This window comes from Desulfoluna sp. CYM3A (genome assembly GCF_056829965.1).
The window spans coordinates 676,474-731,084 of the sequence record NZ_CP186556.1 but is presented as its reverse complement, the minus strand read 5'-3'; the positions used below and the strand labels follow the sequence as shown (position 1 = coordinate 731,084).

The window sequence follows — 54,611 nt, the reverse complement described above, 5'->3', positions numbered from 1 at the left end:
GCCACGGCACCTGCACCGGGCCCCATGGAAAAGCGCCCAATTGCCGAACTTTGGCAATCATAGGCACTTTGGCATATCAACACTATCAGATACCAGCAAAGCCCATGGTTATCAAGGGCTCTTTTGGCGGCTTGACTTTTGATGGGTTTCCGGGATACATCCCTTAGATCGTTCGGGTGCAGCAAATTCCGTACCTAAACAAAAAATTCATTTAAGAAACGTCACACCCGAAGCGTCTCGCAAATTCGGGTGTTATCTGGTACAGGTAATCGGCAACATCTTGACATGCGATCAGGCGCCTTGCGACGTATTCGAGGCGGCCACACCCCAACCCCGAGACTTTTTTAAGGAGTTTTGTATGCCAGACCCCATCCGTTCGTTACGCACCGGACCCGATGCTCCCCCTTTCCTGATTGCCGGCCCCTGCGTCATCGAAAACCGGGACATCTGCATGCGCATCGCCGACTTCCTCAGGCGACTGACCGTTAAAGAAGGGGTCCCCTTCATTTTTAAAGCGTCCTACGACAAAGCCAACCGCACCAGCATTGATTCGTTCCGAGGCCCCGGCCCCCAGGAAGGGCTGCGCATTCTGGAAGAGATAAAGCGCGAATTCGACATCCCCGTCATTTCGGACATCCACGCACCGATGCAGGCGGCCGAAGCTGCCGAGGTCCTGGACATCATCCAGATCCCGGCCCTGCTCTGCAGGCAAACCGATCTCATCGTGGCGGCCGCGGAGACTGGCAAGCCGGTCAACATCAAAAAAGGCCAGTTCCTCGCCCCCTGGGACATGGGCAACATCGTCGACAAAGCCCGCTCTGCCGGCAACGACCGCATCTTTCTCACCGAGCGGGGCACCGCCTTTGGTTACAACAACCTTGTGGTGGACATGCGAAGCCTGGGAATCATGAAAGAGACCGGATGCCCCGTCATCTTCGACGCCACCCACTCGGTGCAGCTCCCAGGAGGCCAGGGCAGCAAGTCCGGCGGTGACCGCAGACAAGCCCCGCCCCTTGCCCAGGCAGCCATTGCAGCAGGGGCCGACGGCCTCTTCATGGAGACCCACTTCGATCCGGACAACGCCCTGTGCGACGGCCCCAACTCCGTCAACTTCGAGATGATGGAGACCCTGCTCCCCCGCATCGTGGCCATCAAGTCCATTATAAATGGCGGAGGCAAGGCATGACCCCCATAGAGAAACTCGCTTCCGTCGACCTGCTCATCATGGACGTGGACGGGGTCCTCACCCAGGGCGAAGTCACCTACTGCGACGACGGCAGCCAGATCAAACACTTCAACGTCAAAGACGGTCTTGGCCTGAGGCTCCTCATGGACGCAGGCATCCAAACCGCCATTGTTACCGGCCGATCCGCAGGGGCCCTCCAGGCCCGCGTGGACAACCTGGGCATTCCCCTTCTCTTTGACGGGGTCTCAGACAAGGCAAAAGCCCTTGATGAGGTGGTGGCACGCTCGGGGGTTCCTGCCGAAAGCATGGCCTTCATCGGCGATGATCTCCCGGACCTGCCCATCATGAAACGGGTCGGGGCTTCCATTGCCGTGGCCGATGCCGCAGCCGAAGTCAGAGAGCGCGCCCACCTGACCACCACCCATGCCGGGGGCAGAGGTGCGGTCCGGGAAACCTGCGAAGCGATCCTCAAGGCCAAAGGGCTTTGGGATAAAGCCATCGAAAGATTCCTTGCATGAAGGGCAAAAGCGCCATATCCACCCGAAAGGTGGTCCGAAGGGTGCTCATCGCCATCATGGCCGCCACCGCCCTGTCCACCGGGGTCATTCTGGCCACCCACAGGGGCAGCCAGACGCCTGCCACAGAGCCCCGGGAGGAGAGCAATGCGACCCTCACCCTGGACAAGATGCGCCACACCTCGTCCCGCCAGGGCGTGGATGAATGGAGCGTCGAGGCGGAAACGGTCAACCTGTACAACACGGAAAACCGCGCTGTGTTCCTGATGCTCACCGCCCGGTACTTTGAAAAAACCGGGGCGGTCACCACCCTGACCGCCGACAAGGGAGTCCTTGACACCCAGACACGAAATATGGAGGTGTCCGGCAATGTGGTGGTCAAACGGAGAGGAATCACCATCACCAGTGACGCCCTCACCTACACCAAGGAGTCCCAGGTCATCATCTCCACAACCCCGGTGGTCATCACCGACGACATCTCCCGGCTCACCGGAGATGCCATGTTCCTCGACCTTGCCGGGGGACGGATGACCCTGGACGGAAACGTCAACGGCACGCTCCGAGAAGCAAGCAAAGGAAAATACGATGAAACACGTCCCCAGTAAATATCTCTGGTGCCTCCTCCTGGCCCTTGTGCTGCTGCCTGTGGCCGGGGTTGCCCAGGAAGGCGAAGTCGGCATCAGCGCCGACCACCTCACCTCGGACAGCCAGGGCCGCTACGCCCTTTTCTCCGGCAACGTTCGCATCACCCGGGACGGCGCCGTACTCAAGGCCGACTCGGTCCAGCTTCACTACGAAGACGGCAAACAAAAGGGAGACACCACCAAGGGACTCTCCCTCATCGAGGCTGAGGGCAACGTCACCATGGATTTTGAAGAGAAACACGCCACCGCCGACAAAGCCATGTACGACCTGCGCAAGGAGGAGGTGACCCTCACCGGAGGCCCGCCCCGTGTGGTAAGCGGCAAAAGCACACTGACTGGCAAAACCATTGTCATCAACCGCCTTACAGGCGCCATCAAGGTGGACAGCGGAAACAGCACCCGGGTAAAGGTCCGGCTCGTGCCCGGGGAAAAGGGGTTCTCCTTTACCCCGGACAAAAAGGACAAATAGAGCCTCAAGCCTTGGGAATAGCTGCTTCCGGTAACCTCTGACAACATGCCAAGTGCTTTTTCAAAGCCCCTGTGGTATGGTAAGGGACGTCCCGGACAAGTTGAACCGGCTACCGGTATAAGGGCCGCCCTTGAGATCGGCGACAGATGCATTATATTTTTAAGGTACGGGCCCGGTAAGTGAAGACGCATTACGAAGAGGGAAGATCGGGATTTTATGACTGAGCTTGTGATGAACAGCCTGATAAAAACGTACGGAGGGAGAGCCGTTGTGGACGGTGTCTCCATCCGCGTGGAGAGCAACCACGTCACCGGCCTCCTCGGCCCCAACGGCGCAGGGAAAACCACCACGTTTTACATGGCTGCAGGTATTGTACGTCCCGACTCAGGCTCCGTCTTCATCGACAGCCAGGAGATCACCAACTACCCGGTGTACAAGCGGGCCAGGTGCGGGATCGGCTACCTCCCTCAGGAATCGTCCATCTTCAAGTCCCTGTCGGTCAGGGACAACGTCATGGCGATCCTGGAGCTTCTGGGCATCTCCAAACAGGAACAGGAAGAGCGCCTGGAGACCCTCCTGGGGGAACTGCGCATCAGTCACCTTGCCGACCGCAAAGCAGCCGTCCTCTCCGGTGGAGAGCGCAGGCGCCTTGAAATCACCCGGGTCCTGGCCATCAAACCGGACTTTATCCTTCTGGATGAGCCCTTTGCAGGGGTCGACCCCATTGCGGTCATCGACATCCAGAACATCATCGCCATGCTCAAGGAGCGCGGCATCGGGATCCTGATCTCCGACCACAACGTCCGGGAGACTTTGGGAGTCTGCGATAACGCCTACATCATGAGCGTCGGCAAGGTCATCGAATCCGGCTCCCCCGAGGAGATTGCATCAAGCGATATCGCCCGCCGTATTTATCTGGGCGAAGGCTTTACCCTATAGAAAACCGCAGGCCCTCAGACCGTTCAAGGGCCCGCGTTCCCAATTTCGATGGATCGAACCGTCCCGACAGACGGCTTCAGTCGGCGTATCAATGGCGATGCGACCGGCAACCCAAACTTGTGTGAACCGTAATGGAAACCGTGAAGTTGTAGTTATGGCAATGGAACTCAGGCAACAGCTGCGCCTCTCCCAACAACTGGTGATGACCCCCCAGCTTCAGCAGGCCATCAAGCTCCTGCAACTCTCCCGTCTCGAGCTGGTCGACGCCATCTCCCAGGAGCTGGAAGAAAACCCGGCCCTCGAAGAGATTCAGGAGACGGCACAACGGGAAGCGGGAACCCACGAGGACGAGAAGCCGGCACCGGAAGAGAACGCAACGTCCGAAGTGAAAATCGACGAGAAGATCGGAAGCGACATCGACTGGGACAACTACCTGGGAGAGTACAACTCCACAGGCAAGGCCCAGTACGAATCCGAGCAGAAGGAGGCGCCCAAATACGAGGCCTTCGTATCCCAGAAGAAATCCCTGGATGACCACCTTCTCTGGCAGCTCCTGATGACCTGCCCGGACTCCGACACCGAGGAGATCGGCTGCCTCATCATCGGCAACCTGAGCAGCGACGGCTATCTCACCGCCTCCGTCGAAGAGATCGCGGAGGAGTGCGGCCACTCGGTGGAGCTCGTGGAAGATGTCCTTGAAGAATGCGGACCTTTTCGATCCTCCAGGGCATCTGTGCCCGGAACTTAGGGGAGTGCCTCCTGATCCAGGCCCGCCATTTCGGCGTGGAGACCCGGATCATGAAAGAGGTCGTCACCAACCACATCAAGGAGCTGGAGAACAAAAACTACAAGGCCATCAGCAAGGCGCTGGTGCAGGACTTGCCCAGCATCATCTCCACGGTGAACATCATCAAGGAGTTCGAGTCCAAGCCGGGCCGCCCCTTCAGCACCGAAGAACCCCACTACATCACTCCGGACATCTACGTCTACAAGGAGGAGGGGGAGTTCATCATCGCCTTGAACGACGACGGCATGCCGAGGCTACGCGTCAACCCCTATTACCGCCAGGCGCTCTCCAAGGGCCAGGACATCCCCAGCGACACCCGGGACTACCTCCAGGACAAGATGCGCTCTGCGGCCTGGCTCATCAAGAGCATCCACCAGCGCCAGAAAACCATCTACAGCGTCATGGAAAGCATCTTAAAATTCCAGGCCGAGTTCTTTGAAAAAGGGATCTCTCACTTAAAGCCCATGGTGCTGCGGGACGTGGCACAGGACATCGGCATGCACGAGTCCACCATCAGCCGGGTCACCACCAACAAGTACGCCTATACCCCCCAGGGTATCTTCGAGCTGAAATACTTTTTCAACAGCTCCATCAACCGCGTCCACGGAGCCGCCATCGCGTCGGCCAGTGTCCAGGACAAGATCAAACAGATCATTGACGGAGAGGACACCAAAAAACCCTACAGCGACGAGAAAATCGCTCAAATCTTGAAAAAGGAGGCCAATGTAGACATCGCTAGACGAACGGTAGCCAAATACCGTGAGGCAATGAAAATATTGCCGTCAAGCAAACGAAAACAATTTTAGGAGGTCATTTATGCAAGTATCTGTAACATTCAAGAACATTGACCCTTCCGACGCACTCAAGGCGTACGCCACCAAAAAGCTGGAACGTATCGACAAACTGCTTGATGCCCCTTCCGAAGCCAACGTCGTTTTTTCCGTTGAAAAGATACGGCATATTACCGAAATAAACGTCACAAGCGGCCGCACCACGGTCCACGCCACGGAAACAAGCGAGCGCATGTATGCAGCCATCGACCTTGCCGTGGATAAAATCAAGCAGCAACTCTCCAAAAACAAGAAAAAGATACAGGCCCGCAAAAGCGGCAACCCCGGGATCCGTCCCACCCTGGCCGAAGAGATAAACGAGGCCCCTGTTGACGTGGATGAGTTTGATGACTTTTCCGATTTCGATATGGATGAGGACCGCCGGCTGGCCTGACCCGCCGTCCGTCCGCAACGTCACGAGGATGAACTCGTAAAATATAGCCCCGCCTGAAAACGCCCCGCACCTCCGTTTCAAGGGGGTGCGGGGCCCTTGAGGAGCAGCCGAAAATGCGTTTCGATTTCGCCGGGTTGATCACACACGGGTTCATCTTGCAACAGGGCGACTCGCCCGTATACACGACAGCCTCCGGGGGCCACCGTCCAATGAAATCCATTTGACAACCCCGGTGATGTCAGCTACAAAACACTCCGTTTAAAAGGTGCCTGCCCGGTGCAGGCGCCTTTTTTCATGGGCAAAAACCGATGCTCGGACGACGAGACGCGACCCGCGCATCAGGTCTTGAAAGATGGGCCATCCACTGATATGAAAGTAGAGGTCCCAAACCTGTCGGCAACCGCCCCACGCACGATCCTGCAAAGGACGGCCTGACACACGGCCTGGCAGACACACCGCCGGACAGGCCAACAGAGACTCTCTGGGTGAATCATTATGAAAATCCTTGATGTACTGCAGCTGGAAACGATCATCCCCGAACTCACGTCACGGGACAAAAAAGGAATCCTGGAAGAACTCGCGGCCCCCATTGCGGACCTCACTGGCCTCCACCACCCGGACCTGGTAAGGGTTCTCCTTGAACGGGAGCAACTCGGAAGCACCGGCATCGGAGACGGCATCGGCATTCCCCACGGAAAGATCGCCGGCCTGGACCGCATGGTGGTGGGATTCGGCATGAGCCGCCAGGGTGTGGACTTCGACTCCCTGGACGGGCGACCGGCCCATATCTTTTTTGTCCTCGTCACTCCCGAGCAGTCCACCGGTCAACACTTAAAGCTCCTGGCCAGGCTCTCCAAAATGCTCAAGAGCGATCTCTTTCGCAAAAAACTGATGACCGCCACATCACGGGACGAGATCCACGCCATTATCCGAAACGAAGACAACGAAAACGGATGACGGCCCGGGCTTTTCCCGGGCACCATCGGATGTCAGCCCTTGAGAGGCAAACTCCTTGACGATTTCAACGAACACCAGCACCCCGAACCGGTCCGTTCCCTAAAGGACACGCAACCTTCACGCGGCCTTGCCGGCGACGGCTCCGGGCAGCAAAGGGAGTTCTCCCCATGAACATCTTCAACATTTTCATCATCACAGGACAGGCAGGATCCGGTAAAAGCACGGCCCTGGCCGCGTTTGAGGATGCCGGATACTATTGCGTGGACAACCTCCCCGTCACCCTCCTGCCCAAGTTCATGGAAATCCCCATTGCCAAGGAGACCCACTACAGAGGCATTGCCTTTGGCATGGACCTTCGTGAGCGCACCTTTCTCAAGTCATACCGCGGTGTCTTCGATGAGCTGAAGCAGGCAGGCCACAACCTGAAGGTCATCTTCCTGGAGGCCGACGTGGCTACCCTGACGCGGCGCTTCTCCCAGACGCGCCGCACCCACCCACTGGCCGTGGGGGACAAAGGGGTGATGGATGCCATCACCCAGGAACGGGAAGAGCTCACAAGCCTGCGCAACGAAGACGCCACCCGGATTATCAACACCTCCAGCCTGACGGTCCACGAGCTGAAAAAGGTTATTTCGGAGCTGGCCGCAGACTCCCACCACAAAACCCCGCTGAAAATCTCGGTGGTCTCCTTCGGGTTCAAGTACGGTGTCCCCCAGGATGCCGACCTCATGGTGGATGTGCGGTTCCTCGAAAACCCCTACTTCGTCCCGGAGCTCAAGCCCCACAGCGGCCTATCCCCGGATGTGCGGGACTTTGTCCTCAACGGTGAGGGAACCCGGACCTTCCTGCTCAAATACACCGATCTTCTGGACTTTCTCATCCCCATGTACCAAAAGGAAGGGAAACACTACCTCACCCTGGGCGTGGGATGCACCGGGGGTCGGCACCGTAGCGTGGCCGTGTCCTCGGAAATCCACAACCACTTGAAGCGTCGTTATTCCGATATCCGCCTCCTGCACCGGGACATCGGCCGGGAGGAATAAACGCCGGCAGGTGTGTGCCCTGCCGCCAAAAAATGATACACTCGTTAGCGTTACAGACCGAACACGCCTCGCACCAAAGCCCATGCTGCGGCACCACACCGCGGGGGCATGCTCCATGCCGCCCGGACCGTGGCGAGGCCACCATACAAGATGCCCCACATGAGGTTTATATATGATTGGCATACTGGTCGTCACCCACGGCAATCTCGGTGAAATCCTCATCGAAACCGCCGAATTCATACAAAAAGAGCCCCTTGAGCAGGTCAAACCCGTCTCCATCAACATCACCAAGAGTGTCGATGACCTGCACAATAAGGTGGCCAAGGCCATCAAGGAGGTCAACTCCGGAGACGGGGTTCTCATCCTCACCGATATGTTCGGCGGTACCCCCTCCAACCTCTCCCTCTCCTTTCTGGAGGAGGACCAGGTGGAGGTGATCTCCGGGGTGGCCGCCCGGTATCGATCTCTGCGGTGGGCCGCCAGAAAAAAGGAGCCCTCACCTCCACGGCCAAGCTCCTGGAAAACACGGGCAAACGCAGTATCTCCCTTGCCAGCAGCATCTTAAACGGCGCCAAGCGCTGATGCATTCCCTTTGACAGGGTAATAAACGATCGCCATCGGGGCGACCGAGATATAAGCAACCGGGGGCCGGGTCATTACAAAGATTCCGGCCCCTTACAACGTTTAAAGACCCGCCCGAACATTGCCTTTGGATGGGCTGCACCCGTTGCAGCCCCGGACATCGGACGCCTCTTTGCAAACGTCACCAACCATTTATCACCATCACATCTCCAACTGGTGCTGACACCCAACGTTGGACGGAGGAAGACCCATGAGCATCAAAATCGGTATCAACGGATTCGGACGTATCGGTCGTATGGTTTTCAGAGCAGCCCTCAACAACCCCGCAATCGACGTGGTTGCCATCAACGACCTCACCGACATCAAAACCATCGCCCACCTTCTGGCCTACGACTCCGTGCACGGGCGCTTTGACGGCGAGGTAAAGGCTGCGGACAACGGCATCGTCGTCAACGGCAAAACCATCCGCGTCACCGCCGAAAAAGACCCCGCCAACCTGCCCTGGAAAGAGCTTGATGTGGCCATCGCCATGGAGTGCACCGGCATCTTCCGCGACCGCGAAGGCGCCTCCAAGCACCTGGCAGCCGGCGCCAAAAAAGTGATCATCTCCGCCCCGGCCAGCGACCCCGACGCCACCATCGTCATGGGCGTCAACGATGCCACCTACGATGCGGCCGCCCACCACATCGTCTCCAACGCCTCCTGCACCACCAACTGCCTGGCCCCCGTGGCCAAGGTGCTCCACGAGACCTTCGGCATCAAAGAGGGCCTCATGACCACCATCCACGCCTACACCGGTGACCAGCGCATCCTGGACGCCCCCCACAAGGATCTGAGGCGCGCCCGTGCCGCCGGTTGTTCCATGGTCCCCACCACCACCGGCGCTGCCAAGGCCGTGGCCCTGGTCCTGCCCGAGCTCAAAGGCAAGCTCAACGGCATGTCCATCCGCGTCCCCACCCCCAACGTCTCCCTGGTGGACCTGGTGGTCAACCTTGAAAAGCCCGCCACCAAAGAAGAAGTCAACGCTGCCCTTCAGAAAGCGGCTGACGGCGAGCTCAAAGGGGTCCTCGATTACTGCGATGCTCCCCTGGTCTCCATCGACTTCAACGGCTGCCCCGCCTCCTCCAGCGTGGATGCCCCCTCCACCGACGTCATCGACGGCATGGTGAAGGTCCTCTCCTGGTACGACAACGAGGCCGGCTACTCCCACCGCATGGTGGACCTGGCAGCCATGATCGCATCCAAACTGTAATCTTCTGCCTCGGACCGGCCCGTTTTCCGGGCCGGTCCCCCACATAAGGAGCCCCTATGGCAACCCGTACCCCTCTCATCGCCGGCAACTGGAAGCTTCACAAGGATTGCGCCGAATCCGTTGCCTTTGCAACCGAGCTCAAAGACGCCCTGGGCGCCGACATCGACGTGGACGTGATGGTGGCCCCCACCTTCACCGCCCTCTACCCTGTTTGCCAGGCCCTTGGGAAAAGCCCCATTGCCGTGGCCGCCCAGGACATGTTCTGGGAAACCACAGGCGCCTGGACCGGAGAGATCTCCGCCGAGATGATCCGCTCCTGTGGCTGCACCCACGTCATCATCGGCCACTCCGAGCGCCGTCAGTTCTTCGGCGAGACCGACGAGACCGTCAATAACAAGCTCAAAGCCGCCCTCAAGGCTGGTCTGGTCCCCGTGGTCTGCATCGGCGAAACCGATGAGGAGCGCAAGCAGGGAAAAACCTTTGAGGTCCTTGACACCCCAGGGGTCATGGATTTAAGGGATTGTCCGCCGAGGAGCTGGCCCCTGTTGTCCTCGCCTACGAGCCCGTCTGGGCCATCGGCACCGGCAACACGGCAACCCCTGATATGGTTCAGGAAGTCCACGCCTTCCTGAGGAAAAGCGTTGCCGACAGCATCCAGAAAGAGCTTGCCAATGCCATGAGAATCCTATATGGTGGCAGCGTCAAATCGGGCAACATTGCTGAACTAATGGCCCTTGAAGATGTGGATGGTGCCCTCGTTGGAGGTGCCAGCCTTGACACCGAATCCTTCAGCGGGATTGTTCGATACAAACGATGATAAACGGATGGCTACACAATGCTTTTTGTTAAAATAGTTCATATTCTGGTCTGCGTCGGCCTGATTCTCATTGTCCTTCTCCAGACCGGAAAAGGCGCCGACATGGGCGCATCTTTCGGTGGTGGAAGCAGCCAGACCCTGTTTGGCCCTTCCGGCGGCGCCACGTTCCTGAGCAAGGCCACAACGGCCATCGCGATCATCTTCATGATCACCTCGCTCTTCCTGGCGTACGACTCAGGCACGAAAAAGACCGGCTCGGTGATCACCGCACCTCCGGCTGCCGAGCAGAGCGCGCCCGCAGCACCTGCGGATACAAAAAGCGAATAGTCGCACGATTTGCCGAAGTGGTGGAATTGGTAGACGCGCACGGTTGAGGGCCGTGTGGGGCAACCCGTGGGAGTTCAAGTCTCCCCTCGAATCACAGCACAAAAACCCCGTCTTGTGAACACAAGGCGGGGTTTTTTGTTGCCCAAAACAGATCCATCTTTTCAGAAGGGATAGAAAAGCACGCAGAAAGCCCGTAAATGCCCCTTTGCGTCCGTGCAATCCTTTGTTTATTTCAAGACACCAACCCCAATGAGTACCTATCAAACTCGCACCCCACCGCGCCCCCTTGGAAACTCCCCATCAAAATCCCGGGACCACCTCAGGGGAACATCACCTTGAAAACACACCCCAAACCACCCTCCTTCGCCACCCACGGTTTCCGACCCTCAAAAAAAGCCAAGAGCCCCGCAAAAAGGGCTTGATCAACCCGAAAACCGATGTTATAACGCTCTCACATTTTGCCGAAGTGGTGGAATTGGTAGACGCGCACGGTTGAGGGCCGTGTACAGAATTCGCTGTCTCCAAGTCTCCCCTTCGGCACCATTTGACTTCAACCCCCTTGCTGGAAACGGCAAGGGGGTTTTTGCGTTTCGCACCATGGAAAACAGCCCACCCAGATAAGACAACCAAGCCGTGTTTTTTAAAAGAAGTGAGTCCCTGCCCCTTCCGGCTCACCTTTTTATCATCCCGATGACGCGCTCGCGCACCCGCGTTCCCCGTTCAACCTCTGCCCAATAAAGCAAAAAACCCGCCGTACAGACTTATGAGCCCTGTCGGCACCTTAGCATGACCCGCTTTAAAAAAACGCCTTACCCCGTTGAAAAAGACTTGATCAACCCGAAAGCCGGTGTTATAACGCTCTCACATTTTGCCGAAGTGGTGGAATTGGTAGACGCGCACGGTTGAGGGCCGTGTGGGGCAACCCGTGGGAGTTCAAGTCTCCCCTTCGGCACCATTTAAAAGCAAGAGCCGTCGGATTTATATCCGGCGGCTTTTTTGTTTTGGTTCAAAAGTCTCGCCACACGAACAGACCCCATCCTCCCCTTCCATAGAGCACAGGATACGGTTTTAAGAAACCATCATACTCCCGCTCCCCTGTGATTGTTGGTCCATCTGGACATGGCGTGAATAGCACTCAAAAGCGCGAGCCATGGATGATAAACGGCGTGGGACACCTGGTGGTAGGGTGCGCTTGCGCACCGCCGACGAATCTTAACGGCCAATCTCGGCCTTATCAAAGCCTTTGCCATAAATCGACCATTCCCATTATCCACATCATCTGAAGATGTTACCCCGCCCCTCAAAAAAAGAGCGCCGAAACCCGGGAAAAAGGCTTGATCACCCCGAAAGGCGGTGCTATAACGCTCTCACATTTTGCCGAAGTGGTGGAATTGGTAGACGCGCACGGTTGAGGGCCGTGTGGGGCAACCCGTGGGAGTTCAAGTCTCCCCTTCGGCACCATTTAAAAGCAAGAGCCGTCGGATTTATATCCGGCGGCTTTTTTGTTTTGTTCAAACCTTGTGGCTGTGGTAACAAATCATCCGAGACCCATAACCTTCAACCGGGGCACCTTTTGATTTGCCCCTGTGCGTGATTGCCATGACCACACCCCCTCGAATCAACTGCAGGGCCTGTATCCACTTCTTTATCACCTGGGACAACCGCCACCCCTACGGATGCCGCAAAATGGGCTTTAAAGGCCCTATGCTCCCGTCTGTCACCGTGCGGAAGAGCTGGGGTGGCGTCTTCCACTTCCAGGCCAAGGCCTCCAATAAACAAAAATCCTCCAAAACCGACATCATTGCCTGATCGCGCCATCGTTCAATGATGCCTTGACAGCATTCCGCGCCATACCTTAAAGTTAACTTTAACTACCACACCAACAAACGACCCGCTATCAAAGGAATGCTCCCCATGTTCACGATCCATGTGGTGGACGGCTTCATTGAGACCCTTTATCTTGCCGTGTACGAAGAAAAGGTCCTGCTCATCGACTCCGGCTGCCGAAGCGACGTACCCCGCATCGAACAGGTCATGAAGCGTCGCCTGTACTACCTATGAGCTAACTAACTTCTGCCGTGGCCTCCCACACCCATCCCGACCACGCCGGGGGCGCACACACCCTCCGCAGCCGCCACAGCGTTCCCGTTGCCGCACCTGAGGAGATCAACCGCTGGTACGCGGGATTTTCCGGGGCTCTCCAGCACACAAATTATCTTCCTGGGTGACGCCTGTGGGCACGGGCCATGAAATACCCCTTTGAGTGGATCTGGTACAAAAAACGCCTCACCTTCGACCACCCCCTCAAAGACGGGGACCGCCTTCCCGGCTTTGAAGACTGGCAGGTCATCGCCACCCCGGGCCACACCGCCCACGACGTGGTCCTCTACCACGCCCACAGCAAAACCCTCTACGCCGCCGACGTCATCCTGAAGGTGGGCAGCAGCTTTCGCCCGCCCTTCCCCGTCTCCATGAGACCCGAAATGCACCAGAGCATCGAAAAACTCCGGGACCTGGAGGTGGTAATCAACCTCTTGCATGGCCTCGTACTGCGGCCACCGAAACCGACGATTTTTCGACAATTCTCGATATCATGCAAAAAGAGATCGACAAAGGCGTGCCCCCGGGCCTCAAACGCCTAAAAGCTCGCTTCTCCCTAAGTGATGAAACAGTACAACAAAAAAAAGGAATAACCGTGCCTCCGGCGGCAAGGTGAGCCACGTTGAAAGCGGAATGCCGCAGCGCTTTCCCCCTCGTTCCTCGGGTTAAAGCACTGCGGCATTCTTGGTTAACGTGTACACGTCTTGTCCAGAGCCACCCTCAGAATTATCGGTGTGGAAAACCAAGCAATGGGTGGCGAACGGCACAGGCTCTGGCGGTATCGGACATGGAGGCGGAGCCTCCGAGAAAGCTATCAGGCGGAGCCTGGGACGAGGCCCCTGATACGGTCTCGATATCCAGAATGGGCAAAGCCGTCAGGGAATGTGAGGAGCCTGAAGAATTTGCCTGCGCCCGTATCTATGTGTCCCCATTTAACCAACGGCATCGGACTACGCCACGACACGCTATGGCGATAGTACATTCCCGAACCTGGAGGCATCTTTTGGGGTTACAGACAAAAAGGCCGAACACCCATACGGGCATTCGGCCTTTTTGTTGTTTAGCTTTTAAAAAAGAAAAAATTATCAGAGGGTCAGGGAGCTCTCCTCGCCGAACAGCAGGTCGCAGAGGAGGCGAACCCCGAATCCTGTGCCGCCGGGGCGGACGTAGGGGGAGTCCTTCTGGGTGAAGGCGGGCCCGGCGATGTCGATGTGGGCCCAGCGGGTCTTGCCCACGAACTCCGAAAGGAAGAGAGCCGCGGTGGAGGACCCGCCCCAGCGATGGCCTGCAATGTTGGCGATATCGGCCACATCGCTCTTAAGATGGGCTTTGTAATCCTCGGGCATGGGAAGGGGCCAACAACGCTCATGAACGCGCTCTGAAGAGCGCATCAGGGCCTTGGAGAGCCTCTCATCAGCGGTAAACACACCGGCGATGTCCTGGCCAAGGGCCACCATACAGGCACCGGTGAGGGTTGCCAGGTCGATCATGAGATCGGGCTTGTAGGTCTTGGAGGCCCAGGCCATGGCATCGGCCAGAATCAGCCGTCCTTCGGCGTCGGTGTTGCCCACCTCAATGGTCTTGCCAGAGAAGCTTTTCAGAACATCACCCACGCGCAGCGCCCTGCCTGAGGGCATATTCTCCACCAGGGGCATGACGCCCGATCACGCGCACATCGGCCGGCCCTTGCCGCGTTTGTAGAGGGTTCCGGCAACGGCTGCCGCCCCTGCCATGTCGCTCTTCATGCCCTTGAGACCGTCGGCGGGCTTAAGGTTGAGGCCACCGGAGTCGTAGGTGACGCCCTTGCCCACGAGGACAACCGTTTTGGTGGCGCCTTCGGGGTGGTAATCGGCCACCACCATACGCGCCGGGCTGTCACTGCCCATGGCAACCCCGAGCATGGCCCCGAACTTCATCTGGGCCAGCTCCTTGTGGTCCTTGATCTCCACAGAGACCCCGACCTCTTCCATGGCCTTTTCCACCATGGCCCCAAACTTTTCAGGTACCTTGTCCATGGGGGGCGTGGAGACCCAATCCCGGGCCAGAAGAGCCCCGGATACCACGGTCACGGCCTTTTCAGCCACGGGGCGCAGGCGGTTCACCTCGTTGCGGGCGATGAGCACCTCAATGGCCGACAAAGCCTTGACCTTGCGCTCCTTTTTCCCCCGGTAGCGATGGAAAAAGTGGTTGGCCAGAAGCGCCCCCTCGATGACAGCGGTGACCTGGCGCTCCCGATCGATCTTGAGGGTTTCGATGTCCGGCATCACGATGGCCACCTTGGGCTGGCCCAGGTCCAGAGCGCGCCTGACGCCGTTGGCCGCCATGCGGCGCAGGTCGTCTTCCGTCACCTGCTTGGCCTTGCCGAGCCCGAGGAAAATGAGGCGCTCGGCCTTGATGCCCCCGGTGGAGTAACGCACCAGGGCGTCATCCTCCTTGCCTTCGAACTCAGGCAGGGTAAGGGCATCGTCCACCAGGGCCGCCAGCCGGGCCTCGGCGGTAATGGATTTTTTTTCGCACACCGGGACCACAATGTTGGTAAATCGCCGCCGGGACAAATCGGCACTTTTCAATATGATCATAGAGTTCTCCAATCAAAGGTGCGTTTATACAGAAAGAGCGGGAGGAGCATCACTCCGGTCATTTGAATGCGGATTACACCATGTTTGTGTGGACGGAGCGGACCATGCAGAGGTGGCCGGAGCCGCCGTCAAGGACCATGGAGTGGGTCACGATGCCCGAGGCGTCGTTTTCCACACCGGCCAGGAAGGTGCCGCCGGAGATTCCGGTTGCCACAAAGCAGGCCTTCTCGCTGTCCACAAGGTCGGTGGTGGTGAGGAGCTTATCGATGTCGGTGCCGTACTTGATAACGTTGTCCCGTTCTTCCTCGGTTTTGGGATCCAGGCGGCCAAAGATCGCCCCGCCCAGGGCCACCACCGCGCAGGCGGAAATCACGCCTTCGGGGGTGCCGCCGGTGCCCATCATCATGTCCACGCCGGAGTCCGGGGTCACGGCCATGAGGGAGCCGGCCACGTCACCGTCGGTGTGAAGCTGAACCCTGGCCCCTTTGGCACGGATGCGCTGGATCAGCTCCACGTGGCGGGGCTTGTCCAGGACGAAAATCACCAGGTCCCGGACTTCCTTGCCCAGGGCCTTGGCCGTGTTGTCCAGATTGTCCTCCACAGGGGCGTCGATGTCCACCACCTGGGCGGCTTCCTTGGGAACCACGAGCTTTTTCATGTAAAAACTGGGGCCGGGATCGTACATGGAGCCGCGGGGTGCCGCGCCAAGGACGGCGATGGCGTTGGGACGCCCCAGGGCCATGAGGTTGGTGCCCTCCACGGGGTCCACGGCGATATCCACGGCAAGGCCGCGGCCGTTGCCTACCTCTTCACCGGTGTAGAGCATGGGGGCTTCGTCTTTTTCCCCCTCGCCAATGACCACGCGGCCTGCGAGGTTGATGTTTGAAAACGCCTGGCGCATGGCGGCCACCGCCGCGCCGTCTCCGGCCTTCTTGCGTCCGGTGCCAACCCATTTGGCCGCTTCAATGGCTGCGGCCTCCGTTACCTTCATCAAATCAAATGCGATATTCATGCGTTAAATCTCTTGGCTTCACTTCCGGTGCGACACTCCCCGCGCACCCCGGGATAATCCGGACTCCGGACCGTATTGTGGTCATCGCAGAACGCAGTCGCCGGACGCAGGCCCTGCCCGCATCCGTCCGCATCCTACATGGTTGAATCAAAAAGGATAATCTATACCACACCCACCCGTGATCAAGCCACCATATTCATCATGTGGGCAAGGGTCATGGCCCCGAAAAGGGACACCGCTGCCGACCAGACCATCAGACGGCAGGCGCTTTCCACGGTGGCGGGCACGTAGGGGTTCTCTTTGTACTCTTCGCAGATGTAGGCCTTGTCCACCACCTTGCCGAAATAGACGGAAGGTCCGCCCATGGTCACCTCCAGGGCTTCGGCAAAGGAGGCTTCCGGGTACCCGGCGTTGGGGCTCAAATGGTTGCGACCGTCCCTGAAGGCAGCGCGCAGAATCTCTTTCCAGCGCCGGGCAATGCCGTAGTTGGCCGCGGCCACGCAAAAGACGGAGAGCCGGGCCGGGATAAAGTTGACCACATCGTCCAGCCGGGCCGAGGCCTTGCCGAAGGCGATGTATTTCTCATTTCGGTACCCCACCATGGAATCCAGGGTGTTGACCATCTTGTAGGTCATGGCCAGGGGTGCCCCGCCCAGGGCCGCAAAAAAGAGGGGGGAGATCACCCCGTCCACCAGGTTCTCGGCCACGGTCTCCACCGCCGCTTTCAGCACGCCCCGCTCATCGAGCTGCGAGGTATCCCGTCCCACGATCATTCCCACTTTGGCGCGGGCCGCTTCGAGCCCGCCCATGCGCAGAGCGTCAGACACGGCCAGGGCCGCTTTTTTCAGCGATCGCGTGGAGATGGCAAACCAGATCATCAGGATCTCCACCACCCGGGCAAGGTCCGCGTGGACATAGGACGCAACGGCCATCACCGCCGTGGCAACGGCCCACACAACAGCCACCATGCAGACGGTAAACAACCCGCCGGAGACCACCGTGGGGACCTTCAGGCGCCTGAAAAAGGCCTCGGATTTGCTGATGAGGTTCCCCATCCAGCAGATGGGGTGTGGGATAAACGCGGGATCCCCCACAAGGAGATCCAAAAGAAAGGCTGCAGGCAGGATGTACCACTCGGAGATGGGAAACATGAATCGTCCTTTTTGATGTTGCTGTCCTTAAATGAAACAGGAAGAACGGCCATTGGCCGCCCCCCCTCACTGAATTAGTGAAAGCCCTCTGTAATGTCAAGAAAGGAGAGAAGATACCTCCTCGATTTCGGTCTTGAAGTCGACGAAAAAAAAGGCGATGATATATCTTTTTTATTTTGTAACAACACTGACCCCCGCAATTTGGGAGCATACACGTATGGAACACTTAAAAGCCTTTGGTGACCTGGTCCTCGATGTCTGGCAAAACGGTCTTTTCGGCATCGATATCGGCCGTATTCTGGTGGCAACACTCATCTTTCTGGCCTTCCTCCTTTTCCGAAAAACCATCTCCAAGGCCATCTTGAGACGATTAAAACGGCTGACGGCCAAGACCAGCTCCGAGCTGGACGACAAGATCCTCACGGCCCTGGAGCCCCCCCTGAACCTGCTGCCCGTGGTCCTTGGCCTCTTTTTCGCCAGGCAATACCTGGGCTTTGAAGGCGCTGCCGCCATTCTCCTGGACAAGCTCATCCGCTCCCTGGTGGCCTTCACCATATTCTGGAGCGTCTTCAACATCATCCTGCCCATCTCGCACCTGTTCAAAAAGCTGGAGTCCATCTTCGACCGGTCCCTTCTGGACTGGTTCTTCAACGCCACACGGGCTGCCCTGGCCCTCATCGGGGGTGCCACCATCCTGGAGATCTGGGGTATCCGGGTCGGCCCCATCATCGCCGGTCTCGGACTCTTCGGTGTGGCCGTGGCCCTGGGGGCCCAGGACCTCTTCAAGAACCTCATCTCAGGGATTCTCATCCTTGCCGAGCGCCGCTTCAAAATCGGAGACTGGATTCAGGTCAACGGCGTGGTGGAGGGCACCGTGGAGCAGATCGGCTTCCGGTCCACCCGAATCCGCAGGTTCGACAAGGCCCCGGTCTTTGTCCCCAACACCCTGCTCTCGGACAACACCGTCACCAACTTCACCTCCATGACCTTCCGCCGCATCTCCTGGCTCGTGGGCCTGGAGTACCGCACCACGGTAAGCCAGCTCAAGGCCATCCGGCAGCGCATCGAGGCCTGGATCACCGAGCACGAAGGCTTTGTCAACCCGCCGTCGGCGCCCCTGTTCGTGCGCATCGACAACTTCTCAGACTCGTCCATCGATCTAAAAATCTATTGTTTTACCCGCACAACGGTCTGGGGAGAGTCGCTCGAGCGGAGCTCATCTGCGCCATCAAAGAGATCGTGGAAGAGGAAGGGTCCGGGTTTGCCTTCCCGAGCCAGTCCCTCTACGTGGAGACCATGCCGTGGGAAGAGCGCCCCGCTGTGGCCCAGGGCAATGGCCCCGGCAGTACTACGTCGGCAGAGCACGGGCAGCGATTGATAGTTCGCACGTGTTCTGGTGCACAGAGTGCACCCTACGGGCTGAGGGCTTATCCATGACTTAGAAAAACCTGCACGGTGTTTCGATACGGGCAGATCTAAGTGCACCGCCCGTTCAATCAACAAACCATCATGGCATTCAAGGTGCCCCGGACAACCGGGGCACCTTTTTTTATGTTTTACACGCCAGCTTACTTCAGATGCTTTTTCAGCAGCCCGAGGAGCCTGTCGTTGGTCTCTTTGTCTTTAAGGGAGAACCGGACGAACTCGCCTTCGATGCCGATGAAGTTGGTGCAGTCCCGGATCAGGAACGCCTCTTCGGCCAGGGCGGCCCAGAGGCCCTCTGCGGTGTTCTCGCCGGTGAGCTCGCAGATGACAAAATAGGTTTCCGCGCCGTAGGGAGTGATCCCGTCCATGGCATCAAGGGCAGCCACAAACCGATCTTTCTCGCCTTTGACGTAGGTGCGGGTCTCTTCCAGAAAGGTGTCGATGGCCTCCCCGCCGGAGAGGATAAAATCCACGGCAGCCTGGGCCATGGCGTTGACGCACCAGGGAAGCACGTACTTGGAAAACTCGGCGATGATGGCCTCAGGGGCCATAAGAAAGCCCACGCGCAGGCCTGGGATGCGGAATACCTTGCTCATGGAGTTCAAGGTCACCACGTTGGCGTGGCCGTAACGGGCCACGCTTTGGCCGTAGGCGTCGCAGGCAAAGGGCAGGTAAGATTCGTCGATGACAAACCGAATGTCGGGCCGGGACTCTGCCATGGCCTTGATGGCCTCGGGCGTGGCCATGGTGCCCGTGGGGTTGTTGGGATTGCAGAGAAACACCGTGTCGTAGCCGTCTGCGGCTTCGGCAATGTCCATGGTGTCCATGGCAAACCTGTCTTCCTTGCGGGTGAGGAGAAAATCCGCCTCTGCCCCGTACATCTCGCAGGCATCACGGTAGTCCGCGTAGGTGGGCCCCACAATAAGGGCCCGCTTGGTCCCAAGGGCCCTGGGGATGGCATAGATGAATTCGGTGGTGCCGTTACCGGCCAGGATGGACGAAGACGAAATACCGTACTTTTCCGCAAGCAGCTCCTTGATATGCCCTGCATCCACCTCGGGCAGGCTGACAATGGTAGAGAGCTTGGACGCCAGATGCTCCATGAGTCCTTCAGGCGGCCCCAGAGGGTTCAGGTTGCTGCTCATGTCGGTAATATCAGAAGGGGTCACCCCCAGATCCTTCGCCAGCTTGTAGATGTTGCCTCCATGACCGATTATCATAACCCGAACTCCTTATTTTTCATGGATTTTCATTCTTTTCTAAATATCGCCCGAATGGCCCGTCAGGCACACCCTGTAAAAATCAAAAAGTCAAAAGCAAGGCCTCCTGCGGCCAGTGGATCGCCCCAGATTGCGAATGCGCCTTGATCGTCGTATGTGAGACGCACTCCTGTGTGCAGGACGCGGGGAACGACGGATAAAAAAGCCGCACCGGAGTGCGGCGCTCCATAATGACACGGGTGTCCCCGGTAACACCGGTTGGCGGACGCCCCCCTAAGCGAATGACCTGAAAAGGCACGGATAACGATATCCTCAGTCATTTTCTTTCGTTCCCAGGCTCCGCCTGGGAATGATAGACGGAGACTCTGCCTCCACGATTGAACTCGCTTCACGCTGAAAATTATATGCAATGTGCCGCTATGATTCACACCAACATGGCGGAGCCTGAAAGCCAGAATAGTCCCCTATGCCCCACCGGGTTTGGTAAAGAATGAAATGGGCCTCTCCCGCAAAAATGGTTGCCCAATGTCAAACATCACGCGAATGCCCCGAAACCGTTTGCATGATGCCTGACTCCATGCATTCGCCACAGGGTTTCAAGGTGCCCCCACCTGGCCGCCGGAGGCATGCTTTTAAAGCGCTGCTGCGGCGGCTACAAAGAGAAACCCTTCGGAGATCTCTGTCATGGCGCCCAGCATATCGCCGGTGATGCCCCCCATCTTTTTCTTGTACCAGGCAAGGAGCACGGCGGTGATGGCTGCATAGACCAGAAGCACCATCACGCCCCGACCGCCGGTGCACAGGGTCAGCAGCACAGGGATGACCATGAACCGGAGGCGCGTTGCCAGGGGCACGTCCCCGAAGAGGTCGTGGGCGGTGCCCTCTTTGCGACCGTAGGGAAGAAGGCCGATGCCGAAAATCTGGCTGCCCCGGGCAAGGGCGGGGATGGCAATGGCAGCAGGACCGGCTCCAGCCGGGTGCGCTCATGGAGGCGAGGCCCGCCCACTTCATGGAGAGGATGGCGATCATGGCCAGAACGCCCATGGCGCCGCTGCGGCTGTCCTTCATGATCTCCAGGACCCGCTCTTTGGGGCGGTGGCTGAAGAGGCCGTCGGCCGTGTCCCCCAGACCGTCCAGATGAAACCCGCCGGTGAGGACCATGAGCAGGACTGTGTCCAGAATCCCCACCACCATGGGGGGCCAGATATGGGAAAGAATAGCGTCCGTAAAGGCGAGGATGCCGCCCAGGATAAGCCCCACCACGGGAAACATGGCCACCTGCCCCACGGGACGGAACACATTGCCCGCGCCCACGGGAAGAATGGTGGAAAACTGCAGGGCCGACTTCAGATCCAGCATGTATTCCTTGATCTTCATGCTCACCCCTTCACCGTCATGGGAATCCCGGAGACCGTAAAGACCACCTTGTGGGCCCGTGCGGCAAGGCGCTGGTTGGCCGCGCCCTGAATGTCCCGGAACTGGCGAGACAGCGTGTTGTCCGGGACGATACCCATGCCCACCTCATTGGAGACGGTCACCACGGGCACCTTGGAGGCTGCGGCGGCTTCTGCAAATTCGTCCACAAACCCCAAGATCTCCTCTTCGCTCTGCTCGGCCATAAAGAGGTTGGTCACCCAGAGGGTGATGCAGTCCACGAGGATCACCTCGGCCCTGTCCTGCTCCTCTTCAATGACCCTTACGATGTCGTAGGGCTCTTCAATGGTGTACCAGGAGTCGTCCCTTTGGGCCTGATGATCGGTGACACGCCTCTCCATTTCGGTATCCATGGGTTGAAGGGTGGCCACGTAAAGTCGGTTGTCCGAGGCAAGGGACTCAGCTAATTTCTGGGCGTGGGAGCTCTTTCCGCTCCGGCAGCCCCCTGTGACAAAGGTAAAGGAGCCCATTCAGGCCTCTCCTTTCGCCATGGTGTTGATGGCATCCATGGCCAGGTGGGTTCGTGTGTGTTCGGCAAGCCTGCCGTAGGCTTCCTGGCGGGCGTCGAGACCCCCTGCGGCTGTGGAGCGCTTCGATGCCGATCTCCGTAAGCCAGGAGTCCACGATGAGGTCGAAGATGCCGTGCATGTAGGTTCCAAGAACCTTTCCAGGACGGGCATGCAGCCGTCGTGGTCCCCTGCGGGTTCGCTGTTGCGCTCAAGCACCTCCACCAGGGGGTCTCCGCCGTGGCGGGAGGTGGTTCCCATGTGGATCTCGTAGCCGCTGCCCTCGATGCCTTTGTAGGTAAAGCGGCTCAGGGTGGTGGTCTTGGGCGCCTTCATCACCGTGGCAACGGGCAGGAGCCCCAAGCCCTCTTCGGTTCCCGCCGCGCCTTCCACGCCCTGGGGGTCCTCGATCTTCTCCCCCAGGATCTGGTAGCCGCCGCAGATGCCTGCCACATGCCCCCCGTTACCGGAAAAAGCCTTGATGCGGGCGTCCCAGCCAGTATCCTTGAGCCAGGCCAGGTCCTTTCGGGTGTTTTTGGAGCCGGGAATAATGACAAAGGAAAACTCCGACAGATCGCAGGGGCGATCCAGGTAGCAGAGTTCGATCTCATCCCGCTGCATCAGGGGCTCGAAATCGGTAAAATTGGAGATAAAGGGAAGACGGATCACCGCCCCTGCGGGCTTGGTGCCCGAAAGGGACGAGCGCCCCTTGGGCTGCTCGATGACCACCGAGTCTTCGGAGCCGATGTGAAAATCGGTGTACCAGGGCAGCACCCCGAGAACAGGTTTCCCGCTTTTGGCCTCGATCCAGTCGCAGCCGTCCTGAAACCGGGGGTTTCCGCCGGACGCGGTCGTGGCACCACCTCCACCGATTGGCACTGGCAACTGATCGGCAGGCAGGCCAGGGTTCCCACCACCTGCCCGAAGACCCCGCCCCGATGGATATCGGCCACGAGGATGACGTCGGCATCGGCGTAGTCGGCCATGCGGAAGTTCACGATGTCCCCGTCCATGAGGTTGACCTCGGCACAGGAACCGGCCCCTTCCATGATCACCAGGTCGTTTTCTTCCCGAAGACGATCCAGGGCCTCGGCAGCAACATTGAAGTACCGCTCCTTTTTCTTGTGGTAGGCGGCGGCGGATTCATCCCCGTCCACCTTGCCCATGAGCACCACCTGGGAGCCGGTCTCCCCGGTGGGCTTCAGCAGCACCGGGTTCATCAGCACCGAGGGCACCACGCCCGCGGCTTCAGCCTGGATGATCTGGGCACGCCCCATCTCCAGCCCCTCGGGGGTCACTCCAGAGTTGTTGGACATGTTCTGGGCCTTGTAGGGCACCACCTTGAGCCCCTGCTCGGCAAAATGCCGGCAGAGTCCGGTGGTCACCACGCTCTTGCCCACGTCCGAGCCCGTGCCGAACACGGCAATGCAGCGGGCCAACTTCTTCTGATCGTCAGCTTTTTTCATTCAAAAAATGCCTCCGGCGGCAAGGTGAGCCACCTTGAAAGCTGGTTTCCGCTGCGCTTTAACCCTCGTTCCTCGGGTTAAATCACAGCGGCAGTGTGGCGTGCGGACTTGTCTGTTCATGTTTTGTTTAAGCCCTACCCCGGATATTTCATACATTCAAAACGTCATTCACCGCCTGCGCCCCTGCTATTTTTCGATGCCAACACGGGCTTTGACGCCCTGGTCAGCAAAATAGTGCTTTACGGGCTCGATCTGAGACACCAGGTCGGCCCGGGCCATGACCTCGTCGTGGGCGTAGCGCCCGGTGATGACAAGCTCGGTGCCGTGGGGCTTCATCTCCATAAGGCCCAGCATCTCTTCCAGGGTGATGAGGCCGTACTTGACGGCGAGGTTGCCCTCTTCGATGACCACCACGTCATGGGACCCGGTTGAAAGGGCCTCTTTCACGAGGTTGTACCCCTCCCGGGCCCGGGCCTTCTCCTTGTCCGAGGGTTTGCCCTTGACCCAGCCTCCGGCACCGAACTGACGCACGGTGATCAGGTCGTCAAACCGCTCCAGGGCCTTGATCTCGGAGTAATCTCCCTGCTTCATGAACTGGGCGATGAGCACCTTGAACCCGGCTCCGGCCGCCCGGACGCTCAAGCCGATGGCTGCCGTGGTCTTGCCCTTGCCTTTGCCAGTGTAGACCTGGATGTACCCTTTTTCCATGGTTCGCCTCATGGGTTCCTGTCGGTTAAGATGTAACGATTCAGCCAATATCCCTCAAACGGCCGGAATGACCTTCTCCGCTTGTTTTGTGACATCCCGTAGGGTGCGCTTGCGCACCATATATCTGAAAAACCAGCATCTTTTGTCATGTCCATGCTGCGTGAAATCCTTCTCGACATTAGGGATTCATGATAATTAGGTTCTTCGGCGGTGCGCAGCACCTATAAGCATGCAGGACACCGTTGAGAAGCTGGATGGTAACGTTATGATTTCAGATCATACTTCTTTCCGTAGCCCCGGGGGGTAAACATAAAGTCGAGGTACCCTTCGGAGGCGCTGTTGCCGATGAACACGGTGGTGAGCATGTCCACATCGGCTTCGTGCAGGTCCTTCAGGGGCACAATGGTCACATCCTGGGCGTCCCGCATGGCACTCTTGACAATGCCTACGGGGGTGTCTCCGCTGCGGTGCTTCAGGGCGATCTCCTGGGCCTTGTTCAGCTGCCAGTTACGCTTCTTGCTCTTGGGGTTGAAGATCACCATGACAAAGTCGGCCTCGGCCACGGCGTTGAGGCGCTTTTCGATGAGCTCCCAAGGGGTGAGGAGATCGCTTAAGCTGACGCAGGCAAAATCGTGGGTCAGGGGCGCGCCCAACAGGGAGCCGCCTGATGAGAGGGCCGGAATGCCGGGCACCACTTCCACGGTGAGGTCGCCCTCTTCCGGGGTGCCGCAGCCGGGACGACGGGCAGAGACCCCTTTTTCCTTGATGATCTCAAGGGCCAGCCCTGCCATGGCGTAGATGCCGGGGTCCCCGCTGGAGACCAGGGCCACCTTCTTGCCGGTAAGGGCCGTCTCCACGGCGGCCTTGACGCGGTCCACCTCTTTTTTCATGGTGGTGGCGATCACCTCTTTGCCGTCCATGAACTCTTTGATGAGATCCACGTAGACGGTGTACCCGGCGATGACGTCCGCGCCTTTGATCACGTCCACGCAGCGCATGGACATGTGATCCACGCTGCCGGGGCCGATGCCTATAATGTAGAGGACGCCATTGCCAGCGCCGCCGTTACATTTTTCCCCTTCACCTTGGGCACCACAAGGATCCATCCTACACTGTGGATCGCTGTGCTTGCGCATACACTCACCGTTCCTACGTGTTTTAAAGCGGCCGCCGAAGGGGTCACCACCCCTTCGGTACCGCTGAGTTGGTCCTTGGTATAAAACGAGAGGAACACCCCTAAGCGCTCGGCGGCCTTAAGGATTCCCTCTTCATCGGCTTTTACGTCAATGGAGGCCATGGCCTTCAGGCACAAAGGGGAAAGCCCCCCCGCCTGAAACGCTTTTTCAACACCCTCCAGGATCTCTTCCACATCGGTGCCCCGGTTGCACCCCACCCCAACGGTGACGCGCCTGGGCCGGATCACCAGGGCCCCCTCTTTTGCCGGGTCCGACGAGCAGTCCACCACCACATCGGCTTCAGCCCGTTCTCCGGCCGGGACATAGAGATCCGCCATGTCGGCATAGATCCCCATGGGGTCCCAGAGCAGGGGTTTTCTCTTTTCCAACAGGGCCATGTTCACGGCTTTGATGGCAGGCGGGTTCTCCACCACCAGCCCCCGTTCGGACACCACGCCGTCCACCGAGGCAATGCCGTGGGTGTCGGTGGCCGTGGTAATGACCGGCACCGCGCCCACAGCCGCCGCAGCTTCCTGCGCCAGGCGGTTTGCCCCGCCGATGTGACCGGACACCAGGCTCACGGCAAAGCACCCCGCCTCGTCCATGACCACCACCGCCGGGTCCTGGGCCTTACCCTTCAAAAGGGGCGCGATCATCCGCACCACGATGCCCGTTGCCATGACAAACACATGGCCGCCAGCCCCGTGGAACCCGGCTGCGATCCCCTCCCCAAGGGAGGGTGCCAGGTGCACACCATAGAGGGAAACCCGGATGCCCAGGGCTTGTCCGGCAGGCACAGCTCGCCGCCCAGGGCAGCACCCAACCTCTGGCCCAGGTGCGCGCCTTTCCGTGACAGCCCAGATTTCCCCATTCAATTAGCACCATTTCCGCCTTCTTATGGTAACAATCAGTTCAAAAGCATGCCTTCAGCGACCAGAGGCCTTTTTCTCGCTCCCAGGCTCTGCCTGGGAGTGTGGGCTGCGAAGCGCCTTGCCGGTGTCAAAAGCAGCAGCGTGCGCGATCATCCACGTCGTCGGTGGCGGCAGAGCCTCCGTGGAGCATTCCCAGGCGGAGCCTGGAAACGAAATCATCCAGATACCGAAGAGTGCCCCCTGTCCTCGGCAGCCACCACGGGCGCAGCCCGTAAGCGAATGTGATCGGCCTGAGGACGAGAGGCGGGGAGCATCGCGACCTGGGGTTGCAGGGCTCGCCCTCTCCACCGAAGGTTCCTTTTTTTGCCCTTCTCTCTTTTTACGCCTTTTCCACCCCGTCCCGGTATTCGTGGGTAAAGGTGGCGTCGTAGAGTTTTGATTTGGCGGCGTTGGTCGCCCACGCCTTTGCCCACGATGATGAGGGCGGTTTTTCGGATGCCTTCGTTTTTCATGGTCTCGGGCAGTTTACCGATGGTGGTGTAGATGATCCTCTCATCGGGCTGGCTCACGCGGTAGGCCACGGCGCAGGTGGACTCTTCCCCGTAGTGGGCGGCCAGCTGGCTGGAGACTTTTTCCGCCAGGGCGCTGGAGAGGTAGATGGCCATGGAGGCGCCGTGGGAGGCCAGGGCGTCCAGGGTTTCGCCTTCGGGCACGGGGGTGCGGCCTTCGGCGCGGGTGAGGATCAGGGTCTGGGTCACCTCGGGGAGGGTGTACTCCATCTTCATGGCGGCGGCGGCCCCGAAGGCTGCAGTGACGCCGGGAATGACGGTGTAAGGGACGCCCAGCTTGTCCAGGTCGCGCATCTGCTCGTCGATGGCACCGTACAGGGAGGGGTCGCCGGTGTGGAGGCGCACCACCTTTTTGCCTGCCCGGTGGCCTTCGGCCATCTTCTCCACCATGCCGTCGAGGTCCATGGAGGCGCTGCTCAGGCATTCGCAGCCTTCCCGGGTCCAGACCAGGAGTTCCTCGGGGACGAGGGACCCTGCAAAAATCACGAGGTCGGCCTCTTCCAGGCTTCGTTTGCCCTTGACGGTAATAAGTTCGGGGTCGCCGGGGCCTGCCCCGGTAAAGATTGAGATAGGATGTGGTCCGTTCATCATCAACCTTCTCCTCGTATTCCGGTGACGATAAAGACCGGATTGGTTCCTTTGAGCATCATGTCCCAGGCCACGGTGGTGGAGACACTTGCATTCATGTGCAGCACCTCCACATTGAACCCTTCGTCTTCAAGGGTGGTCACGGCGGTGCCGAGGCTCTGGAGGAGCACGGTGTTGACCACCATGCGTGCGTTGTCTCCCATGCGATCTGAGGCCATGCGGATGATGGCGTCCAGGTTTTTACCGCCGCCTCCGATGAAGACCACGTCCGGGTCGGGGAGATCCTGTGCGGCATCGGGAAGGGCACCTTCCGTCACCGTCATGTTTGTTGCGCCGTAGCGCGTGATGTTGGTTCGGATGTCTGCCACGCGCTCGGGTTTCTGCTAGGCCGCGCACCTGCACGAACCGGGAGGCTTCGATGGAGACCGAGCCGCTGCCGGCCCCCAGGTCCCAGAGCACCTGGTGACCTTCGAGCCCGAGCTTGGCCAGGGTCACAGCCCGCACTTCGGGCTTGGTGATCATGCCGCGCTGGTGGGCAAAGGCCTCGCTGGGCATGCCCAGGCCGATGGCCTGTGGCGGCTCGGCAAGGGCGGCCCCCAGGACGACCATCATGTTGGGATCGCAAAAGGTTCCCGCGGCAATGCCTTCCAGGGTGGCTTCGGTGTGTTTTTCGTCCTGGGTGCCCATGGCCTCGAACACATGGCAGGCGCGGGCTGTGACGCCCTGTTCCAGGAACCGGGCGGCCACGCTGTCCGGGCTGTTCGTAAGGTCGGTGAACACCGCTGTCTTGTCGTGGGCCAGAAGGGTCTTCAGGGTCTCGGGGGAAAGGCCCCGGCCATGGAGGCTCACCACCCCGGCGTCCTGCAGGGCAGAGCCAAGAACAGGAAAAGGCCCCCGGCAACAGCAACATCGGTGCGCCCACGGCGTCGGCACCGAAGCGCTTGGTCACCAGGGAGCCGATGCCGTAGTACAAGGGGTCCCCCGAGGCGAGGATCACCACCTTGCTGCCCTGGGACACCTTCGCTTCCAGGCGGTCCAGAACATCGGACATCTTGCCCTGGATGACGATTTTTTCAGCGGAGGTGTCGGGAAAGGCCAGCTCCGCCGAGTGGCTTCCTCCACCAGCGCGTCCACATCCGAAATCAGCGTCAGGGAAGCCTCAAGGGTCCTGCCTCTCCGACAGGCCGAATCCCATGACCGTAATGGACTGGTTCATACCGTCTCCTTCCGGCTGTCGCTTGCCACGTTTCCGTCAAAGTCAAAAATCAGGCACCGGGCCGTGACCGTCCCTCCGGCAAACCTTGCGGCAGAGGCTGCGGCCAGCTCGGCAACCCGATCCACCACCTGAGGACAGGGTTCCACGGCGGCGGCGGAGCCCGGCCGTGTTGGATGCGGCCACCTTGGCCACCAGCGCGGGATCGTCCACCATCTCTTCCACCAGGTCGGCCAGGAACCGAAGGTTCAGGTCGGACTTGGCGGCGTGGGTGTGGGGAATGCCTGCGGCCATTTTCACGGCCTTGCCGAAAAAAACGGCCAGGATCACATCCACGGCCTGGTCCCCGGCCGTCTCCATGGAGCTTTTGAAGAAGTCGCCGATCTGCACGAAGCAGGCCTCGGCAAGTTCCGGGAACACCTCCATGGCAAAGCGCTCGCTGCGTCGGCCGGTGGTACAGACCACGCTGTGGGCCCCCATGGCCTTGGCCACCTTGATGGAAGAGCGCACCGTGGCTTCATAGGCTTCGTGGGAAAGGGGCCGCTCAATGCCTGTGGTACCTAAAATGGAGATCCCGCCTTCGATGCCCAGGCGGCTGTTGAGGGTCTTTTTGGCCATCTCCTCGCCGTCGGGGACAAAAATCTCAACGACCAGGGGATCGGACTCCCCGGTTTCGGCCCTGAGCATCTCCACGACCGCGCGGATCATTTTCACCGGGCCGGGGTTGATGGCAGCCTGGCCCACCGGGACTTCCAGGCCGGGCCGGGTGACCCGTCCCACGCCCTGCCCCCCGCAAATGGCCAGGGAATCTTCGGCGGCATCGTCCCGTCGTACCCGCGCGCCGATGATGGCGTTTCGGGTGATGTCCGGGTCGTCACCGCCGTCTTTCATGACGGTGCATACCGCGGTCTCCCCGTCCATGTGGCAGGAGACCAGGGGAATGTCCACATGGCCTTCGCTTAAAAACGCGATGCGGACCGTCTCCGGGCACACGCCGGTAAACAGGAGGCTTAAGGCCCCCTTTACGGCCGCGGCTGCGGCTGTTCCCGTGGTGAACCCGCTTCGTAATGTTCGTTTTTTTGCCATATTAAGAAAACCTAACGGGTCTCTCTTACGGAACAAGGCAGTAATAGAGAACCCCTGTGACCATCAACGAGAATATCCTCAGGAACTGGCCGATCAGCAGGATCTGGGTCCCCATGACCGGGGAGAAGATACCTGCGTACCGGGGCAGCTGGTGCCTGACGGCCCGAATGGGAAAGGCGATGATGTTGCCGATGAGAAGGGCCAGGGCCGTCTGTTTGACGGTGAGGACCCCGGCATCAAGCAAAGCGCCTGCCGCGGCAAAGCCGGAGGAGAACTCGGCGGTAAAACCCAGCACCACCACGGAGAGGGATTCCACGGGCATGATCCTGGAGACGGCCAGGTGTGCCAGGGCTTCGTTCATGAAGTCGAAAAAGCCCAGGCGATGCACGAAAAAGACCGCCACGTAGATGGGAATCACCCAGGTGATGATGGTAGCCACACGTTTGGGAAAGCGCTTTCGGATGCCCTGTTTCACCGCATCCCACCCCTTGGCCGTAGGCTCTTTGCCCTCAACCTCTTCGGTTCCGCCCTTTTCACCGTCCAGTATGGCATGGCCCAGCACCAGGAGAAACCCGCTGCGCAGGAAGTGCCGTGAAGGTGAGGCCGAAGTAGACCAATCCTGCCTTGCCCACCAAGGGAATCACGATAAAAAAGGTGGTGGGCAGGTGAAGAAAATAGGCCGGGAACTGATTGAGGAAGTTGGCCATGAAGAGCTGCCTGCGGCTGATGGTACCGTCCTTGTAGAAGCCGTAGAGCATGGAATTGGACGCCTACAAGGCCGTGGTAAAGGCCGCGCTGCAGCGCTCCCCCAGGCCCGCGAACCGAAAGAGCGGCCCGGCCACCTTGGCAAGGTAGCGCGTCCACCCGGTGGATTCGATGACCTGGCCTGCGACCAGCCCCAGGGAGATAAAGCAGATCAGGCGCAGCAGGGGCTTGAAGACGCGGGTCACCACGTGGGGGGTGACCCCGTCCATCCAGACAATCCCTGCTGCGATCATGGCTGCCGTTACGCCCAGGGAGACCGCCAGCGCTTTACCGCTGCCTTTTCCCTTGCGATTTCCGGCCATGTCAGTTTGCCAGCCCGTTCTTCTGCTTGGCGATGATGAGGGTCCAGTAATCAAGCAGAGGATCACCCACATTCCAGATGATCTCTTCGCCTTCGCGGCCGCACTTCTTGATGGCGCAGCTGTTCTCCATCAGACCGCTGTCGGAAAGGGCGTCGGCGATGTCGTCCACGTTTTTATAGGCCTTGAGGAGCACCACGTTCTCGGAAGTGGCGGCGACCCTGCGGACGTGTTCGCCCCCGTAGGCGCCGGAAGTGATCACAAGGGACTCTTCGGCTTCCACAAGGGGTGTGTTGATGCGGGCCGCGGCGGCCTGGAAGGAGGTGATGCCGGGGATGGTGACCACGGGGCACTCCGCGTGGTCGGCTTTCATGTACTGGAGGATGTACCCGAAGGTGGAGTAGGTCAGGGGGTCGCCCAGGGTGAGGAAGGCTGCGTTTTTCCCGGTGCTCAGAACCTCAGCGATGCGGTCGGCGTTCTCTTTCCACGCTTTGGTGGTGACGTCCTGCTCGCTGGTCATGGGAAAGGGGAGGATCTCCACCTCCAGATGCTCGGGGAGGTGGGGCCTGGCGATTTCAACCGCCAGGCTGAAGCTGTTCTTGGATGAGGATGCCGTGAAGATGACATCCACGTCTTGCATGGCCTTGACGGCTTTCATGGTGATGAGGTCGGGATCTCCCGGACCTACGCCAATGCCAAAAAGCGTGCCTCTGTTCTCAGACATAACTAACTACCTCGGTATCCGCCTGCTGTTCAGGCGGTTGATGGGGCCCTCCCAACCCTGAAACACCGACTGTTTTAAAGCGGCACGTGCCGCATCTTTCATCATAGCAGGGTTGACAGTTGACAGAAACGCCCCTAAACGCGCTGCACGCAGCATCCAACTCCTCCTGTCCGCTGTGATGAAAGCTTCTATGGATCAATCGGCGCCGTCGCCTCGTTCCATGCCGATGACACGCCAGTATCACCTTGCCCGGCGCGGCAAGGCGTGGTCGTGTCACCTGGTTGGGGCATGGCCTCAAGGGGCCGACGCAGATTTTTTTCTCACTGCCTCACTACATCGCTAAGCCCCTTGGGATGCCGCCATGATGGCCAGAGCGTTGACGGCAGCGGCGGCTACGTTGGAGCCACCTTTTCGTCCCACGTTGGTGATGTACGGAACCCCAGGGGTCTCCAGGAGCTCGGCCTTGGACTCGGCCGCGTTCACAAACCCCACGGGAAAGCCAACAATGAGGGCGGGCTTGATGCGCCCTTCCCGCACCAGCTCCAACAGGCGAAGCAGGGCCGGTGGAGCATGCCCACGGCGTAGATGGCCCCGTCGAGGTGATCTGCCACGGCATCCACAGCGGCCTTGGCCCGGGTGATGCCCCCGGCCTTGGCGGTGGCAGCCACTTCGGGATCGGCCACCAGGCAGGTCACGCTTCCCCCGAAGGAGCCCACCTCCATTTTGCGGATCCCGGACAGGGCCATGTTGGTATCGGTAAAGATGGGCTTTCCGCCACGAATGGCGGCGATGCCGCGTTCAATAGCCTCGGGGTGAAAGCGAAGGCTCTCGACGTATTCAAAATCGGCGCTGGTATGGATCACGCGGCGGGCAATGGGCCACTCCGCATCGGAGAAGCCGTGGTCACCGGCCTCCTCTCCGATAATCTTGAAGCTCAGGTCTTCAATCTCCTGGGGTTTCATCGTGTCGTTGACTCCTTGTACGCGTTGCAGCGGGCCACAAACGCCTCCCCTACCCCGGCAGAGCTTCCGAAGTGAAGGTGGACGTAGCTGCCCAGTGTATTGCCCTTGACATACCCTTCATCGGGAAGGGTGCGATGGGTACGCGGGGTGACCCGGTAGATCCGGTCTGCCTTGGGCTCCCCCACGGGTTTGGAATAGTGAAACTCATGGCCCCGCACAATGGTGCCGGACGGGCCGAGCAGGGAGGTCTCTTTCAGGGTAATCTCCCGATAGCCCAGGGCACAGCGTTTCTCCTGCATGCGGGTCTCCAGGGGCAGGCAGCCGGTCATCTCCCAGCGACGCCCCTTAAAATCGGTGATGGCCTCGGAGAGGTACATGAGCCCGCCGCACTCGCCGTAGACGGGCATTCCGGCATCGGCGGCGGCTTTGACGGCACTTCGCATGGCGGTGTTTCCGCTCAGGGCTTCGGCAAAAAGTTCGGGGTAGCCCCCACCGAAGTAGATGCCGCTGATCCCTTCGGGAAGGGTTTCGGCTCCTTGAGGCGAGAAAAAGGCCAGGGTGGCCCCTGCTTTTTCGAGTGTCTCGAGATTGTCCGGGTAGTAGAAGCAGAAGGCGCTGTCCATGGCCACGCCAATCTTGACGGGTTGGGCGCTTTGGGGTGGCCCCTTTGGGTTTCTTCTTGGCTTAGCGAAAGCTCCCCGGCCCGCTCCAAGAGAAGATCCAGGTCGATGTGGGCCTCCACGGTGTCGGCCAGGTGATCGGTTTCGGTGCCGGAGAGTACGTGCTCTTCGTCGGTGACAAGGCCCAGGTGCCGCTCGGGAATCCTCAGGGCCTCATCCCGGGGAATCCCGCCCAGGCAGGGCATGTCGCTGTGGACCGAAAGGGCCTCGGTGAGATAGGTGAGGTGGCTCTTGCTGCCGATGTTGTTGAAGACCACGCCCAGGAAATTGAGCTCGGGGTCGAAGTTTTCAAAGCCGGTGACCAGGGCGGCGGCGCTTCGGGCCATGCTGGCGGCGTTGACCACCAGGATCACGGGAAGCCCAAGCCACTTGGCCATCTGGGCCGATGACCCGGCCTCGTCCGTGCCGGAAAAGCCGTCAAAGAGCCCCATCACCCCTTCCACCACGGCCAGGTCTGCCTGGGCCATGGAGCGAGAAAAGGCATCCCGGCAATAGTCCCGGCTGAGCATCCAGCCGTCCAGGTTCCGGGAGGCCCGGCCCGTCACCCGCCGGTGGTGGCCCGGGTCGATGTAGTCCGGCCCCACCTTAAAGGGCGCCACATCATACCCGCGCCGCTTCAGCGCCGCCATGATGCCCAGGGACAGGGTGGTCTTGCCGCTGCCGCTGGAGGTGCCCCCGATGAGAAAACCTGCTTTGCCGAAAGTCGCCTTACTGCCCATGCGTTGCCAGTCCTTGTGTGCTCGGTTCAAAAAGAGTGGGGTATAAAATCTGCCCGATGCGCCGTGCCCCTTCCAGAAGGGCCGGTGTGGGCCTTGAAACCAGTGCCTCGTCCACAAAGTGGATCTCGCCCTTTCGCACGGCCCGAATCAGGGAAAAGCCCGGTTCCTTTTCGATCTCTTCCCGGGTGACGCGGTTCATGCGGCCCTGCTGCACCAGGTAGACGTCGATCACCGGCCCCTTGGCCAGAAGGCGCTCCTTGCCGTAAATGGCGATGTTGCTGCCCTTGGAGGGCACGGCGTCTTCGGCCACGTTGACGCCCCCTGCCAGCTCCAGGGCCCAGGCGGCCATGGAGCCTTTGGAGAAGGTGCGCAGCTTGCCGTGCATGGCCTCGAAAAAAACGATCCGCTTTTCCGGTACCATCCGGGTGACCTCGTGGATACGGCGGGTCTCTGATTCAAATGCCGACACCAGGACCCGGGCCTCGGCCTCGTGTCCGCTAAGGAGGCCCAGGGCCACCCAGTAATCCATCATCTCGTCCACGGTGCCGGGTTGCAGGGAGACCACGGTGATTCCCCGGGCTTTGAGGCTGGACACCAGCCTGCCGTAGCCCCGCTCGATCATCGGGCGGATCAGCACCAGGTCTGGGCGAGCGGCCAAAAAGCGCTCGGTGCCGTCGTGGTAGGAGAACCGGGGGAGATCTGCTGCCCCGTCGCTCTTGGTCGCGCCGATAAGGACATCTGCAGCCCCCATGGCCAGGAGGTTGTCGGTGTGGGCGCTGTAAAGGGAGATGATTCGGGTAAACGGCTTGTCGAAGGTCACCACCTGACCGGATGCGTCGGTGATCCGGGCGGCATCGGCTACAGGTGCCATAAACCCGGCCACAAGGCAAAAACAGAGGATGCGAAGGAAGAGTTCTACCCATGGAACCCTCCCGCATCAAAGAGCACCTGACGGCTCCGGGTCACCTCGTCTGTCATGACCCGAGCCCTGACCCCGAACACCTCCCAGAGGGTCTCGGGGGTGAGGGTCTCCTCCACGGAGCCGGACACGGCCATGCGCCCCTCTTTCAAAAAATGGAACCGGTCGCAGAAGAGCGCGGCGGTGTTGATATCCTGAAACACCCCCACAACGCATCGGTTTTCCTGTTTCACCTTCTCCCGCACCACGGAAAGAAGGCTCAAGGTGTGTTTCATGTCCAGGTTGCTGGTGGCCTCGTCCAGGATCAGCACAGGCGTATCCTGGGCCAGGGCCCGGGCAAAAAGGGTCCTCTGGCGCTCTCCCCCGCTCACCTCGGTGACGGGGCGGTCGGCCAGGTGACGGATATCGGCCACGGCCATGGCCTCGTCCGCCAGCTTGAAATCGTGTTCCGACGGAGAGCTGAACCGGTCGATGTGGGGGTGCCTGCCCATCATCACTACCTCCCGCACGGAAAAGGCAAAACGTACTTCATGGCTCTGGGACACCACTGCCACCTGCCGGGCCACCTTGCGGGCCGACAGCTTGCGGACCGGGGTCCCGAAAAGAGAGGTGGTCCCGGCATCGGGGTCCATCTGTCCGCTCAAAATTTCCACCAGGGTGCTCTTTCCCACCCCGTTGGGCCCTAGGATGGCGTGGAACACGCCCCTCTCAAAATGAGCGTCAACGCCTTTAAGCACCTCTCGCCTGCCGCGCTTAAACGAAATCCCCTCCATGTGGAGCTCGCTGTCCGTCATACTTATGCCCCCCCTCCCATGCGGCTCTTTCGAAAGATCACGCAGAACACCGGCCCGCCGATGAGGGCCGTGAGCACCCCGATGGGCACTTCATATGGTAGCACCGCACGGGTCACGGTGTCGGCAAAAAGCAGGAGAACCGCCCCAATGATAAGGGTTGCGGGAAGAAGCTTCCGGGCATCCGGCCCGGTGACAAACCGCACCATATGGGGCACCAGAAGCCCAACAAAACCGATAATGCCGGAGACCGCCACGCAGACCGCCGCCACAAGGGACGCGGCCACCAGGAGGATAAGGACCGTCTTGGAGGTATCCACCCCCAGGCTTCGGGCGCTTTTTTCGCCCAGGGCCAGAAGGTTCAGGTCCCGGGCGTAGAAGAGAAAGAGAAGAAACCCGGCCCCGGAAACACCGGAAAGCACAGCGGCATCACGCCAGGTGGCCGCGGCAAAACTGCCCATGAGCCAGAAGATGATGACGGACACCTGCTCGTCGGCCAGGTATTTCATGAAGCTCAAACCCGCCGAGAGGATGGCCGACACCATGATGCCCGATAAGATGAGGTTGGAAGAGTCGATGCCACACCGAAGCAGCCGCCCCGACGGTGAGGCCATGGCGATGACGATAAACAGGGTGAGGATGGCGCCGCCGAAGGCAAAGAGGGGAACGGACAAGAGGGTCTTGCCCATGCCGAAGAGAAGGGCTACGGCCGCGCCAAAGGCGGCACCGGAAGAGACGCCCAGGGTATAAGGGTCGGCCAGGGGATTCAGCAGAATGTTCTGGTAGACGGCCCCTGCCACGGCCAGCCCGGCCCCTGCGGCTGCCGCCGTGAGGATGCGGGGGAGCCTTACCTCCCAGACCATGACCCGGGCTGTTTCAGCCGCTGCCGTGGCCCCGTCCGTGCCGGTGATCCCGTTCCAGAGGGCCCCAAGGACGTCCTTAAAAGAAAACGCCACAAACCCCATGCGGGCCGAAAGCAGCACCGCGCAGAAAAGGAGCGCGCACAAGCACACCAACCCTGCCGAGCCTTTCATCAGGGCAAGGGAGGGTTTTGTTTTCCTCATGGACTCCGTGGCGATGGTCATAGGGGGCCTTTCGAATGACGTTTGGGTTCAGCGAAAACCTCCGGCGGCAAGGTGTGCCACCTTGAAAGCAGGTTGCGGATGCGTTTTGCCCCTCGTTCCTCGGGTCAAATCACATCCGCCTTTAAAGCAAAACTCACCCAAAAAGGGTTTTTAAAACCTGTTTGTTAAACTTTCATGTCGCGCCGTAGCCCTTGGGCGAAGGCGGATTAAAAGTTTAGCCTCCGGCAGGGTCGGAGGCAACCAAACCATAAAAAACTACTTGCCGGTGTGAACCGTTACCGCGTCCACGGCATGCTTTGCGTAGAGCTTGGCCCACTCGGGGTTCTCGCCCAGGCCTTTGAGTTCGCAGGTCACCTTGATACGCATCTTCTCCATAACGGTCTTCCATGCGTCGTCTTCGTCGCCGGCCATGTCGTTTCTGGCATGGTCACCGGCAACCACCATAAAGGGCTTCATGAAGACCTTCTTGGCCTTGATGTGCTTCAGGGCGGTGGTGACGTCATCGAGGCCGGGGTAGCCCTCCACGGTCCCCACCAGGGTGGTGACCTCAGGGTACATGGCATTCATGGTCTTCTGGAATTCAATGTACGCGCTGGTGGGGAACACCTCGTTGCCGTGGCCCATGTAGACCAGGACAGCGCCCATCTTTTTGGCCTTTTTCACATCCGCGGCCATGGTCTTGGCGGCGGTTTCAATGTCATTGCGGTACTCGGGGTGCAACCCGGCTTTGCCCAGGCGGATCGGTCGATGGTCATGTAGGAGAAGGGCTTCCACTTGGCACGGAGGGTGTCGATGCCTGCAATTGCGTCCACATAGGCCTTGAGATCAAGGTACTCTTCCCCGGCGTAGACGTGGGTGGTCTGTACCACCACGCGCTTTTTGCCCTCTTCCTGAAGGGCACCGAAGGTTGCCAGGGGGCCTTTGACGTCATACAGCCACGCAGGAACGTTGGGGTTGGCTTTTTTCCAGGCGGCGTCATCGGCGCGGTCGTGCCAGATGCCCCGGATGATGTTGGAGGTAAAGGCGTGCTTGATCTCCGCCTTGGGGAACTCTTTTCTCATCTCTTTGTCGATGGTGAGGATGGCCTGAAGGGCTTCGGGGTAGCTGGTGCCGAAGCTTGCAATAACCACGGCGTCCACCGCCTCTTTTTTGATGGCTGCCGTGGCGGGATTTACACCCAGAAAGGACAGCAGTGATACAATCAAAAGCAGAAGGGTCGTCTTTTTCATCGTTTTTAAATCTCCGTACGTAACAGGTGTATTTATTAAATATGATACCCAGGCATTCAACCGATGGACCAGATGGGAACGCTGCCTCCTTTTAAAGCAATACGCCCCTTTTCATACCCGGCCATACGGCACTGAATCGAGGTAAACCCCTTGGATATCATGCGCCACCATGCCCAATGGATGTCTCCTTCTCCGTCCAGGGGAGAGACCACGGCCACCTTGTCCACGTCAAAGGACAGATGGCCGCCCTTAAGCAGGTCATCCGGGGCAACGCCTTCGGGTAGCTGCCCCTGCACACAAAGAATCATGCCTTTTTTCATCATCGGCTCCTTTATAAACTGATCATTTACAAAGGACCGGAGCCCGGCTGACTCCTTGCACAGCCCCTCCGGTCCGACCATCTCCGAAAAAGGGCTGTTCCCTGTTTGCTTCGCCCTTTTCATCACGCGGTTCCCCTGTTCTCCGCAGGGGTGTTTTGTGATGCGGCATGCCGCACCCAAAGCATCACGTCTTCTTCACCCTGCTGCAGGTCTTCTGACTCCCGGGCCTTCCGAACGGCTCACCTTCCCGCCCTGATTGCCGCCGGCCTGAAAAGGAGGGCCAGCAGCGGGCAGTGGCTTATGGATAAGAGGCATATACCCCGATCCGTGCCTGGTACGGTTCCCGGTTACAGCGGCGGGACCGTTCCCGATTTTCACGGGATTCCCTTCCTGCGTGTATGCAAGACCCCTTGCGGGGACCCGGTCACGTACTCACACGAAAATCGGCCGCCGTGACGGGGACAGATTTTCGGGTCTTCCAAACAAGAAAATCCCCATGCCTGCAATCGTATGCAAGCATGGGGATTCCGTATTCAATCCTCAAAGTCGGGCGCACCCTTTACCACGGCAGTGCGCCACTTCTATATGATTCAATCCCCGTGTTCAGGCGGCTTTTGTTGTTTCAGGCCGCCTCTCTCACCACGGTGGAGATATGACGAAAACATCAGACAACGGGACATCATATAGCGCATGGCAGGTCTTCTGACTTCCGGATCATCCGTACCTTCGCGCCTTCCCCTCATTGTTCGACCCGATCACTTCGGACGCATCAAGAAAGTGGCGTTGTTGCGAAGGACGTCCCCGGTTACAGCGGCGGGCCCGTCTCCGATTCTCACGGAGTTCCCTATTAAGCATTAGCTGCACCAAGCATAGGATGTGATCCTAAGCCACACTTTTCCGGTTGTCAAGCCAATCTAAGGCCCGTGCCCCATCCCTGCCCGACGGCCTACCGCAAAATTCCGAACGATGGCACCGGACAGGGAACATGACGGAAAATTCCTTCACGGGCAGTGCTTATTCAGCAAGCCCGTCGGCACGTTTCGCTGCCCGTACGCCGGAGAACTTGAAGACGAAGAGACACAGAAGTACCACGGCGGTACCCACACCGATGACGGTGGAGGTTCCGATGGAGAGCCCGAAGCCGATCTTGGCCTGAAGGATAAAGGTGACCACCACAGAGGTCATAAAGGTCGCCGGCAGGCAGGCGATCCAGTAGTTCTTCATCTCCTTGGCAAGGAACACAGCGGCGGACCAGAGAACCAGAGTGGCCAGGGCCTGGTTGGAGAACCCGAAGTAGCGCCAGATGATCCCGAAGTTCTGGGTGGAGATGACAAAGCCCAGGGCAAACAGGGGCACGGCGATCATGAGCCGCTTGGCGGTCTGGGACTGGCTCACCTTAAAGGACTCAGCCAGGATCAGGCGGGTGCTTCGGAAAGCGGTGTCCCCGCTGGTGATGGGCAGAACGATAACCCCGATAACCGCCAGAAAGCCACCCACAGGCCCAAGAAGGACATTGGAAACCTCAGAGACAACGGCTGAAGGAGTCCCAGCAGCAATCACGGCGTTCAGGGCTTCCGGCAACCGGAAAGAGAGCCCCACGGTGGCCCAGATCAGGGCGATGATGCCTTCCAGGATCATGGCGCCGTAGAAGACAGCGCGGCCGTCCTTTTCGTTTTTGACGCACCGGGCCATCAAGGGAGACTGGGTGGAGTGGAAGCCGCTGATGGCACCGCAGGAAAGGGTAATGAAGCAGCAGGGGCCAGATGGGCTTGTTCGCAGGATGGCGTGCTGGCGGTCATCCAGGTTGGGCAGGATCTCATAGCCACCGAACATCAGGGCCACCACAGTGGCAACAGTGGTGATGAGCAGCAGGGCGCCCAGCAGGGGATAGATCTTTCCGATGACCTTGTCGATGGGAAGGATGGTGGCAAGAAAGTAGTAGCCGAAGATGGCAAAGATAAAAATCTGGGTGTTCACGCCGGTGAGCCCGGTGAGAAGCTTGGCCGGGGCCAGAACGAAAATAACGCCCACCAGCATGAGGAGCACCACGGAGAATACCCGCATGGCCTGTCGTGCGGGCATGCCGAGGAAGTCGCCCACCACCTCGGGGATGCTGCCCCCACGGTTCCGCATGGAGAGCATGCCGGAAAGCTGGACTGCCCCGTAAAAACAGAGCCAATGACAATCCAGACCAGGGCCACCGGACCGTAGAGTGCCCCCAGGATGGGGCCGAAAATGGGGCCGATCCCGGCAATGTCCAGGACCTGAATAAACAACACCTTCCACTTGGGAAGGGGCATGTAGTCCACCCCGTCCTCAAGCTCGTAGGCAGGGGTCCTTCGGGAGCTGTCCGGCCCGAAGGTTTTTTCAACAAAGGTACCGTAGGTAAAGTACCCGAGAATCAGTGCAGCGACGCACGCAAAAAAAGTAAGCATAATCTAAATGACCTCCATGACAAAACGCATTGATCGCCCGTGGGGCGGTTCCTCTTTCACACCTGCTGTTGTAGCGGAATAAAAAGGGGATACGCCACGCTCGAAACGGCCCATGTCGTTTTTCGGGGATGGAATGCATCAGGAGGGTGCCGAAACAACATGGCCGCCCAAAGGGGCGGCCAGAGAGCTTTCAAAAAGGGAGGTCAGGGACGGGCTGGAGGGTGGTTTCGGGGGATGGAAAAGGAGACCTCCGTGCCCTGGCCCTGGGTGCTCTCGATGACCATGCGGCAGGAGGGGCCGTAGATTCGTCGGAGCCTGTGGAATGGTGTTCCGCACCCCGATGCCCTCACCGGCCGCGGCCAGCTCCTCGGGATTATACAGACGGCCCACGGTCTCCTCGGACATTCCCACGCCATCGTCGGTTACCCGCACCGTGAGAAGCGTTGCATCACAGTCAATGGAAACAGTCACCGTGCCCCCCTTTTCCTTGGGCCATCCTGGTGCTTGACGGCATTTTCCACCACGGGCTGGATCACCAGGGCGGGGATCGGCCAGTTGTCACCTTCTCCTCACATAAGCCCCGATAGGAGACGCGGTCGCCGAAGCGGGCCTGCTCAATGGCCAGGTACGCCTCCACCTGCTCCAGCTCCTCCTGGACGGTGATGTAGCCCTTGCTCTGGTCAAGGTTCCGGCGCATGTAGCTGGACAAGTCCAGGATCAGCTCCCGGGCCCGGTCTGGCCGGGTCCGGCAGAAGCTGGCGATGGTGTTAAGGGAGTTGAAGAGAAAATGGGGGTTGATCTGGGCCTGGAGCCGCCGGATCTCCGCATAGGCCAGCATCCGGGCCTGGATCTGGATGTCTTCCAGCTCCAACTGGGTGGAGAACAGCACGGCAAGCCCCCGGGCGGTCTGAAAATGGACCTTGTCCAGAGGTTTTTCCCGGGTACCGTAAAATTTCAGGGTCCCCACGATGGTCCTCCCCCTTCTTTAAAGGAACGATGATGCCGTGATGGAAGGGGCAGCCATGGTGGGGGCAGGCGATCTCCCGCTTCGTGTGCCGGAACAGGGGCAGCCCGTCGTCCAGAACCATGCCGGTGGCGGCGGTGCGGATGGGTTCACCGGCAATGTGGTGATCCGCCCCAACCCCCATGTGGGCCAGCACATGGGTGGTGTCCGTGATGGCAACAGCCGCCACGTCCACCTGTCGGAAAATGATCTCAGCCGTCTTTTTGCTGTTCGCCCAAGCCCTGCGCGCAGATACCCCACGGTGAGGTTGGCGATCTCCAGGATCTGCTGCACCTGGCGGGATTCCCGCCGCTCACGTTCCCGAAAGAGCCCCTTGATCAGCTCCACAAAAAAGGCCGCCCCAACAGAGTTGACTAAAATCATGGGCACGGCAATGAGCCGCACCAGGTCCACGGCCTCGGAAAAAGGCTTGGCAAACAACAGCACCAGCCCCATGTGCATGGACTCTCCGGCCACCCCCAGACCAAAGGCCACCTTCCAGTTCATCACCCGCGAGCCGTACCACCCGGCCAAAAGCCCTGCGGCCACACCTTCCAAAAGCGTGGCCGTGGCACAAGGTGCCGAAGTAAACCCGCCGATATCAATAAGGAAGCGATGCCCGCCTGCAATAACACCGGCCCCAAGCCCCACCCAGGGGCCGCCGAAAAGCCCGCCCGTCACCACGGCCATGGCCCTTAGGTTGGCAAAGGCGTCGTGGACCGGATCGAACCCGTAGTTGCCCAGAATGGCAAACAGGCCGAAAAAGCAGGTCAGCACAGCCTTCTCCACCCAGGGGTGCTTCCCCAGAAAGGTCTTGCCCGCCGCCCCCATGTTCAAAATGAGAAAGGCCGCGGCCACGGTGAGGCCCAGGTGCTCTATGAGGGTGATCAACAGATGGGTGATGGATACATCCACGTTCGGGTATTCTCCTTTAAAAAAGCCTCCGACGGCCCCGCCGAGAGTCAAGCCTTTGAAAAGTTTAACAAACAGGTCTTAGATCATCGTTTTAAACATACGCCGGAACAATTCAGACGGTTCTCGGTATCAGCCCCTGTTTTTGTTTTGATCGCCCCGGGGGCGATCAAAACGAAGAACTGGTGCATTAGTACGTTTTGTGCAGTTTTTTCAAAAAAGCGACCCGCCGGAGGGGAGCCGGCTTCCTCAATCTACCTCAACCGTAGACCGCACCGACACCTGGGTGCCAGGGTTTCATAGATACCGGTCGTTTTTTGGAGATGCGGGGACTTTTCCGGGGGCTGGAACGACAGGGACTCAGAGCCCAAGGTTCTCCTTGAGGCCCTTGACACGGTTTCGGCTCACCACCACCTCGCTGGCGGCGGGGTCGTCCATGACGAGGAGGTACTTGCCGTTGTACCAGCTGGTGACTTCGCGGATGTGCTTGAGGTGAACCAGGCTGGCGCGGTGAACGCGATAGAAGGGGTAGCCTGCAACCAGCTCTTCGAGGCGATCCAGGGTGGGTGCGCCGTGGGAGATGTAGTCGCCGTCATGGGTAAAGACCCGCACCCGTTTCTCTTCGGCCCGGCAAAAAATCACCTCATCGGGATCCAGGAGCAACAGGCGCCCCTGGCTCTCCACGGACAGGCGTACCACATGGGGCGGCCTGGCGCCCAGAGCCTCCAGCAGCCTTGCCACCTCATCACCCGGAGCCGAAGACTCCGCCTCCAGCCGCTCTCTGGCCCGCCCAACACCCTTGGCCACGCGCTTCATGGAAAAGGGCTTCAGGATGTAGTCCACGGCCTGCTCGTCGAATGCCTTCACCGCGTACTGGTCATAGGCCGTGCAGAAGATGAACAGAGGCGCCTTGTGCAGGTCGCCGCAGGCTTCAATGACGTGAAACCCGGTGTGACCCGGCATGTTGATATCCAGAAAAACCAGATCCGGCTTCAAGGTGCCGATCTTTTCCACCGCTTCTTTGGCGGAGTTGGCCGACCCCACCACGGTGACATCCGGCAACCCCGACAACAGGTAAGCCAGCTCGTCCACGGCAGGCTGCTCATCATCCACCACCAGACATCGAATTTCCATACCCCCTCCCATGTAAGCGCCGACGCACATCGCATTGCCACTATATACATCCAGAAGGCAACACGTCAAACAGGCACAAGGCCCTTCAAAACGCAAAAAAGCGGGATATCGCCGGGCGACTCCCGCCATGCCGTGCCACACAACCTGGCCGTATTTCAGCTCTCTTCCAACACTCGATTCATGCGGCCCTGGCTATAGCCCTCCAGGTCGGCGGCCACATGGAGATACCCTGCCTGCCTCACCGCGGCAACCACCGTCGCCATCAACTCCTGGCCAAACACACGCCGCAGGTCCTCCTGGGAAAACTCGATCCTGGCCACGGTCCCGTGGTGCCGCACCCGATAGTGTGAAAACCCCAAATCGTCCAGGGCCGCCTCGGCAGCCTCCACCATGGCAAGGGCCTCCCGCGTAATCTTCTCTCCGTAGGGAATACGCGTTGCCAGGCAGCTCATGGCTGGTTTGCGGGCCACAGACAGCCCCAGGGCTTACAGTTTCTCGCATCTTGGATCATAGAGCCCCGCATCCACCATGGGCGCACCGATACCGAGCTCTTCCGCGGCCTTGAGACCGGGGCGGTAGTCCCCCAGGTCATCGCAGTTCACCCCATGCACTACATTGCTCACCCCCAGGGCCTTCGCTTCATTACTCATCTGCGTGAACATACGGCGTTTACAATAATAACATCGCAAGGGTGTGTTCCCCAGAAAATCCTCATCCTCCAGCATACCGGGATCATAAAGGATATGCCGGACACCCAGTGCCTTGGCACAGGCCTTGGCCGCTTCGATTTCACGACGCGAGTGCACAGGGGGAGCCCAACGCCACCGCCGCTGTCCCAGGGTATCTACCGCTGCTTTCAAAAGCAGTGTACTGTCCACTCCCCCAGAAAAAGCCACCGCCATGAATTCGTATGTTTTCAGGCGATTTAAAAGGGATTCATACTTTGTTGTACTGCGATTCACAGGGGTCCTGACTCCACCAAAATGGTTTACAATTGTTTACAACTTTTATATACATGACCGTTAACAAGTAGAAAATAACCAGTTGGCATCATATTATAAATAATTGAGATTTTCAAAGGTGATCACATGGCAAAGGAAACCGTAAAAAACTCAACCGATGCGCCCAAGGAGGCCGCAGCCAAGGAAGAGTCTCCCAAAAAGGAGAACAAAACAACGGCTGAAAAGACCACCGCAAAGAAAGCTCCCAAGTCTAAAAAAGCCGTAAAAAAAGCAGCCGCCACCAAGAAGAAAAAAGAAGAAAAAGCCTTAAAAGCAGAAGCTAAAACCACCACCGCCAAAAAGACCACCGCGAAAAGCACCACAAAAAAAGCCGGTGCCGCTGAGGCCAAGAAGCCTGCTGCAAAAAAAACCACGGCCAAAAAAGATGATGCCAAGGCCAAGGCCGATGCAAAAAAGAAGGCCGACGAAGAGGCGAAGAAAAAAGCTGAAGAAGAAGCTCGCCTGAAAGCCGAGGAAGAGGCCAAGAAAAAGGCTGAAGAAGAAGCCCGACTCAAAGCCGAGGAAGAGGCAAAGAAGAAGGCTGAAGAAGAAGCCCGCCTGAAGGCAGAGGAAGAGGCCAAGAAAAAGGCTGAAGAAGAAGCCCGACTCAAAGCCGAGGAAGAGCGAGAAAAGGCTGAAGAAGAAGCCCGACTCAAAGCCGAGGAAGAGGCTAAGAAGAAGGCTGAGGAAGAAGCCCGCCTGAAGGCAGAGGAAGAGGCCAAGAAAAAGGCTGAAGAAGAAGCCCGACTCAAAGCCGAGGAAGAGGCTAAGAAAAAGGCTGAAGAAGAAGCCCGACTCAAAGCCGAGGAAGAGGCTAAGAAAAAGGCTGAAGAGGAAGCCCGTCTGAAAGCCGAGGAAGAGGCCAAGAAAAAGGCTGAAGAGGAAGCCCGACTCAAAGCCGAGGAAGAGGCCAAGAAAAAGGCTGAAGAGGAAGCCCGACTCAAGGCAGAGGAAGAGGCAAAGAAAAAAGCTGAAGAGGAAGCTCGCCTGAAGGCCGAGGAAGAGGCAAGGATAAAGGCTGAAGAAGAAGCCCGACTCAAGGCCGAGGAAGAGGCAAGAATTAAAGCCGAAGAAGAAGCCAAGCGCCAGGCTGAGCTGGATGCCAAAAAGAAAGCCGAGGCCGCAGCTCGCCGCAAGGCAGCCGAAGAGGCCCGCACCAAAGCCGAACAAGAAGCCAGGGCTCAGGCCCAAGAAGAACAGCGCCTGCGTGAGGAAGCCGCCAAAAAGGCCTCCACGCGAAAACTCATCACGGCTGTCTGTGCCTTCGGCGTATTTGTCCTGATCCTCATCGCCTCCAGTGCCTCCAACACCTCCAACTACTTTGTCACGACCAAAAAGCACTCCACCTTAATATATAAGGGAATCTTCTCCCCCACCGGCAAAGAACTCCTCATTGAAATCCCCACGGCCGTGACTCTGGATACGGTTAAGGAGACTTACACCCTTCAGGAGGTGAAGCCCCTGATCTTTGCCCATCACATGAATTCGGCATCAGCCCTTCGCACCACGGAAGGGATTCCCGATCTTGAGGCCATCATCGCATCCTACGAAGCTGCCGTGGACTTTGCCCCCGGCCCCGAAGAGCTCGACGAAGCCCTTAAGCAACTGGAAGCAGCCAAAGACGTCTTAAGGCTATTGAGATAGTTACCTGCGCGAGTGGTTATGCACTGCTTAGGAAAATGCGCCTCCCATATGGGGAGGCAGGGTTATCGAAAAACCAAAACCCCACCCCTAAAAATGGTTTAAAGCATCCACTCAGGCAATCCCTGCCAGCCCTTTTTCCAACGTGTAAAGGCCATCACCACAGCCCCTCAGAGCCCCAACGGACCCCACGCAACAACACATTGAAATACCGCATCATTTCACCCAACACGCCCTTGGCACGCCCCTTGCTCTACCTTTGATCAGACAACGCAACACGACTCAAAACCAGACCGGAAGACTCCGCCCCCAGTCGCACTGCATGAGACCGATCCGGTCATCCACCTCAAACCCAAGGAGGCACAGGTGAACGCTCTCAATCAACGTGTTCTCATCCCTGTAGACGGATCCATCCAATCCACCCATGCCGCACTCTACGCGGCACGCATCCTGATCCCTGAAAAGACGACGTTCACCCTGTTTCTGGTAGAAAATGTCGTGCCGGAAACCTTCTGGGACACCCAATCCGACGGTATGGAAGGCACAGGCCCCGACAAACTGGGCGGTTGGTGGGAAGAAAACCACATCCGCTACAACCGTAAGGTCATCGAAAAAATCCGCACCGACCTCATCAAAGAGGGCTTTCCAGACGAATCCGTTGAGGTAAAAATCCGCCACCGACGGGTGGGCATTGCCCGGGACATCATCCGGGAGTCCAAAAAGGGCTACGACCTGGTAGTGGCCGGTCGCATCGGCCACAACATCCACACCGGGGCCATCCTCGGCAACTGCGCCCGCAAGCTCATCGCCTCGGTGAACCACGTGCCCCTGGTCATCGTTGGCGGCAACCCCGACAGCACGGGCGTGCTCATCGGCTTCGATGCCTCCGAAGGCTCCAAAAACTGCGTCCGGCAATTGAAAAAAAGCGTCACCCGAAACATTGAAAAGGTGAAAATCTGTTATGTGTCGCGCTCCCTCAACCTCATGAGCGGCTCCTTCGACCCCTTCCAGGCATCTCTGGACGCATACAACCTCATGGAACAGGAGCACCAGATACACCACCAGTCCCGCATGCGCCCCCACCTCCAGAAAGCAGAAACCATCCTCAGGGACGCCGGGTTCGACCGGGCAGGCGTGGACTCCATCATCCTGCGCTCCTACCTGAGCCGCTCCGAAGGGCTCATGGACGAAGCCAAAAAAAGCGGCTACGACACCATCATGGTGGGACGCCGGGGCCACTCCATTGTGGAGGATTTTCTTCTGGGCCGAGTGGGGGACAAACTGGTGCAGATGGGCCAGGACAGAGCCATCTGGCTTGTCAATTAACGACTGCTCTCAAACAAGGGCCCATGGACAACCCCGTATCAACCACGATTTAAACCACTTCCATCCGCCCTGTTTTTTCGATTCAAAAAACGCGTCAAAGGGATTGACGCCGCCGAAAAATGCCATTAGTATACGTCCCACATGAGCGGGAATAACTCAGTGGTAGAGTGTCAGCTTCCCAAGCTGAACGTCGCGGGTTCAAGTCCCGTTTCCCGCTCCATGAAAGACAATAAATTCGGATAGTTGCAAAACACTGCACATCTTGAATTTACCCCATACGACAGCCGTAAAGAGGCAACTCTTTACGGCTGTTTTTGTTTTCACAAACGCCCTCCTCTCTCCCACATCACCCCGAGTGCCACCTTGCGAACTCAGGAGCCGGAAAAACGAATACTCCCACGGGGAATTGTAGGGTGCGCCGTGCGCACCGCATTTTCCGAGAACCGATACGGTTTCGTGTTGCACAAAGCAGTGCGGGAGCCGTTACCTACCCGCCGCAGCATCGGTTGGGTGGAGGATTTTGTCAAATGTGTAGGTGCGCCCCCCTATACATACTTTTCACTTTACAAACAAATTACTTAGAATATGAATTATACTTAACAAAATTCCGAGAGACTTCCAACTCCACACAATAAGACCCTACAATGCCATCAGATGCCAACCTCCAGCTAAGACAATTCCAAACCATCAACTTAAATGACCCGTTCTTCGATACCTTAAAAGAGAACTATTCTGAGTTCACAAACTGGTTCTTTCGTAAGGGACAAGAAGTCGCGTATACAATGTATGATGCCCATCAATCATTATGCGGCTTTCTGTATTTAAAAGAAGAACTCGGGCCTATAACGGATGTTTCACCGAACCTTCCCCCTGATCGATATCTTAAAATTGGTACCTTTAAACTCCACGCTCACGGAACAAAACTGGGGGAACGGTTCATTAAGAAAGCGATTGATACTGCTATAGAAAAAGTATCACAAAGCTATACGTCACCATTCTCCGTGTAACATGCCCAACTCATTGCAATCATATCACGTTATGGTTTCCAGCGGGTCGCACAAAAGATTACACCTAACGGCATCGAAGATGTGTACCTGAAAATCATTGGTGCCGTTACTGGGATGTTTCATTACAGTGTTTATGCTCGTCTCCTTACGGCAAAGATCATACCTCTTGGGTATTCAGCCGCAGTATCATACACGCCTCTTCCCTGACTCCATATTAAACAATGAAAGCCTAAGTATTGTTGACTACGTCTCCCATACGAACTGCATTGAGAAAATCTATGTCTGCAAAATGAGAGACGTACACATGCTTCGAAGTGGAGATGCTCTGATTATCTACCGTACTGGTGATGGACAGGCCCCTGCATGGTATCGGCGCAGTTGCGACATCCTTATGCATGGTCGAAGAGGTAAAATCAAAAAATGATTTTGCATCAATTCAAGACTTTATCGCGTACACCTTACCGCGGAGTGTCTTCTCTGAAGAGGAACTCGTCAGAATTTACAATGGCTGGTATAATCTTTATGCTATAAAGATGTCATACAATGCTGCGTTACGTAATAGGATTATCCGGCAGAAACTTGTTGAAAATGTCGGTTTAGACCAAAATGCCTACTGGGGTTTTATGCCTGTTAGTCGTGATCAGTTTCACATGATATCTGAAATGGAAGGGGAACGATAGCCTTATTCTCGATTAACCCTGAGTATGTCGACAAAATTTTTTCTGGGGAAAAAAAATACGAATACCGAAAAGCAATCTTCAAGCAGCCCGTGAAGAAGATTGTAGTGTATTGCACAAAGCCCGTAGGGAAAATAGTGGGGGAATTTGACATCAAGGATGTATTGGAAGGGTCGCCCGAAATGATCTGGGCAAAGACACATACAGACTCAAAGTGTCAACGAGGCCTTTTACCGAGAATACTTTCATGATCGATCAAAAGGATATGCCATCACCATTGATGAAATGAGACTGTATGAAAATGCCATCGATCCAACCGAAGCATTCGTCTGCTTCATCCCCCCCCAGTCATTCCGATATCTTGATGAATCTACTTACAAAACCTATCAAGCATTAGCTTCATAACGAACCTTTTTGACGCCTCACCGTGATAGGCTTCCCCCCCGTGAGTAAAGGGGTCACACCTACACGGCCTCACAAGGGACGGTGTGAGGCTCCCGATTTTCTTTTAGAAAACACGAAGCTGCTCTGGCTTATGGAAGAGGCGGTGCGCACGGCACACCCGACTTATGTCACGCAGCATCATCGTGTATTGCCGAGTGTATGGAAAAGAAACTGTACCTGCACGTTTGACACCCCCCTCTCCCCCCAACTCTGCCTGACTCCGACCAAATACGTTGCATGGTTTCACTGCCCCCCCTCCCGCCAAAGATGAATAAATACGGCTCACGCATCAAAAAGCGGTGCGGGGGCCGCACCCTACCTGCCCCACCGTCACGACCTAAGACGAGTTTCCCGATATGTCGGAGCGTAACGATACGCCAACCCATACAGAGATCACACAGCAGGAAGTTATACACAATGCGGGAGTTGAAATTTTTTATCTCATGTTCACCCTTGAAGAAAAATAAATTTCACTTATGATTGAAAACCGAAGGACCGAGAATAAAAGGGGTGTGAGCAAGCCCATGGAGGGCCTCAGCCTTAACCATGGTAACGTGCAAATAAGGGCATAACCCATCAATCGGTTGTGCTTACAAAAAATAAGACAGGATAGAGACATGGATAATTTAGATGCTTTTTTGGACAATCTTCAGGATGAGATTTTTGAGGACGCTAAAGAATCGTTTGGTGAAAAGGGGTTTGAGCGCTGGAGGAACCCCCGTTTTCAGGGCAAAATGGAGAATCCCGACGCCTTTGCCTCGTTGACGGGGTCTTGCGGTGACACAATGGAAATCTACCTGAAATTTTCGGATAACCGGGTTACCGAGGCCTCCTATTTTACCAATGGATGTGCCTCAAGTTCTCTGTGCGGCTCCTTTGCAGCAGAGCTTGCCATTGGTAAAGACCCGGATGAGCTTGCGAATATTACCGGTGAACGGGTTTTGGAAACAGTCGGGAAATTACCCGATGAAGACACGCATTGCTCGGGCCTTGCAGCCTCGACGCTTCAGGAAGCGCTGTCGTGTTATATGAAAAAAAGAAGGTAAGGGCTTTGTCTCACAGCAATGGCACTGGGGGCGAGGTAGAAACCCCTTGTGCCATAGCCGTTGCCACCTCAATACGAAGTTGCATAACACAATGAAAAGCAGGGTGGTGCGCGCCGTGCGCAACGTTTTTCTCGAAAACCAACGTGATCCTTTGCCACCAAAAAAAGGTGCGGGAGCTGCGCCCTACGAGCCTCCTCGCAATGCGAAAAAATCAGCCTGCCTTACTACCATCGAGATGAACAAGACCTCAATACTCATCAACAAAAACAAAAGTATTTTTTATTTGCAAGACAAAATGATTGTGTCAAGATATCAACACAAACGGTGTTTACGGGCCAATTGATGGCGTCGGTTTATTATTAGGTGTGATCACACCCCTCACCTGTAAAAAGACAGACGGCCCCGCCAGAAAAAAGATGCTATTCACGGCATGATCGGAAACACCATAAAGAAATTGCCCTGATAGCTGCGCTCTCGTCACCGGAACCGGACACACACATCCCCCCATGAAAGGAATACTTGATATGCTGAAACGAATCATCATCGCATTTTGTTTTGTCATCATGGCCTCAGCCCCTGCCTTTGCCCTGAGATGCGGGAACGACACCATCTCAGTCGGAGATTCAAAGGGGTCAGTCCGCATGATTTGCGGAGAACCTGTCTCAAAGGAGATCCTTGGCTACATTGATCGCGTGGAGACCGAATCCACCCATGGCTCCACGTCAGAAAAAAGGATCCGGGTGATGAAGATCGAGGAGTGGACCATCAAAACGACAAATTACAACAGCACGTATTATTATAGCCTGGTGTTCGAAGGAAATCGGCTGACAGAGATCAGCTCCCTCGGCGAAAAAAGATAATCCTCCCAGATACAACCGCCCCAAAGTACACAGCGAAGGCTCCCCCGATTGATTCGATTTACTCGAACATTGAGGGAGCCTTTGCCGATACACAGAACGGTTCCCTGCGAGCAAAGCGAGAAAGCGCCCTATTGGGTGCGAACCGGCTTTTGCGGATATGGTCGGGATGGGATATATTGGGCGGTATGAAGATTAAACGAATAAATAAGGCCGACACCTCGGTGTCGTGCCGAAGGCCCCTGTTCATGAGCCGGGTTGTTGCGGGGTTCCCGTCTCCGGCGGAAGATTTTGTGGAGGGGTCCCTGGACCTGAACGAATATCTGGTGCGGCACCCGGCCGCCACCTTTTTTGTACGCGTAACCGGCGACTCCATGATCGGGGCCGGGATTCACCCGGAGGACCTGTTGATCGTGGATCGCTCACTGGAGCCCACGGATCGGCGTGTGGTCATTGCCATCTTAAACGGGGAGCTGACAGTGAAACGCCTTAGGCGCCGGGGGGATCGAATTTTCTGAAGGCGAAATGAATGCTATAAACCCATCGAGGTAACGGAAGCGAACGATTTCAGCGTTGGTGTGTCGCTACGAAGCGTGATCACCCCCGGAAGAAAAAAGACGTAACCATTGAGCTATTACCTGCCGGGTTCAAACCTTCTCCAGCTTAAAAAAGCGGGTTTTGACAAACAGGCCCTGTGAACACCTCGAACCGTCCGAATGTTACCCACAAACCGACCTTTTTACATGTATCGTCCTCTGCCCCAAGCCCCGTTGGAGGCAAAATTTCGAGGTTAGTGTTTCACCCGCCGGGCGGTCCAGTACCGTTTCCGCCAGTAGGGATTGTTCAAGCTGGAGACGGTCACCCCTTTTTGAGTGGAGACATGAAGAAAGGTATCGCTGCCCATGTAGATCCCCACGTGGCGAAGGGTGATGCCTGTTTTAAAGAGCACCAGATCCCCCACGCGCAGCTCGCTTCTCTTGACCGGCGCACCTGTCTTTGCAAGGCGGCGGGTGGTTCTGGGAATGGTCACCCCAAAGGTCTCCCGAAAGGTCCGATGGACAAAACCGGAGCAGTCCACCCCGCTTTTGCTGTTGCCCCCCATTCGGTAAGGAGCCCCCTTCCAGTCAGCATACCGGGCGTCGAGCTTTGCCTTGACGCCCGCGGACTTGGCATGACCTGCAGGGGGCACGTGAACCATCTTAACGGTTTTCCGTTGCTTCACCATGGGAGCGGTGGCACATCCCATGAGATTGAACACAATCAAACACACAATCCATTTTTTCATTTATTCACATTTTACCTTTAATGGCCCTGCCGAGAGCCAAATGTTTGCTCACTTTTATTGACGGGCTTTGACATATCCATTGCCTTTCGGGAGTGGCGTATTACGGCATAATGGATAAGACTTACAGGGTGAATACATTGCAACCATGGAGGCAGGGCCTCCGTGCAGCATTCCCAGGCAGAGCCTGGGAACGAAAGAGCATTTCCGAACCTGGTGTCCAGAGAGTGGCAACGCCACACGATAAAAAATATCTCTGAACACCGGAGTTACCCCGGTTAAAGCCAAGCAAATTTTAAGCGCTTCCAGACGAACGAAACGGGCCTATCCTGCAAAAACGATTGCCCCATGTCATACATCACGCGAATGCCCCGAAAGCGATGGGATAATGGATGCTTCCATGCATTCGCCATAGGGTTTCCAGGTGCCCCCACCTGGCACCAACACACGAGGTTCCCATGAAAAAAAAGCTTCTCCTGCTGGGGGGCGGACACGCCCACCTGGAAACCCTGGTGGCCCTTTCGGCCATTGGCGAGCACGGCCATGAGATCACGGTGGTGGCCCCAAGCCGCCACCACTACTACTCGGGCATGGGGCCCGGCATGCTGGGCGGTACCTTTACGCCTGAAGAGATCCGTTTTGACACCGAAGCGGCGGTGAAGAGCCTGGTGGGGGCCGGGTCCGGGCCTTGCCGTGGCCATCGACCCGTCTGAAAAAACGGTCCGGCTGGAGTCCGGGGAGCGGCTCTGCTACGACGTGCTGTCTGCCAACGTGGGGAGCTTTGTCAAAAGCCCCTTTGAGAAGGCCCCGGACGCAGAGGTTTTTCCTGTAAAGCCCATTGAGTCGCTTCTCTCCCTCAGGCAGGCCATCCTGGACCGGTGCCGGGAGACGTCCCTTCACATCTCCGTAGCAGGGGGAGGCCCCTCATCGGCGGAGGTGGCGGGAAACACCCTCCAGCTCATCAATGCGGCCCGGGGAGAGGCCCCCGTCATCACCATGCGCGGCGGAGCCGTTCTGAATGGTTTCCGGACGCCGTTCGCAGGGGGTTACCGGGCGCCTGAGTAAACGGGGCATCAAACTGACTGATGCCGTGGCCCGGGCCGAAAAAAACGCCGTGACCTTGGTCTCCGGCGCTCGCCAACACGCAGACGTCATCGTGGATGCCACCGGCGTACGGCCTTCCACCCTCTTGTCCGACTCGAGCTGGCCCGGACGGCGGCCTGACGGTCAACCGATACCTTCAGTGTACGGACCACCCGGACATCTTCGGCGGCGGGGACTGCATCCACTTCGAGCCCGAGCCCCTGGCCAAGGTGGGGGTCTATGCGGTGCGCCAGAATGCCGTGCTGCGCGACAACCTCCTGGCACGGCTCGAAGGGACTCCCCTCTCCCCCTTTGACCCGAAGGGCAGCTATCTCCTTATCTTCAACCTGGGGGAAAACACGGGCTACCTGCACAAAAACGGATTCACCACGGCCGGTCGCCTCGCCTTCCACATCAAGACCTT

Annotated in this window: 64 protein-coding genes, 5 tRNA genes, 4 pseudogenes and 2 riboswitches (1 of these 75 running past the window's edge); of the genes and pseudogenes, 35 read left to right on the top strand and 38 right to left on the bottom strand. The window is 58.1% G+C overall.

Annotation, left to right across the window (positions count from 1 at the left end; translation table 11 throughout):
• Positions 1–358 precede the first annotated feature (358 nt).
• From kdsA to ACOYW1_RS03815, 23 genes are all read left to right on the top strand, one after another.
• A complete protein-coding gene (gene kdsA, locus ACOYW1_RS03925; protein ID WP_482421734.1) occupies positions 359–1,186 on the top strand; it encodes a 3-deoxy-8-phosphooctulonate synthase in 828 nt (275 codons plus the stop codon).
• Complete coding sequence (locus ACOYW1_RS03920; protein WP_482421733.1) at positions 1,183–1,704, top strand: KdsC family phosphatase; 522 nt, start codon at positions 1,183–1,185, stop codon at positions 1,702–1,704. Before kdsA ends, ACOYW1_RS03920 begins: the two co-directional genes overlap by 4 nt.
• On the top strand, positions 1,701–2,306 hold the full coding sequence (gene lptC / locus ACOYW1_RS03915; protein ID WP_482421732.1) for an LPS export ABC transporter periplasmic protein LptC: 606 nt from the start codon (positions 1,701–1,703) through the stop codon (positions 2,304–2,306). Before ACOYW1_RS03920 ends, lptC begins: the two co-directional genes overlap by 4 nt.
• On the top strand, positions 2,287–2,814 hold the full coding sequence (locus ACOYW1_RS03910) for an LptA/OstA family protein (protein ID WP_482421731.1): 528 nt from the start codon (positions 2,287–2,289) through the stop codon (positions 2,812–2,814). Before lptC ends, ACOYW1_RS03910 begins: the two co-directional genes overlap by 20 nt.
• Before the next feature lie 216 nt (positions 2,815–3,030).
• Positions 3,031–3,753 carry an LPS export ABC transporter ATP-binding protein gene (lptB, locus tag ACOYW1_RS03905; RefSeq protein WP_482415265.1) on the top strand — a complete coding sequence of 241 codons (723 nt, stop codon included), beginning with the start codon at positions 3,031–3,033 and terminating at the stop codon, positions 3,751–3,753.
• 154 nt (positions 3,754–3,907) lie between these two features.
• The gene (locus ACOYW1_RS03900; RefSeq protein WP_482421730.1) at positions 3,908–4,501 is read left to right on the top strand and encodes an RNA polymerase factor sigma-54; all 594 of its coding nucleotides are present in this window, start codon (positions 3,908–3,910) and stop codon (positions 4,499–4,501) included.
• On the top strand, positions 4,456–5,346 hold the full coding sequence (gene rpoN, locus ACOYW1_RS03895; protein ID WP_482421729.1) for an RNA polymerase factor sigma-54: 891 nt from the start codon (positions 4,456–4,458) through the stop codon (positions 5,344–5,346). Before ACOYW1_RS03900 ends, rpoN begins: the two co-directional genes overlap by 46 nt.
• A 10-nt stretch (positions 5,347–5,356) precedes the next feature.
• The gene (gene hpf / locus ACOYW1_RS03890) at positions 5,357–5,764 is read left to right on the top strand and encodes a ribosome hibernation-promoting factor, HPF/YfiA family (RefSeq protein WP_180146747.1); all 408 of its coding nucleotides are present in this window, start codon (positions 5,357–5,359) and stop codon (positions 5,762–5,764) included.
• Between the two features lie 495 nt (positions 5,765–6,259).
• A complete protein-coding gene (locus ACOYW1_RS03885; RefSeq protein ID WP_180146744.1) occupies positions 6,260–6,721 on the top strand; it encodes a PTS sugar transporter subunit IIA in 462 nt (153 codons plus the stop codon).
• A gap of 167 nt (positions 6,722–6,888) precedes the next feature.
• Positions 6,889–7,764, top strand: a complete 876-nt coding sequence (gene rapZ, locus ACOYW1_RS03880; protein WP_180146740.1) for an RNase adapter RapZ — start codon at positions 6,889–6,891, stop codon at positions 7,762–7,764.
• A 172-nt stretch (positions 7,765–7,936) separates the two neighbouring features.
• Positions 7,937–8,329, top strand: a complete 393-nt coding sequence (locus tag ACOYW1_RS03875; RefSeq protein ID WP_482421728.1) for a PTS sugar transporter subunit IIA — start codon at positions 7,937–7,939, stop codon at positions 8,327–8,329.
• Between the two features lie 267 nt (positions 8,330–8,596).
• Positions 8,597–9,598, top strand: coding sequence for a type I glyceraldehyde-3-phosphate dehydrogenase (gap, locus tag ACOYW1_RS03870; RefSeq protein WP_180146734.1), 1,002 nt, complete (start codon positions 8,597–8,599; stop codon positions 9,596–9,598).
• 56 nt (positions 9,599–9,654) lie between these two features.
• On the top strand, positions 9,655–10,230 hold the full coding sequence (locus ACOYW1_RS03865; protein WP_482421727.1) for a triose-phosphate isomerase family protein: 576 nt from the start codon (positions 9,655–9,657) through the stop codon (positions 10,228–10,230).
• Positions 10,119–10,415 carry a triose-phosphate isomerase gene (locus ACOYW1_RS03860; protein WP_482421726.1) on the top strand — a complete coding sequence of 99 codons (297 nt, stop codon included), beginning with the start codon at positions 10,119–10,121 and terminating at the stop codon, positions 10,413–10,415. Before ACOYW1_RS03865 ends, ACOYW1_RS03860 begins: the two co-directional genes overlap by 112 nt.
• A gap of 18 nt (positions 10,416–10,433) precedes the next feature.
• The gene (gene secG / locus ACOYW1_RS03855) at positions 10,434–10,742 is read left to right on the top strand and encodes a preprotein translocase subunit SecG (protein WP_180146729.1); all 309 of its coding nucleotides are present in this window, start codon (positions 10,434–10,436) and stop codon (positions 10,740–10,742) included.
• A gap of 6 nt (positions 10,743–10,748) precedes the next feature.
• Positions 10,749–10,836: transfer RNA gene (locus ACOYW1_RS03850), tRNA-Leu, on the top strand.
• Between the two features lie 366 nt (positions 10,837–11,202).
• A tRNA-Leu gene (locus tag ACOYW1_RS03845) sits at positions 11,203–11,285 on the top strand.
• A 327-nt stretch (positions 11,286–11,612) separates the two neighbouring features.
• A tRNA-Leu gene (locus ACOYW1_RS03840) sits at positions 11,613–11,697 on the top strand.
• A gap of 421 nt (positions 11,698–12,118) precedes the next feature.
• Positions 12,119–12,203: transfer RNA gene (locus tag ACOYW1_RS03835), tRNA-Leu, on the top strand.
• Between the two features lie 138 nt (positions 12,204–12,341).
• Entirely contained in the window at positions 12,342–12,551 is a 210-nt protein-coding gene (locus ACOYW1_RS03830) for a hypothetical protein (RefSeq protein WP_482421725.1), read from the top strand.
• 105 nt (positions 12,552–12,656) lie between these two features.
• The gene (locus ACOYW1_RS03825) at positions 12,657–12,803 is read left to right on the top strand and encodes a hypothetical protein (RefSeq protein WP_482421724.1); all 147 of its coding nucleotides are present in this window, start codon (positions 12,657–12,659) and stop codon (positions 12,801–12,803) included.
• A gap of 17 nt (positions 12,804–12,820) precedes the next feature.
• Positions 12,821–12,970 (top strand): MBL fold metallo-hydrolase, encoded by a 150-nt coding sequence (locus ACOYW1_RS03820; protein ID WP_482421723.1) that lies wholly within the window; start codon positions 12,821–12,823, stop codon positions 12,968–12,970.
• Positions 12,971–12,988: 18 nt separating this feature from the next.
• The gene (locus ACOYW1_RS03815; RefSeq protein WP_482421722.1) at positions 12,989–13,384 is read left to right on the top strand and encodes an MBL fold metallo-hydrolase; all 396 of its coding nucleotides are present in this window, start codon (positions 12,989–12,991) and stop codon (positions 13,382–13,384) included.
• A 543-nt stretch (positions 13,385–13,927) separates the two neighbouring features.
• Here ACOYW1_RS03815 and ACOYW1_RS03810 read toward each other — a convergent pair.
• The 3 genes and pseudogenes from ACOYW1_RS03810 to cbiB form a co-directional block, all read right to left on the bottom strand.
• Positions 13,928–15,421: pseudogene (locus tag ACOYW1_RS03810) on the bottom strand (leucyl aminopeptidase).
• A 73-nt stretch (positions 15,422–15,494) separates the two neighbouring features.
• Entirely contained in the window at positions 15,495–16,433 is a 939-nt protein-coding gene (glpX, locus tag ACOYW1_RS03805) for a class II fructose-bisphosphatase (protein ID WP_482421721.1), read from the bottom strand.
• 182 nt (positions 16,434–16,615) lie between these two features.
• Positions 16,616–17,584 (bottom strand): adenosylcobinamide-phosphate synthase CbiB, encoded by a 969-nt coding sequence (cbiB, locus tag ACOYW1_RS03800; protein ID WP_482421720.1) that lies wholly within the window; start codon positions 17,582–17,584, stop codon positions 16,616–16,618.
• A gap of 217 nt (positions 17,585–17,801) precedes the next feature.
• Between cbiB and ACOYW1_RS03795 the strand changes: the two genes are divergently transcribed.
• The gene (locus ACOYW1_RS03795) at positions 17,802–18,962 is read left to right on the top strand and encodes a mechanosensitive ion channel family protein (protein WP_482421719.1); all 1,161 of its coding nucleotides are present in this window, start codon (positions 17,802–17,804) and stop codon (positions 18,960–18,962) included.
• 190 nt (positions 18,963–19,152) lie between these two features.
• On the opposite strand, the gene ACOYW1_RS03790 is transcribed toward ACOYW1_RS03795, so the two are convergent.
• The 34 genes and pseudogenes from ACOYW1_RS03790 to larE all read right to left on the bottom strand — a co-directional run bounded on the left by ACOYW1_RS03790 (position 19,153) and on the right by larE (position 44,785).
• On the bottom strand, positions 19,153–20,229 hold the full coding sequence (locus tag ACOYW1_RS03790; protein ID WP_482421718.1) for a threonine-phosphate decarboxylase: 1,077 nt from the start codon (positions 20,227–20,229) through the stop codon (positions 19,153–19,155).
• Between the two features lie 632 nt (positions 20,230–20,861).
• On the bottom strand, positions 20,862–21,176 hold the full coding sequence (locus ACOYW1_RS03785) for an adenosylcobinamide-GDP ribazoletransferase (protein ID WP_482423651.1): 315 nt from the start codon (positions 21,174–21,176) through the stop codon (positions 20,862–20,864).
• A gap of 55 nt (positions 21,177–21,231) precedes the next feature.
• Positions 21,232–21,588: pseudogene (locus ACOYW1_RS03780) on the bottom strand (adenosylcobinamide-GDP ribazoletransferase); the annotation flags it as partial.
• A gap of 20 nt (positions 21,589–21,608) precedes the next feature.
• The gene (gene cobU / locus ACOYW1_RS03775; protein ID WP_482415251.1) at positions 21,609–22,133 is read right to left on the bottom strand and encodes a bifunctional adenosylcobinamide kinase/adenosylcobinamide-phosphate guanylyltransferase; all 525 of its coding nucleotides are present in this window, start codon (positions 22,131–22,133) and stop codon (positions 21,609–21,611) included.
• Complete coding sequence (locus ACOYW1_RS03770; protein WP_482421717.1) at positions 22,134–22,943, bottom strand: hypothetical protein; 810 nt, start codon at positions 22,941–22,943, stop codon at positions 22,134–22,136.
• The gene (locus ACOYW1_RS03765) at positions 22,835–23,635 is read right to left on the bottom strand and encodes a cobyric acid synthase (RefSeq protein WP_482421716.1); all 801 of its coding nucleotides are present in this window, start codon (positions 23,633–23,635) and stop codon (positions 22,835–22,837) included. Before ACOYW1_RS03765 ends, ACOYW1_RS03770 begins: the two co-directional genes overlap by 109 nt.
• A 186-nt stretch (positions 23,636–23,821) precedes the next feature.
• Positions 23,822–24,343, bottom strand: a complete 522-nt coding sequence (locus ACOYW1_RS03760) for a cob(I)yrinic acid a,c-diamide adenosyltransferase (protein ID WP_482421715.1) — start codon at positions 24,341–24,343, stop codon at positions 23,822–23,824.
• A 263-nt stretch (positions 24,344–24,606) separates the two neighbouring features.
• Positions 24,607–25,347, bottom strand: a complete 741-nt coding sequence (gene cobJ, locus ACOYW1_RS03755) for a precorrin-3B C(17)-methyltransferase (protein WP_482421714.1) — start codon at positions 25,345–25,347, stop codon at positions 24,607–24,609.
• A gap of 26 nt (positions 25,348–25,373) precedes the next feature.
• Positions 25,374–26,315: a cobalt-precorrin 5A hydrolase gene (locus ACOYW1_RS03750; RefSeq protein ID WP_482421713.1), complete on the bottom strand. Its 942-nt coding sequence runs from the start codon at positions 26,313–26,315 to the stop codon at positions 25,374–25,376.
• Between the two features lie 290 nt (positions 26,316–26,605).
• Positions 26,606–27,550 carry a precorrin-4 C(11)-methyltransferase gene (gene cobM, locus ACOYW1_RS03745; RefSeq protein ID WP_482421712.1) on the bottom strand — a complete coding sequence of 315 codons (945 nt, stop codon included), beginning with the start codon at positions 27,548–27,550 and terminating at the stop codon, positions 26,606–26,608.
• Entirely contained in the window at positions 27,550–27,813 is a 264-nt protein-coding gene (locus ACOYW1_RS03740; protein ID WP_482421711.1) for a hypothetical protein, read from the bottom strand. Before ACOYW1_RS03740 ends, cobM begins: the two co-directional genes overlap by 1 nt.
• The gene (locus ACOYW1_RS03735; RefSeq protein WP_482421710.1) at positions 27,788–28,399 is read right to left on the bottom strand and encodes a hypothetical protein; all 612 of its coding nucleotides are present in this window, start codon (positions 28,397–28,399) and stop codon (positions 27,788–27,790) included. Before ACOYW1_RS03735 ends, ACOYW1_RS03740 begins: the two co-directional genes overlap by 26 nt.
• A gap of 406 nt (positions 28,400–28,805) precedes the next feature.
• Positions 28,806–29,846: a cobalt-precorrin-5B (C(1))-methyltransferase CbiD gene (cbiD, locus tag ACOYW1_RS03730; protein WP_482421709.1), complete on the bottom strand. Its 1,041-nt coding sequence runs from the start codon at positions 29,844–29,846 to the stop codon at positions 28,806–28,808.
• Between the two features lie 25 nt (positions 29,847–29,871).
• The gene (locus ACOYW1_RS03725) at positions 29,872–30,408 is read right to left on the bottom strand and encodes a hypothetical protein (RefSeq protein ID WP_482421708.1); all 537 of its coding nucleotides are present in this window, start codon (positions 30,406–30,408) and stop codon (positions 29,872–29,874) included.
• Entirely contained in the window at positions 30,380–30,604 is a 225-nt protein-coding gene (locus ACOYW1_RS03720; protein ID WP_482421707.1) for a hypothetical protein, read from the bottom strand. The genes ACOYW1_RS03725 and ACOYW1_RS03720 overlap by 29 nt, the downstream gene beginning before the upstream one ends.
• A gap of 12 nt (positions 30,605–30,616) precedes the next feature.
• A complete protein-coding gene (locus ACOYW1_RS03715; RefSeq protein ID WP_482421706.1) occupies positions 30,617–30,913 on the bottom strand; it encodes a hypothetical protein in 297 nt (98 codons plus the stop codon).
• 1 nt (position 30,914) lies between these two features.
• Complete coding sequence (cobI, locus tag ACOYW1_RS03710) at positions 30,915–31,634, bottom strand: precorrin-2 C(20)-methyltransferase (RefSeq protein ID WP_482421705.1); 720 nt, start codon at positions 31,632–31,634, stop codon at positions 30,915–30,917.
• 339 nt (positions 31,635–31,973) lie between these two features.
• Positions 31,974–32,596, bottom strand: a pseudogene (locus ACOYW1_RS03705) (precorrin-8X methylmutase).
• The gene (locus ACOYW1_RS03700) at positions 32,593–33,219 is read right to left on the bottom strand and encodes a hypothetical protein (RefSeq protein WP_482421704.1); all 627 of its coding nucleotides are present in this window, start codon (positions 33,217–33,219) and stop codon (positions 32,593–32,595) included. Before ACOYW1_RS03700 ends, ACOYW1_RS03705 begins: the two are co-directional and overlap by 4 nt.
• A 128-nt stretch (positions 33,220–33,347) precedes the next feature.
• Positions 33,348–33,905, bottom strand: a pseudogene (locus tag ACOYW1_RS03695) (nucleotide-binding protein); the annotation flags it as partial.
• A gap of 79 nt (positions 33,906–33,984) precedes the next feature.
• Positions 33,985–34,866: an ABC transporter substrate-binding protein gene (locus tag ACOYW1_RS03690; RefSeq protein ID WP_482421703.1), complete on the bottom strand. Its 882-nt coding sequence runs from the start codon at positions 34,864–34,866 to the stop codon at positions 33,985–33,987.
• 44 nt (positions 34,867–34,910) lie between these two features.
• Positions 34,911–35,708, bottom strand: a complete 798-nt coding sequence (locus tag ACOYW1_RS03685; protein ID WP_482421702.1) for an ABC transporter ATP-binding protein — start codon at positions 35,706–35,708, stop codon at positions 34,911–34,913.
• A 2-nt stretch (positions 35,709–35,710) separates the two neighbouring features.
• The gene (locus ACOYW1_RS03680) at positions 35,711–36,790 is read right to left on the bottom strand and encodes a FecCD family ABC transporter permease (RefSeq protein WP_482415238.1); all 1,080 of its coding nucleotides are present in this window, start codon (positions 36,788–36,790) and stop codon (positions 35,711–35,713) included.
• Between the two features lie 255 nt (positions 36,791–37,045).
• Positions 37,046–37,564: a sirohydrochlorin cobaltochelatase gene (locus ACOYW1_RS03675; RefSeq protein WP_482421701.1), complete on the bottom strand. Its 519-nt coding sequence runs from the start codon at positions 37,562–37,564 to the stop codon at positions 37,046–37,048.
• Positions 37,450–38,019, bottom strand: a complete 570-nt coding sequence (locus ACOYW1_RS03670; protein ID WP_482421700.1) for a sirohydrochlorin cobaltochelatase — start codon at positions 38,017–38,019, stop codon at positions 37,450–37,452. The genes ACOYW1_RS03675 and ACOYW1_RS03670 overlap by 115 nt, the downstream gene beginning before the upstream one ends.
• 56 nt (positions 38,020–38,075) lie before the next feature.
• Positions 38,076–38,342, bottom strand: coding sequence for a hypothetical protein (locus tag ACOYW1_RS03665; RefSeq protein WP_482421699.1), 267 nt, complete (start codon positions 38,340–38,342; stop codon positions 38,076–38,078).
• 187 nt (positions 38,343–38,529) lie between these two features.
• Positions 38,530–38,766: riboswitch (cobalamin riboswitch) on the bottom strand.
• 248 nt (positions 38,767–39,014) lie between these two features.
• Positions 39,015–39,222: riboswitch (cobalamin riboswitch) on the bottom strand.
• Between the two features lie 131 nt (positions 39,223–39,353).
• Positions 39,354–40,421, bottom strand: coding sequence for a carbon starvation CstA family protein (locus ACOYW1_RS03660; RefSeq protein ID WP_482421698.1), 1,068 nt, complete (start codon positions 40,419–40,421; stop codon positions 39,354–39,356).
• On the bottom strand, positions 40,313–40,774 hold the full coding sequence (locus tag ACOYW1_RS03655; protein WP_482421697.1) for a carbon starvation CstA family protein: 462 nt from the start codon (positions 40,772–40,774) through the stop codon (positions 40,313–40,315). The genes ACOYW1_RS03660 and ACOYW1_RS03655 overlap by 109 nt, the downstream gene beginning before the upstream one ends.
• Before the next feature lie 138 nt (positions 40,775–40,912).
• Positions 40,913–41,245 (bottom strand): hypothetical protein, encoded by a 333-nt coding sequence (locus ACOYW1_RS03650; protein ID WP_482421696.1) that lies wholly within the window; start codon positions 41,243–41,245, stop codon positions 40,913–40,915.
• Positions 41,246–41,306: 61 nt separating this feature from the next.
• The gene (locus tag ACOYW1_RS03645; RefSeq protein ID WP_482421695.1) at positions 41,307–41,741 is read right to left on the bottom strand and encodes a sensor histidine kinase; all 435 of its coding nucleotides are present in this window, start codon (positions 41,739–41,741) and stop codon (positions 41,307–41,309) included.
• Positions 41,742–41,759: 18 nt separating this feature from the next.
• Entirely contained in the window at positions 41,760–42,692 is a 933-nt protein-coding gene (locus tag ACOYW1_RS03640; RefSeq protein ID WP_482421694.1) for a LytS/YhcK type 5TM receptor domain-containing protein, read from the bottom strand.
• A 357-nt stretch (positions 42,693–43,049) separates the two neighbouring features.
• Positions 43,050–43,823 (bottom strand): LytR/AlgR family response regulator transcription factor, encoded by a 774-nt coding sequence (locus ACOYW1_RS03635; RefSeq protein ID WP_482415233.1) that lies wholly within the window; start codon positions 43,821–43,823, stop codon positions 43,050–43,052.
• A 155-nt stretch (positions 43,824–43,978) separates the two neighbouring features.
• Positions 43,979–44,293, bottom strand: coding sequence for an adenine nucleotide alpha-hydrolase family protein (locus ACOYW1_RS03630; protein ID WP_482421693.1), 315 nt, complete (start codon positions 44,291–44,293; stop codon positions 43,979–43,981).
• Between the two features lie 15 nt (positions 44,294–44,308).
• Positions 44,309–44,785: an ATP-dependent sacrificial sulfur transferase LarE gene (larE, locus tag ACOYW1_RS03625; protein WP_482421692.1), complete on the bottom strand. Its 477-nt coding sequence runs from the start codon at positions 44,783–44,785 to the stop codon at positions 44,309–44,311.
• A 126-nt stretch (positions 44,786–44,911) separates the two neighbouring features.
• Here larE and ACOYW1_RS03620 point away from each other — a divergent pair, with 126 nt between their 5' ends.
• The 8 genes from ACOYW1_RS03620 to ACOYW1_RS03585 all read left to right on the top strand — a co-directional run bounded on the left by ACOYW1_RS03620 (position 44,912) and on the right by ACOYW1_RS03585 (position 52,340).
• The gene (locus ACOYW1_RS03620) at positions 44,912–46,468 is read left to right on the top strand and encodes a hypothetical protein (RefSeq protein ID WP_482421691.1); all 1,557 of its coding nucleotides are present in this window, start codon (positions 44,912–44,914) and stop codon (positions 46,466–46,468) included.
• Between the two features lie 363 nt (positions 46,469–46,831).
• Positions 46,832–47,791, top strand: a complete 960-nt coding sequence (locus ACOYW1_RS03615; RefSeq protein ID WP_482421690.1) for a universal stress protein — start codon at positions 46,832–46,834, stop codon at positions 47,789–47,791.
• Positions 47,792–47,936: 145 nt separating this feature from the next.
• Positions 47,937–48,011 (top strand) — tRNA-Gly (locus ACOYW1_RS03610).
• 424 nt (positions 48,012–48,435) lie between these two features.
• Positions 48,436–48,798 carry a hypothetical protein gene (locus tag ACOYW1_RS03605; protein ID WP_482421689.1) on the top strand — a complete coding sequence of 121 codons (363 nt, stop codon included), beginning with the start codon at positions 48,436–48,438 and terminating at the stop codon, positions 48,796–48,798.
• A 676-nt stretch (positions 48,799–49,474) separates the two neighbouring features.
• On the top strand, positions 49,475–49,726 hold the full coding sequence (locus ACOYW1_RS03600; RefSeq protein WP_482423650.1) for an ASCH domain-containing protein: 252 nt from the start codon (positions 49,475–49,477) through the stop codon (positions 49,724–49,726).
• An 810-nt stretch (positions 49,727–50,536) separates the two neighbouring features.
• Positions 50,537–50,965, top strand: coding sequence for an iron-sulfur cluster assembly scaffold protein (locus ACOYW1_RS03595; RefSeq protein WP_482415226.1), 429 nt, complete (start codon positions 50,537–50,539; stop codon positions 50,963–50,965).
• A gap of 524 nt (positions 50,966–51,489) precedes the next feature.
• Positions 51,490–51,825, top strand: coding sequence for a DUF2845 domain-containing protein (locus ACOYW1_RS03590; RefSeq protein ID WP_482421688.1), 336 nt, complete (start codon positions 51,490–51,492; stop codon positions 51,823–51,825).
• A gap of 185 nt (positions 51,826–52,010) precedes the next feature.
• Positions 52,011–52,340: a LexA family protein gene (locus ACOYW1_RS03585; protein WP_482421687.1), complete on the top strand. Its 330-nt coding sequence runs from the start codon at positions 52,011–52,013 to the stop codon at positions 52,338–52,340.
• A gap of 272 nt (positions 52,341–52,612) precedes the next feature.
• On the opposite strand, the gene ACOYW1_RS03580 is transcribed toward ACOYW1_RS03585, so the two are convergent.
• Positions 52,613–53,080: an NlpC/P60 family protein gene (locus ACOYW1_RS03580; RefSeq protein WP_482423649.1), complete on the bottom strand. Its 468-nt coding sequence runs from the start codon at positions 53,078–53,080 to the stop codon at positions 52,613–52,615.
• A 482-nt stretch (positions 53,081–53,562) separates the two neighbouring features.
• On the opposite strand from ACOYW1_RS03580, the gene ACOYW1_RS03575 reads away from it, so the two are divergent.
• From ACOYW1_RS03575 to ACOYW1_RS03565, 3 genes are all read left to right on the top strand, one after another.
• Positions 53,563–53,817: a hypothetical protein gene (locus tag ACOYW1_RS03575; RefSeq protein ID WP_482421686.1), complete on the top strand. Its 255-nt coding sequence runs from the start codon at positions 53,563–53,565 to the stop codon at positions 53,815–53,817.
• Positions 53,798–54,169, top strand: a complete 372-nt coding sequence (locus ACOYW1_RS03570; protein WP_482421685.1) for a hypothetical protein — start codon at positions 53,798–53,800, stop codon at positions 54,167–54,169. Before ACOYW1_RS03575 ends, ACOYW1_RS03570 begins: the two co-directional genes overlap by 20 nt.
• Positions 54,170–54,264: 95 nt before the next feature.
• On the top strand, positions 54,265–54,611 hold the 5' portion of the coding sequence (locus ACOYW1_RS03565; RefSeq protein WP_482421684.1) for a hypothetical protein. Its footprint extends 52 nt past the window's final position; the window shows 347 of its 399 coding nt (coding positions 1–347); it begins with the start codon at positions 54,265–54,267; the stop codon falls past the right edge of the window.

Bases quoted from the DNA above. Each gene is read 5' to 3' on its own strand.
- kdsA (WP_482421734.1), top strand. From the start codon at position 359: ATGCCAGACCCCATCCGTTCGTTACGCACCGGACCCGATGCTCCCCCT.
- ACOYW1_RS03920 (WP_482421733.1), top strand. From the start codon at position 1,183: ATGACCCCCATAGAGAAACTCGCTTCCGTCGACCTGCTCATCATGGAC.
- lptC (WP_482421732.1), top strand. From the start codon at position 1,701: ATGAAGGGCAAAAGCGCCATATCCACCCGAAAGGTGGTCCGAAGGGTG.
- ACOYW1_RS03910 (WP_482421731.1), top strand. From the start codon at position 2,287: ATGAAACACGTCCCCAGTAAATATCTCTGGTGCCTCCTCCTGGCCCTT.
- lptB (WP_482415265.1), top strand. From the start codon at position 3,031: ATGACTGAGCTTGTGATGAACAGCCTGATAAAAACGTACGGAGGGAGA.
- ACOYW1_RS03900 (WP_482421730.1), top strand. From the start codon at position 3,908: ATGGCAATGGAACTCAGGCAACAGCTGCGCCTCTCCCAACAACTGGTG.
- rpoN (WP_482421729.1), top strand. From the start codon at position 4,456: ATGCGGACCTTTTCGATCCTCCAGGGCATCTGTGCCCGGAACTTAGGG.
- hpf (WP_180146747.1), top strand. From the start codon at position 5,357: ATGCAAGTATCTGTAACATTCAAGAACATTGACCCTTCCGACGCACTC.
- ACOYW1_RS03885 (WP_180146744.1), top strand. From the start codon at position 6,260: ATGAAAATCCTTGATGTACTGCAGCTGGAAACGATCATCCCCGAACTC.
- rapZ (WP_180146740.1), top strand. From the start codon at position 6,889: ATGAACATCTTCAACATTTTCATCATCACAGGACAGGCAGGATCCGGT.
- ACOYW1_RS03875 (WP_482421728.1), top strand. From the start codon at position 7,937: ATGATTGGCATACTGGTCGTCACCCACGGCAATCTCGGTGAAATCCTC.
- gap (WP_180146734.1), top strand. From the start codon at position 8,597: ATGAGCATCAAAATCGGTATCAACGGATTCGGACGTATCGGTCGTATG.
- ACOYW1_RS03865 (WP_482421727.1), top strand. From the start codon at position 9,655: ATGGCAACCCGTACCCCTCTCATCGCCGGCAACTGGAAGCTTCACAAG.
- secG (WP_180146729.1), top strand. From the start codon at position 10,434: ATGCTTTTTGTTAAAATAGTTCATATTCTGGTCTGCGTCGGCCTGATT.
- ACOYW1_RS03830 (WP_482421725.1), top strand. From the start codon at position 12,342: ATGACCACACCCCCTCGAATCAACTGCAGGGCCTGTATCCACTTCTTT.
- ACOYW1_RS03825 (WP_482421724.1), top strand. From the start codon at position 12,657: ATGTTCACGATCCATGTGGTGGACGGCTTCATTGAGACCCTTTATCTT.
- ACOYW1_RS03815 (WP_482421722.1), top strand. From the start codon at position 12,989: ATGAAATACCCCTTTGAGTGGATCTGGTACAAAAAACGCCTCACCTTC.
- glpX (WP_482421721.1), bottom strand. From the start codon at position 16,433: ATGAATATCGCATTTGATTTGATGAAGGTAACGGAGGCCGCAGCCATT.
- cbiB (WP_482421720.1), bottom strand. From the start codon at position 17,584: ATGTTTCCCATCTCCGAGTGGTACATCCTGCCTGCAGCCTTTCTTTTG.
- ACOYW1_RS03795 (WP_482421719.1), top strand. From the start codon at position 17,802: ATGGAACACTTAAAAGCCTTTGGTGACCTGGTCCTCGATGTCTGGCAA.
- ACOYW1_RS03790 (WP_482421718.1), bottom strand. From the start codon at position 20,229: ATGATAATCGGTCATGGAGGCAACATCTACAAGCTGGCGAAGGATCTG.
- cobU (WP_482415251.1), bottom strand. From the start codon at position 22,133: ATGGGCTCCTTTACCTTTGTCACAGGGGGCTGCCGGAGCGGAAAGAGC.
- ACOYW1_RS03765 (WP_482421716.1), bottom strand. From the start codon at position 23,635: ATGAAAAAAGCTGACGATCAGAAGAAGTTGGCCCGCTGCATTGCCGTG.
- ACOYW1_RS03760 (WP_482421715.1), bottom strand. From the start codon at position 24,343: ATGGAAAAAGGGTACATCCAGGTCTACACTGGCAAAGGCAAGGGCAAG.
- cobJ (WP_482421714.1), bottom strand. From the start codon at position 25,347: ATGTCCATGCGCTGCGTGGACGTGATCAAAGGCGCGGACGTCATCGCC.
- cobM (WP_482421712.1), bottom strand. From the start codon at position 27,550: ATGATGAACGGACCACATCCTATCTCAATCTTTACCGGGGCAGGCCCC.
- cbiD (WP_482421709.1), bottom strand. From the start codon at position 29,846: ATGGCAAAAAAACGAACATTACGAAGCGGGTTCACCACGGGAACAGCC.
- ACOYW1_RS03720 (WP_482421707.1), bottom strand. From the start codon at position 30,604: ATGCTCTACGGCTTCTACAAGGACGGTACCATCAGCCGCAGGCAGCTC.
- ACOYW1_RS03715 (WP_482421706.1), bottom strand. From the start codon at position 30,913: ATGGCCGGAAATCGCAAGGGAAAAGGCAGCGGTAAAGCGCTGGCGGTC.
- cobI (WP_482421705.1), bottom strand. From the start codon at position 31,634: ATGTCTGAGAACAGAGGCACGCTTTTTGGCATTGGCGTAGGTCCGGGA.
- ACOYW1_RS03700 (WP_482421704.1), bottom strand. From the start codon at position 33,219: ATGGACAGCGCCTTCTGCTTCTACTACCCGGACAATCTCGAGACACTC.
- ACOYW1_RS03690 (WP_482421703.1), bottom strand. From the start codon at position 34,866: ATGGCACCTGTAGCCGATGCCGCCCGGATCACCGACGCATCCGGTCAG.
- ACOYW1_RS03685 (WP_482421702.1), bottom strand. From the start codon at position 35,708: ATGACGGACAGCGAGCTCCACATGGAGGGGATTTCGTTTAAGCGCGGC.
- ACOYW1_RS03680 (WP_482415238.1), bottom strand. From the start codon at position 36,790: ATGACCATCGCCACGGAGTCCATGAGGAAAACAAAACCCTCCCTTGCC.
- ACOYW1_RS03670 (WP_482421700.1), bottom strand. From the start codon at position 38,019: ATGAAAAAGACGACCCTTCTGCTTTTGATTGTATCACTGCTGTCCTTT.
- ACOYW1_RS03665 (WP_482421699.1), bottom strand. From the start codon at position 38,342: ATGATGAAAAAAGGCATGATTCTTTGTGTGCAGGGGCAGCTACCCGAA.
- ACOYW1_RS03660 (WP_482421698.1), bottom strand. From the start codon at position 40,421: ATGCCCGCACGACAGGCCATGCGGGTATTCTCCGTGGTGCTCCTCATG.
- ACOYW1_RS03655 (WP_482421697.1), bottom strand. From the start codon at position 40,774: ATGCTTACTTTTTTTGCGTGCGTCGCTGCACTGATTCTCGGGTACTTT.
- ACOYW1_RS03635 (WP_482415233.1), bottom strand. From the start codon at position 43,823: ATGGAAATTCGATGTCTGGTGGTGGATGATGAGCAGCCTGCCGTGGAC.
- ACOYW1_RS03620 (WP_482421691.1), top strand. From the start codon at position 44,912: ATGGCAAAGGAAACCGTAAAAAACTCAACCGATGCGCCCAAGGAGGCC.
- ACOYW1_RS03605 (WP_482421689.1), top strand. From the start codon at position 48,436: ATGCCATCAGATGCCAACCTCCAGCTAAGACAATTCCAAACCATCAAC.
- ACOYW1_RS03595 (WP_482415226.1), top strand. From the start codon at position 50,537: ATGGATAATTTAGATGCTTTTTTGGACAATCTTCAGGATGAGATTTTT.
- ACOYW1_RS03590 (WP_482421688.1), top strand. From the start codon at position 51,490: ATGCTGAAACGAATCATCATCGCATTTTGTTTTGTCATCATGGCCTCA.
- ACOYW1_RS03585 (WP_482421687.1), top strand. From the start codon at position 52,011: ATGAAGATTAAACGAATAAATAAGGCCGACACCTCGGTGTCGTGCCGA.
- ACOYW1_RS03575 (WP_482421686.1), top strand. From the start codon at position 53,563: ATGAAAAAAAAGCTTCTCCTGCTGGGGGGCGGACACGCCCACCTGGAA.